At 33.6% G+C, this 56200-nt stretch carries 67 protein-coding genes and 3 pseudogenes; 46 read left to right on the top strand and 24 right to left on the bottom strand.

Going from position 1 to position 56200, the window contains the following annotated elements; translation table 11 throughout:
* Positions 1-41: 41 nt before the first annotated feature.
* Positions 42-152 carry a YjcZ family sporulation protein gene (locus tag AC1Q8M_RS26760; RefSeq protein WP_000540371.1) on the bottom strand — a complete coding sequence of 37 codons (111 nt, stop codon included), beginning with the start codon at positions 150-152 and terminating at the stop codon, positions 42-44.
* A gap of 404 nt (positions 153-556) precedes the next feature.
* Here AC1Q8M_RS26760 and AC1Q8M_RS26755 point away from each other — a divergent pair, with 404 nt between their 5' ends.
* A complete protein-coding gene (locus tag AC1Q8M_RS26755; protein WP_095691737.1) occupies positions 557-973 on the top strand; it encodes a hypothetical protein in 417 nt (138 codons plus the stop codon).
* A 165-nt stretch (positions 974-1138) separates the two neighbouring features.
* Here AC1Q8M_RS26755 and AC1Q8M_RS26750 read toward each other — a convergent pair whose 3' ends face one another.
* The 6 genes and pseudogenes from AC1Q8M_RS26750 to AC1Q8M_RS26725 all read right to left on the bottom strand — a co-directional run.
* Positions 1139-1348, bottom strand: a complete 210-nt coding sequence (locus AC1Q8M_RS26750; RefSeq protein ID WP_098281912.1) for a hypothetical protein — start codon at positions 1346-1348, stop codon at positions 1139-1141.
* An 83-nt stretch (positions 1349-1431) separates the two neighbouring features.
* The gene (locus AC1Q8M_RS26745) at positions 1432-1992 is read right to left on the bottom strand and encodes a DUF4236 domain-containing protein (protein WP_492334231.1); all 561 of its coding nucleotides are present in this window, start codon (positions 1990-1992) and stop codon (positions 1432-1434) included.
* A 219-nt stretch (positions 1993-2211) separates the two neighbouring features.
* Complete coding sequence (locus AC1Q8M_RS26740) at positions 2212-2919, bottom strand: hypothetical protein (RefSeq protein ID WP_481748623.1); 708 nt, start codon at positions 2917-2919, stop codon at positions 2212-2214.
* A gap of 59 nt (positions 2920-2978) precedes the next feature.
* Complete coding sequence (locus tag AC1Q8M_RS26735; RefSeq protein WP_000831288.1) at positions 2979-3323, bottom strand: DUF4064 domain-containing protein; 345 nt, start codon at positions 3321-3323, stop codon at positions 2979-2981.
* A 24-nt stretch (positions 3324-3347) separates the two neighbouring features.
* Positions 3348-3875 carry a DUF4352 domain-containing protein gene (locus tag AC1Q8M_RS26730; RefSeq protein ID WP_492334230.1) on the bottom strand — a complete coding sequence of 176 codons (528 nt, stop codon included), beginning with the start codon at positions 3873-3875 and terminating at the stop codon, positions 3348-3350.
* Positions 3876-4004: 129 nt separating this feature from the next.
* Positions 4005-4439, bottom strand: a pseudogene (locus AC1Q8M_RS26725) (excalibur calcium-binding domain-containing protein); the annotation flags it as partial.
* 1555 nt (positions 4440-5994) lie between these two features.
* On the opposite strand from AC1Q8M_RS26725, the gene AC1Q8M_RS26720 reads away from it, so the two are divergent.
* Positions 5995-7305 (top strand): hypothetical protein, encoded by a 1311-nt coding sequence (locus AC1Q8M_RS26720; protein ID WP_492334235.1) that lies wholly within the window; start codon positions 5995-5997, stop codon positions 7303-7305.
* A 574-nt stretch (positions 7306-7879) separates the two neighbouring features.
* On the opposite strand, the gene AC1Q8M_RS26715 is transcribed toward AC1Q8M_RS26720, so the two are convergent.
* Complete coding sequence (locus AC1Q8M_RS26715; RefSeq protein WP_492334229.1) at positions 7880-8515, bottom strand: hypothetical protein; 636 nt, start codon at positions 8513-8515, stop codon at positions 7880-7882.
* Positions 8516-8983: 468 nt separating this feature from the next.
* Between AC1Q8M_RS26715 and AC1Q8M_RS26710 the strand changes: the two genes are divergently transcribed.
* Complete coding sequence (locus AC1Q8M_RS26710) at positions 8984-9148, top strand: hypothetical protein (protein ID WP_000377658.1); 165 nt, start codon at positions 8984-8986, stop codon at positions 9146-9148.
* A 302-nt stretch (positions 9149-9450) separates the two neighbouring features.
* On the opposite strand, the gene AC1Q8M_RS26705 is transcribed toward AC1Q8M_RS26710, so the two are convergent.
* The 8 genes from AC1Q8M_RS26705 to AC1Q8M_RS26670 all read right to left on the bottom strand — a co-directional run bounded on the left by AC1Q8M_RS26705 (position 9451) and on the right by AC1Q8M_RS26670 (position 17649).
* A complete protein-coding gene (locus tag AC1Q8M_RS26705; protein WP_492334228.1) occupies positions 9451-10113 on the bottom strand; it encodes a CPBP family intramembrane glutamic endopeptidase in 663 nt (220 codons plus the stop codon).
* Between the two features lie 286 nt (positions 10114-10399).
* Positions 10400-11080: a hypothetical protein gene (locus tag AC1Q8M_RS26700; protein ID WP_492334227.1), complete on the bottom strand. Its 681-nt coding sequence runs from the start codon at positions 11078-11080 to the stop codon at positions 10400-10402.
* A 209-nt stretch (positions 11081-11289) separates the two neighbouring features.
* Positions 11290-11925 carry a hypothetical protein gene (locus AC1Q8M_RS26695; protein WP_492334226.1) on the bottom strand — a complete coding sequence of 212 codons (636 nt, stop codon included), beginning with the start codon at positions 11923-11925 and terminating at the stop codon, positions 11290-11292.
* A 303-nt stretch (positions 11926-12228) separates the two neighbouring features.
* Complete coding sequence (locus tag AC1Q8M_RS26690; RefSeq protein ID WP_000475232.1) at positions 12229-12522, bottom strand: LCI fold-containing protein; 294 nt, start codon at positions 12520-12522, stop codon at positions 12229-12231.
* A 452-nt stretch (positions 12523-12974) separates the two neighbouring features.
* Positions 12975-14543, bottom strand: coding sequence for a tetratricopeptide repeat protein (locus AC1Q8M_RS26685; RefSeq protein ID WP_492334225.1), 1569 nt, complete (start codon positions 14541-14543; stop codon positions 12975-12977).
* A gap of 493 nt (positions 14544-15036) precedes the next feature.
* Positions 15037-15720, bottom strand: a complete 684-nt coding sequence (locus AC1Q8M_RS26680; protein WP_492334224.1) for a hypothetical protein — start codon at positions 15718-15720, stop codon at positions 15037-15039.
* Between the two features lie 166 nt (positions 15721-15886).
* Positions 15887-16405, bottom strand: coding sequence for a DUF4352 domain-containing protein (locus tag AC1Q8M_RS26675; RefSeq protein WP_000516000.1), 519 nt, complete (start codon positions 16403-16405; stop codon positions 15887-15889).
* Between the two features lie 551 nt (positions 16406-16956).
* The gene (locus tag AC1Q8M_RS26670; protein WP_492334223.1) at positions 16957-17649 is read right to left on the bottom strand and encodes a hypothetical protein; all 693 of its coding nucleotides are present in this window, start codon (positions 17647-17649) and stop codon (positions 16957-16959) included.
* Between the two features lie 289 nt (positions 17650-17938).
* Between AC1Q8M_RS26670 and AC1Q8M_RS26665 the strand changes: the two genes are divergently transcribed.
* Together AC1Q8M_RS26665 and AC1Q8M_RS26660 are read left to right on the top strand one after the other, a co-directional pair.
* On the top strand, positions 17939-18511 hold the full coding sequence (locus tag AC1Q8M_RS26665) for a hypothetical protein (protein ID WP_492334222.1): 573 nt from the start codon (positions 17939-17941) through the stop codon (positions 18509-18511).
* 333 nt (positions 18512-18844) lie between these two features.
* Positions 18845-19804, top strand: coding sequence for a bacteriophage abortive infection AbiH family protein (locus AC1Q8M_RS26660; RefSeq protein ID WP_492334221.1), 960 nt, complete (start codon positions 18845-18847; stop codon positions 19802-19804).
* A 30-nt stretch (positions 19805-19834) separates the two neighbouring features.
* Here the strand turns inward: AC1Q8M_RS26660 and AC1Q8M_RS26655 are convergent.
* Positions 19835-20077: pseudogene (locus AC1Q8M_RS26655) on the bottom strand (YolD-like family protein); the annotation flags it as partial.
* A gap of 67 nt (positions 20078-20144) precedes the next feature.
* Positions 20145-20606: a hypothetical protein gene (locus AC1Q8M_RS26650; RefSeq protein ID WP_098312495.1), complete on the bottom strand. Its 462-nt coding sequence runs from the start codon at positions 20604-20606 to the stop codon at positions 20145-20147.
* 395 nt (positions 20607-21001) lie between these two features.
* Between AC1Q8M_RS26650 and AC1Q8M_RS26645 the strand changes: the two genes are divergently transcribed.
* Together AC1Q8M_RS26645 and AC1Q8M_RS26640 are read left to right on the top strand one after the other, a co-directional pair.
* A complete protein-coding gene (locus AC1Q8M_RS26645; RefSeq protein WP_492334234.1) occupies positions 21002-21472 on the top strand; it encodes a tyrosine-type recombinase/integrase in 471 nt (156 codons plus the stop codon).
* Between the two features lie 61 nt (positions 21473-21533).
* Positions 21534-23459 carry a hypothetical protein gene (locus tag AC1Q8M_RS26640; RefSeq protein WP_492334220.1) on the top strand — a complete coding sequence of 642 codons (1926 nt, stop codon included), beginning with the start codon at positions 21534-21536 and terminating at the stop codon, positions 23457-23459.
* Positions 23460-23531: 72 nt separating this feature from the next.
* On the opposite strand, the pseudogene AC1Q8M_RS26635 reads toward AC1Q8M_RS26640, so the two are convergent.
* A pseudogene (locus tag AC1Q8M_RS26635) lies at positions 23532-23621 on the bottom strand (GMP synthase (glutamine-hydrolyzing)); the annotation flags it as partial.
* Between the two features lie 608 nt (positions 23622-24229).
* Here AC1Q8M_RS26635 and AC1Q8M_RS26630 point away from each other — a divergent pair.
* The 3 genes from AC1Q8M_RS26630 (at position 24230) to AC1Q8M_RS26620 (ending at position 25858) form a co-directional block, all read left to right on the top strand.
* Complete coding sequence (locus AC1Q8M_RS26630; protein WP_492334219.1) at positions 24230-25405, top strand: AimR family lysis-lysogeny pheromone receptor; 1176 nt, start codon at positions 24230-24232, stop codon at positions 25403-25405.
* The gene (locus AC1Q8M_RS26625) at positions 25402-25557 is read left to right on the top strand and encodes a hypothetical protein (RefSeq protein WP_170925773.1); all 156 of its coding nucleotides are present in this window, start codon (positions 25402-25404) and stop codon (positions 25555-25557) included. Before AC1Q8M_RS26630 ends, AC1Q8M_RS26625 begins: the two co-directional genes overlap by 4 nt.
* A 169-nt stretch (positions 25558-25726) precedes the next feature.
* Positions 25727-25858, top strand: a complete 132-nt coding sequence (locus tag AC1Q8M_RS26620) for a hypothetical protein (protein WP_302684110.1) — start codon at positions 25727-25729, stop codon at positions 25856-25858.
* An 18-nt stretch (positions 25859-25876) separates the two neighbouring features.
* Here AC1Q8M_RS26620 and AC1Q8M_RS26615 read toward each other — a convergent pair whose 3' ends face one another.
* Positions 25877-26212, bottom strand: a complete 336-nt coding sequence (locus tag AC1Q8M_RS26615; RefSeq protein WP_000481476.1) for a helix-turn-helix domain-containing protein — start codon at positions 26210-26212, stop codon at positions 25877-25879.
* A gap of 242 nt (positions 26213-26454) precedes the next feature.
* Between AC1Q8M_RS26615 and AC1Q8M_RS26610 the strand changes: the two genes are divergently transcribed.
* The 12 genes from AC1Q8M_RS26610 to AC1Q8M_RS26555 all read left to right on the top strand — a co-directional run bounded on the left by AC1Q8M_RS26610 (position 26455) and on the right by AC1Q8M_RS26555 (position 31055).
* Entirely contained in the window at positions 26455-26664 is a 210-nt protein-coding gene (locus AC1Q8M_RS26610) for a helix-turn-helix domain-containing protein (protein WP_002099116.1), read from the top strand.
* Between the two features lie 210 nt (positions 26665-26874).
* Positions 26875-27012: a hypothetical protein gene (locus AC1Q8M_RS26605; RefSeq protein ID WP_492334218.1), complete on the top strand. Its 138-nt coding sequence runs from the start codon at positions 26875-26877 to the stop codon at positions 27010-27012.
* Positions 27013-27384: 372 nt separating this feature from the next.
* Positions 27385-27585 carry a hypothetical protein gene (locus AC1Q8M_RS26600; protein ID WP_492334217.1) on the top strand — a complete coding sequence of 67 codons (201 nt, stop codon included), beginning with the start codon at positions 27385-27387 and terminating at the stop codon, positions 27583-27585.
* Position 27586: 1 nt separating this feature from the next.
* Positions 27587-27763 carry a hypothetical protein gene (locus AC1Q8M_RS26595; protein ID WP_174767268.1) on the top strand — a complete coding sequence of 59 codons (177 nt, stop codon included), beginning with the start codon at positions 27587-27589 and terminating at the stop codon, positions 27761-27763.
* 17 nt (positions 27764-27780) lie between these two features.
* Entirely contained in the window at positions 27781-28413 is a 633-nt protein-coding gene (locus AC1Q8M_RS26590; RefSeq protein WP_492334216.1) for a Sak single strand annealing protein, read from the top strand.
* Positions 28414-28428: 15 nt separating this feature from the next.
* Positions 28429-28605 carry a hypothetical protein gene (locus AC1Q8M_RS26585; protein WP_168171570.1) on the top strand — a complete coding sequence of 59 codons (177 nt, stop codon included), beginning with the start codon at positions 28429-28431 and terminating at the stop codon, positions 28603-28605.
* Positions 28605-28826 carry a hypothetical protein gene (locus AC1Q8M_RS26580; protein ID WP_079004500.1) on the top strand — a complete coding sequence of 74 codons (222 nt, stop codon included), beginning with the start codon at positions 28605-28607 and terminating at the stop codon, positions 28824-28826. The genes AC1Q8M_RS26585 and AC1Q8M_RS26580 overlap by 1 nt, the downstream gene beginning before the upstream one ends.
* Positions 28827-29573: a DnaD domain protein gene (locus AC1Q8M_RS26575; RefSeq protein WP_492334215.1), complete on the top strand. Its 747-nt coding sequence runs from the start codon at positions 28827-28829 to the stop codon at positions 29571-29573. It begins immediately after the preceding gene.
* Positions 29557-30315, top strand: coding sequence for an ATP-binding protein (locus AC1Q8M_RS26570; RefSeq protein ID WP_492334233.1), 759 nt, complete (start codon positions 29557-29559; stop codon positions 30313-30315). Before AC1Q8M_RS26575 ends, AC1Q8M_RS26570 begins: the two co-directional genes overlap by 17 nt.
* Positions 30316-30329: 14 nt before the next feature.
* Positions 30330-30593: a hypothetical protein gene (locus AC1Q8M_RS26565; RefSeq protein ID WP_098360988.1), complete on the top strand. Its 264-nt coding sequence runs from the start codon at positions 30330-30332 to the stop codon at positions 30591-30593.
* Positions 30550-30795: a hypothetical protein gene (locus AC1Q8M_RS26560; protein ID WP_002094320.1), complete on the top strand. Its 246-nt coding sequence runs from the start codon at positions 30550-30552 to the stop codon at positions 30793-30795. Before AC1Q8M_RS26565 ends, AC1Q8M_RS26560 begins: the two co-directional genes overlap by 44 nt.
* Positions 30792-31055 (top strand): hypothetical protein, encoded by a 264-nt coding sequence (locus tag AC1Q8M_RS26555; RefSeq protein ID WP_025687798.1) that lies wholly within the window; start codon positions 30792-30794, stop codon positions 31053-31055. The genes AC1Q8M_RS26560 and AC1Q8M_RS26555 overlap by 4 nt, the downstream gene beginning before the upstream one ends.
* A 1336-nt stretch (positions 31056-32391) precedes the next feature.
* On the opposite strand, the gene AC1Q8M_RS26550 is transcribed toward AC1Q8M_RS26555, so the two are convergent.
* Complete coding sequence (locus AC1Q8M_RS26550; RefSeq protein ID WP_001145518.1) at positions 32392-32580, bottom strand: hypothetical protein; 189 nt, start codon at positions 32578-32580, stop codon at positions 32392-32394.
* A gap of 110 nt (positions 32581-32690) precedes the next feature.
* Between AC1Q8M_RS26550 and AC1Q8M_RS26545 the strand changes: the two genes are divergently transcribed.
* Together AC1Q8M_RS26545 and AC1Q8M_RS26540 are read left to right on the top strand one after the other, a co-directional pair.
* Positions 32691-33320: a Holliday junction resolvase RecU gene (locus tag AC1Q8M_RS26545; protein WP_000529722.1), complete on the top strand. Its 630-nt coding sequence runs from the start codon at positions 32691-32693 to the stop codon at positions 33318-33320.
* A 138-nt stretch (positions 33321-33458) separates the two neighbouring features.
* Positions 33459-33845, top strand: a complete 387-nt coding sequence (locus AC1Q8M_RS26540) for an ArpU family phage packaging/lysis transcriptional regulator (RefSeq protein ID WP_000441089.1) — start codon at positions 33459-33461, stop codon at positions 33843-33845.
* 59 nt (positions 33846-33904) lie between these two features.
* Here the strand turns inward: AC1Q8M_RS26540 and AC1Q8M_RS26535 are convergent, their stop codons facing one another.
* Positions 33905-34243: a hypothetical protein gene (locus AC1Q8M_RS26535; protein ID WP_000218074.1), complete on the bottom strand. Its 339-nt coding sequence runs from the start codon at positions 34241-34243 to the stop codon at positions 33905-33907.
* A gap of 925 nt (positions 34244-35168) precedes the next feature.
* On the opposite strand from AC1Q8M_RS26535, the gene AC1Q8M_RS26530 reads away from it, so the two are divergent.
* The 5 genes from AC1Q8M_RS26530 to AC1Q8M_RS26510 all read left to right on the top strand — a co-directional run bounded on the left by AC1Q8M_RS26530 (position 35169) and on the right by AC1Q8M_RS26510 (position 38019).
* Positions 35169-35480 carry a hypothetical protein gene (locus AC1Q8M_RS26530; protein WP_098453492.1) on the top strand — a complete coding sequence of 104 codons (312 nt, stop codon included), beginning with the start codon at positions 35169-35171 and terminating at the stop codon, positions 35478-35480.
* Positions 35481-36088: 608 nt separating this feature from the next.
* The gene (locus AC1Q8M_RS26525) at positions 36089-36274 is read left to right on the top strand and encodes a hypothetical protein (protein ID WP_001253140.1); all 186 of its coding nucleotides are present in this window, start codon (positions 36089-36091) and stop codon (positions 36272-36274) included.
* Positions 36275-36492: 218 nt separating this feature from the next.
* Complete coding sequence (locus tag AC1Q8M_RS26520) at positions 36493-36705, top strand: hypothetical protein (RefSeq protein WP_080451094.1); 213 nt, start codon at positions 36493-36495, stop codon at positions 36703-36705.
* Between the two features lie 290 nt (positions 36706-36995).
* Entirely contained in the window at positions 36996-37571 is a 576-nt protein-coding gene (locus AC1Q8M_RS26515) for a recombinase family protein (RefSeq protein WP_001018890.1), read from the top strand.
* A 133-nt stretch (positions 37572-37704) separates the two neighbouring features.
* Positions 37705-38019 carry a hypothetical protein gene (locus AC1Q8M_RS26510; RefSeq protein ID WP_098365773.1) on the top strand — a complete coding sequence of 105 codons (315 nt, stop codon included), beginning with the start codon at positions 37705-37707 and terminating at the stop codon, positions 38017-38019.
* A gap of 151 nt (positions 38020-38170) precedes the next feature.
* Here the strand turns inward: AC1Q8M_RS26510 and AC1Q8M_RS26505 are convergent, their stop codons facing one another.
* On the bottom strand, positions 38171-38392 hold the full coding sequence (locus AC1Q8M_RS26505) for a hypothetical protein (RefSeq protein ID WP_098365772.1): 222 nt from the start codon (positions 38390-38392) through the stop codon (positions 38171-38173).
* An 18-nt stretch (positions 38393-38410) separates the two neighbouring features.
* Positions 38411-38608, bottom strand: a complete 198-nt coding sequence (locus tag AC1Q8M_RS26500) for a hypothetical protein (RefSeq protein WP_080019658.1) — start codon at positions 38606-38608, stop codon at positions 38411-38413.
* A 225-nt stretch (positions 38609-38833) separates the two neighbouring features.
* On the opposite strand from AC1Q8M_RS26500, the gene AC1Q8M_RS26495 reads away from it, so the two are divergent.
* The 17 genes from AC1Q8M_RS26495 to AC1Q8M_RS26415 all read left to right on the top strand — a co-directional run.
* The gene (locus AC1Q8M_RS26495) at positions 38834-39046 is read left to right on the top strand and encodes a hypothetical protein (protein WP_016513759.1); all 213 of its coding nucleotides are present in this window, start codon (positions 38834-38836) and stop codon (positions 39044-39046) included.
* A 32-nt stretch (positions 39047-39078) separates the two neighbouring features.
* A complete protein-coding gene (locus AC1Q8M_RS26490) occupies positions 39079-39993 on the top strand; it encodes a terminase small subunit (protein WP_098400903.1) in 915 nt (304 codons plus the stop codon).
* Positions 39983-41257 (top strand): PBSX family phage terminase large subunit, encoded by a 1275-nt coding sequence (locus AC1Q8M_RS26485; RefSeq protein WP_000769400.1) that lies wholly within the window; start codon positions 39983-39985, stop codon positions 41255-41257. The genes AC1Q8M_RS26490 and AC1Q8M_RS26485 overlap by 11 nt, the downstream gene beginning before the upstream one ends.
* Before the next feature lie 12 nt (positions 41258-41269).
* Entirely contained in the window at positions 41270-42694 is a 1425-nt protein-coding gene (locus AC1Q8M_RS26480) for a phage portal protein (protein ID WP_016513761.1), read from the top strand.
* A 73-nt stretch (positions 42695-42767) separates the two neighbouring features.
* On the top strand, positions 42768-43535 hold the full coding sequence (locus tag AC1Q8M_RS26475; RefSeq protein ID WP_016513762.1) for a phage head morphogenesis protein: 768 nt from the start codon (positions 42768-42770) through the stop codon (positions 43533-43535).
* Positions 43536-43607: 72 nt separating this feature from the next.
* Positions 43608-44339, top strand: a complete 732-nt coding sequence (locus tag AC1Q8M_RS26470; RefSeq protein WP_000811673.1) for a DUF4355 domain-containing protein — start codon at positions 43608-43610, stop codon at positions 44337-44339.
* Positions 44340-44456: 117 nt separating this feature from the next.
* Entirely contained in the window at positions 44457-45302 is an 846-nt protein-coding gene (locus AC1Q8M_RS26465; protein WP_000116908.1) for a phage major capsid protein, read from the top strand.
* A 42-nt stretch (positions 45303-45344) separates the two neighbouring features.
* Entirely contained in the window at positions 45345-45656 is a 312-nt protein-coding gene (locus AC1Q8M_RS26460; RefSeq protein WP_016513763.1) for a head-tail connector protein, read from the top strand.
* On the top strand, positions 45653-45997 hold the full coding sequence (locus AC1Q8M_RS26455; RefSeq protein WP_492334214.1) for a head-tail adaptor protein: 345 nt from the start codon (positions 45653-45655) through the stop codon (positions 45995-45997). Before AC1Q8M_RS26460 ends, AC1Q8M_RS26455 begins: the two co-directional genes overlap by 4 nt.
* Positions 45972-46379: an HK97-gp10 family putative phage morphogenesis protein gene (locus tag AC1Q8M_RS26450; RefSeq protein ID WP_016513765.1), complete on the top strand. Its 408-nt coding sequence runs from the start codon at positions 45972-45974 to the stop codon at positions 46377-46379. The genes AC1Q8M_RS26455 and AC1Q8M_RS26450 overlap by 26 nt, the downstream gene beginning before the upstream one ends.
* Positions 46380-46384: 5 nt before the next feature.
* Positions 46385-46747, top strand: coding sequence for a hypothetical protein (locus tag AC1Q8M_RS26445; protein WP_029441608.1), 363 nt, complete (start codon positions 46385-46387; stop codon positions 46745-46747).
* A gap of 14 nt (positions 46748-46761) precedes the next feature.
* A complete protein-coding gene (locus AC1Q8M_RS26440) occupies positions 46762-47355 on the top strand; it encodes a hypothetical protein (RefSeq protein ID WP_000729988.1) in 594 nt (197 codons plus the stop codon).
* A gap of 46 nt (positions 47356-47401) precedes the next feature.
* Positions 47402-47830: a hypothetical protein gene (locus AC1Q8M_RS26435; RefSeq protein ID WP_095691759.1), complete on the top strand. Its 429-nt coding sequence runs from the start codon at positions 47402-47404 to the stop codon at positions 47828-47830.
* A 104-nt stretch (positions 47831-47934) separates the two neighbouring features.
* Positions 47935-48141 (top strand): hypothetical protein, encoded by a 207-nt coding sequence (locus AC1Q8M_RS26430; protein WP_050551983.1) that lies wholly within the window; start codon positions 47935-47937, stop codon positions 48139-48141.
* On the top strand, positions 48142-51081 hold the full coding sequence (locus AC1Q8M_RS26425) for a phage tail tape measure protein (RefSeq protein ID WP_492334213.1): 2940 nt from the start codon (positions 48142-48144) through the stop codon (positions 51079-51081).
* Between the two features lie 12 nt (positions 51082-51093).
* Positions 51094-52560 (top strand): distal tail protein Dit, encoded by a 1467-nt coding sequence (locus tag AC1Q8M_RS26420; RefSeq protein WP_492334212.1) that lies wholly within the window; start codon positions 51094-51096, stop codon positions 52558-52560.
* Positions 52557-56200 (top strand): phage tail spike protein (locus AC1Q8M_RS26415; RefSeq protein WP_492334211.1); only part of this gene is annotated, 3644 nt, incomplete at its 3' end. The genes AC1Q8M_RS26420 and AC1Q8M_RS26415, both read left to right, overlap by 4 nt.

The following is a 56200-nucleotide window of genomic DNA, read 5'->3' as shown; positions in this document are numbered from 1 at the left end:
ACAAAAAGGCGCCCATATAAGGGTGCCTTTTCCAATAGTTTTTAGCAGAAACAACTGCATCCGATAATGATTAATAGAATAAATAATACAACTAATAAAGCGAATCCTCCAGCAAAACCGCAGCCTTCGCCGCAACTACCACCATATCCCATAACAATAGTGCCTCCTTTAGATTAGAGGGTAAAACTAGGGTTCATTCCATGAATTTTAATGGGTTCACTTTACCTTATGTTTTTAAGAAATTAATTGAGCAGGTCCTTTTGAAAATAGAGAAAAGACGCCATAAGGCGCCTTCCATTTAGGTAGATAAGACTTTAGTTTTCCAATCTAAAGAAATTTTGTATCAGCTCTTTGAGAGTATATCAGGATATTTGCTTGATTTATTATGCATTTTTACATACCTCTTCAAATCCCTCTATTTTCCATTTGATAAAATTAAATTCCAATATTGTTAATAATTAAATAAATATTTATATAAATTGAAAATATTTACAAAAAATACAGAAGTGATACATTTAAGGTGCTAGTTATAAAAAATATTTAAGGGGGATTTATTATGTTTAAGAAATTAGTAGTAGGAACATTAGCAACTGGTATCGTATTAACTGGAGGGATTGGAGCAGCATCAGCAAGTACAGAAGGTGTAGATAATACTAAAAATTCAGCACCAATTGTCCAACGTACCCAAATACTTAAAGATGATTTCAGTCTAATGAATGGTGAAAGAGAAGTACCGTTCGAGCATGTAAAAAAAGCAGATATGAGAGTTCATATGACAAACAATACTAAAGGTACACTTGATTGGTCTTTAAAAGACTCAAAAGGTAATGTTATTGGTTCTGGATCGTTAGCAGCAGGAAAGGGTTTTACAAATACGTACAATACTCTTCCAAAAGGTAAATATAAGCTTAAAGTTACTCACAGAAATGGTGGTTCTGGATCATTCTATGCAGCTGCTCGTACTTTAGACTAGTATACATAGAACCAGTTTAAGCGTATTGAAGAAGAACGATTAGAGAGTTTGAGGATTATGGGGTTTTGTCATAATATCATCGTTTGTAAATACAAAGTCACAAAAGGCCTACCTAGGGAAATAGGTAGGTCTTTTAATACATAAAAAAACACCATAAGGTGCCTTTTAAGCTGTAACAAATTTAAATACATAGTACATAAAAAATAACAAAGATAGACTTGCTAATCTGCCAGCAATCGATTTTTTCATAAATTTCATAAGTATCACTTTGACAATTAATGCTAAGAATAACGGTATAAACAGTACCATAGCAAGTTTAATAGCTAAGTCGTTTATAGTTGGATTAAACGCCTCAAAATTAATGATGATATTCACTTGCCTCTCTATTATCTGTTTATATTTATAATTAGATTTTTTATTGTTTTATCTACTAAAAAAGCCGTTAATTTGAGAACTATTTATTTTTGGATTATAAGAGTACTTTCACATTTACGACAAGTAATCTTCTCTTCCTCAAAAATGAATAAATTCTCAGCATCACATTCTGGGCATACAACTGCAAACGGTGTTTTTATATTTTTATAGCATAGGAAAGAAAAGAATGCCATGATTAGAGCAGGTATAATAAGCATCATAATTAAGAATAGGCCCGCAAACACGCCTGTAATTATGGAAAGTGGTTTCATTAGTTTTCTACCTACGGAGTTTACTTGATTATCCTTTTTACGAAAAGCAGTAACAAGGTAAGTTTGGGTTTCTTTTACTGGCTCAAATGCATTTACCGTATTGTATTCTTGTTCATCCATAGTGGGATAGGAAGTGTTTGGTCCTTGATATCCTCGTTGTATATAATAGTTGTTTGACTCAGCTATTCGTGGTGTATACGAGATTCCAGTTCCAGGTACATAAGTTGTTGTTCTTGATTCAGGTGAAAAAGAGTTCCCTCCCATACCTGTGTATGTAAAGTTAATTTTCACACCCGGGGAAAACTGGATAATTCTACGAAATTTATAACCCATAATATTGTATCCTCTCTATCTAATTAATAGAATTCTTTACTAATTATAACAAATTTTTAGCGTTAATATTATTTTAATATTTTATAATAAAATAGTGATATATAAATTTATTATTTTAAGGCGTTTTATGAGTTCTTTTTTATAAAGAAAGGACACCCAAAGGTGCCTTCCTCCGACTTGACCCACTTTAATAATATGTATTAGAACAAAATCTATATTTTACTTAAAAGCATCCATTTGCACTTCTTCATAAATAAATCCAGCTTCTTTGGCTGTAATTCCAAATCGTTTAGCAGCTATTTCGGCTACCCGAGGATCATGTACTTCAGGGATGTAGTTTTCGTCATTGTTTGTGAGGATTCTGTATTGTTCTTTCATAAAATCAAATATAACCATGTAGTTCATTCCGTTGCTAGCAAATTTCTCTTTCTTTTGCGATGTGTATTTAGATACGTTATTGGGGGTGGCTTTATAAGTGCTATTAGCTAGTTCTATGTCATAATCACGTTTTGAATATTTTTCGAACTCGTTAATAACCAGCGTTTTATCAAAAATGTCCATAACAAATGTATCGTCATCGTATAGTAATTTAAGGTCCTTGTAACGACATGATCTATTCTCTCCACAATAAACATTATTAAAAGAACCCATAATTTGATCGAGCGTAGTGTACATGATTTGATATTTTTCCATTGTAGACAAATCAGAGAACTTCTCATCTACGATCGCTTGAATATTTACTGGTGTAGTATCGTCCTCCTTTTTATCAGCTTTATAATCGACTTTTTCAATATATGGTCCCAATGAACTATTTTCTAATTTTTCCTTAGTTTCATGTTCTACATATTTCATATTAGCTGAACAACCAGAAAATATCAGACATGTAGTAAACAGCAATCCCCAAAAAAATTCTTTCCTCATGCGCATCACCCCTAATTTCATTTATGCCAGAGAGTAAAATAAAAGCACTCTTTCGAGTGCCCATTTTAAGCAGATACAACAACTTTATCTTTACGGAAGATACCCATTAATCCGCCGATTAATAATAATACTCCTGGTAATAAGTAAATCAGAGATATACAGATAAAGCCTCCGATAGCAGCAACAGTCATCATGATACCGCCAACTTTCGCTTTACTTCTTACCATAACAGATCCAACGATTCCTAATATAGATAGAGCTACAGCGCCCCATCCTAAGCCAATAACAGTGTTTGCGCCATCAGCTTCTAAAGCAGATCCAAGTCCACCGATAAATAATGCGATAAATGCACATAGGATTCCAAAAATCCCACCAATAAGCCCTAATACAAATTCAGCTGTTCTTTTCATAGTTATAACTCCATTTCTAATTTATTATTGAAGATTTACTCGAATTTCTTTTTTAGATAAGAAATTTGGTTTGAAGATTAATTGAAGCTTAGGATCTCCTTGTTTTGATTCGAAAGCGATAGTTCCAGAAATTTTGCCGTTTGGTGCAAGTTTCCCGGAATTCAACACAGTATCTTGGTTAACTGTAGTAAATGCTTGATCTACAATATTCCCTTCACTGTTTTGTAAGCTAAAATCGAAAGGATTATAACTTATTTCTTCCTTCCCACTATTTTCTATAGTTACCTTAGCGATTAAAAATTCATGTCCCTCTTTAGGTTTATCAAATTCTCCACCTTGAGACTTTTCAATATTTGTGACAGTTAACTTGTGGTCTCCAAGTTGAATCATTTCACCAATTTTAAATTCTTTCTTCTCTTCTTTCTTTTCAGCTAGTTGTTCAGTTTTAGTATCATTTGATACCTTTTTTGCAGTTTCTTCAGTTTCACCACATGCAGCTAAACTAAAAGCAAGTGCCCCAGTTATAGCGATTGTACCCAATTTCTTATACATTTTGTTTCCTCCAATTATGTAAAATGTAAGATTTCTGAAACCATCATAACAGAAACGGTTACAACTATTTTGTCATATTTCGTCGAACGAAAAATAAAAAAGCACTCATAAGAGTGCTTATCTATAAATCTAATGTTTTTTACTAGATTTTTTATGTCCTTTATTTCGTTCACAAGTTACACCATTGCCATCACGATCTAAATGCGAGGCATAAGCTGGGCTATCTGGAGCTATATCATAGTAACCGGCATTATTTGCATCTGTACAGTTTGCAAAGTGAACTTTCTCTTGTTTAGGTGCAGCTTGTTGCTGAGGTGCTGTATTAGCTGCAGCTTTTTGTTGTTCCTGTTCTTTTGCTCGAGCTGCTTCTTGTTGTTTCTTTTGTTCTTCTTGTTGTCTTTGAGCCTCTTCTTGTTTGCGTTGTTCTTCCAATTGCTTTTGTTCTTCAGCCTTTTTCTGTTCTTCCAATTGCTTTTGTTCTTGGGCCTTTTTCTGTTCTTCTAACTTCTTTTGTTCCTCATCTTGTTTGTCTTCTTCTATTTTCTTTTGTTTCTCTTCTTTTTTTGCTACTTTGTGTTTGTTTAAGAACTTTTTAATCAAATCCACTCCCGAAAAAATAATAGTTGATGCTACAATAAATCCAGCAGCAACTAGGGTACTATTAGAACTTGATCCTATTGAAAATATAGTTGTTCCAAGAACAATTAATATTCCAAATATAAAGAGGGCTAAGCTGAAATACTCCCATCGTTCAATTCTTTTCAAATTAGTATCTCTTTTTAATGCTAAAAAAATACAAATATACAATTTATAGATTAATAACAGAAAGAAACCCAATAATATTATATACACAAAGATTTTCGAAATTAAGTTTTCTAACTTAAATAAAACTATTATTTCTCCTAAATAATTTATTCCAATCGCTATAATCTTACTAAAACAAATTGCTACAATAGCCATAATTAAGAAAAAGCTTATCAATAGTAACAATTTACGTTTAGCATTTTTTGTGGATTTAAAATCCATAATTATTTGATTGATCCATATCAAGGACTCCTTAAAATACTCTTTTAAAAATACGAATCTTTCTTTCCCTTGATTAGAATAATTATTTATCTCTTTTTCATATTCAGGTAATTGATGAAGCATTTCAAAAAGTTTTTTTAAGTAGGTAATAACTTGTACAAAAGCAGCAATAAAAAAAAGAGTCAATAGATATCCTGCCATACTGGTGTTCCCTTGGCTTGCATTATTTAATATATTAGTTTTAGATGTCTTATATCCTAGAAAAATATTAAGCATAATGAATACGGGTGAGACTAGCAGCTCATTGATATCTCTATCACTTTTTTTTACAGGAAAAGAATAAACACCAGCTACTGATAGTCCAACAGATAAAATTAAAGCGTATATGTAGGAATATTCATCAGGAACATTATATTGAACAAAAAAGTGAAAAAGTATAAGATACAGACTATTTATTGATAGCCATACAGCTATATACAATTTTACTATGTAAAACATTAAACGTTTAAATGAATGAAATTTATTTTTTAAAGAAAAGATTAATCGCATGAGAATCATTGGAACATTCAAAGTTTTCGACGACAGATTCACAAAAAGCATAAGGGTATTCAAAATCATAAATATTATAAAAAATACAAACCAATTATTATATAAATTTTGGGTAAATAGAGATGCTACTAATGCCACAGAAAGGGATCCAATAGCAGAAAAAAATGTACTATATATACCATTGTAAAATTGCATAATGAATAATTCACGAATTCCTATTTGTTCTTTATTATAAATATTAATCTTGCTAGCAATTATCGCCGTGAATTCTAAAAATAGACAACAAATATTCCGTAATGCGTTTTTTATTTCCATTCCATCACTCTTCTCTCTATGTAAAATTCTTCCAAATTATAAGGAAAAACATTTATGTCTTTTCGAAATTATGCACTCCATAAGAACAATTATATACCAAAAATGCGATATGTCCGTTTGAGATTGTTTCATTTTTAAATTTGATTATATAGTTATTTGTGGAAAGGGAATCTTAAGTGTATATTTAAACTATATTTTAATGTTGAGAGAGGGAATTGTATTGGGATCAATGAAAGAAGATTATCAGTTGATTTATTTTAAAACAGAGATCGATAAGAGGAGTGAGGAATATTGGAATAAAGTAAAGGAAGAGGAAAATAAAATAAGAAGATGGAAAAGTATAGGTATATTTATTCTAGGACTATATATTTTGTATTTATTTTTTAAACCAATTAATCTTGGGGTTATTCAATCTAACATAGATAGAGGAACAATCTTTTTTGCTTGTATTGCAGGTGTGGCTTTGCAATTCCTTTTTTCAAAATTTATTATACATGAATTTGCCTTCAGAAAAGCAATGAAAAAGGTAGAGGCCTCAAATGGTACGAATGAAAATGATAATCCGCAGGGAAATAGGGTAGAGGCCTCAAATGGTACGAATGAAAATGATAATCCGCAGGGAAATAGGGTAGAGGCCTCAAATGGTACGAATGAAAATGACAATCCGCAGGGAAATAGGGATAAAAAATGGAATTTCGCATTTTTAATGAAATTTATATTTAAGTGGTTTTTTAATTTTGATCATACAATAGCTAGTTACTATAAAGACAAGATAGAGAAACAACTATTTTCCGAATCGAATTGTACATGTAAAGAAAATTTTAGATATTTAAGTAGAAAGAACCATAAATGTGTTTGTTGTTATGACTTAGTTAAATTTTCCAATAGTTATTTTATAGTATTTTCTAATTGGTTTAATGTACTATTTACCATGGCTTTAATGGCTATACTATTAATTATTATCCAATTCAAAGGTCATTTTTTAATGGCTGCTGAGTTCTTGATGATATCTCAATATGCTTTATTATCATATAGATTAGTAACACGTTCTTTAGAAATTGGACGAGCATTTTATGCGGATGTTGTTCGAGTAGATTGTAAAATTTTTTATTTTAACTCCAAATTTATTAACAGTAAGACAGAAAAAGATATGGAGGAATTATATCTCCATAAGTGGAAGAATTCATATATTAGGAAACCAACACGTATTTCTTTAGCTGTACATACTTTGTTTGAGTTAGTACTAATGTTTACAATGATGTATATGTTAACATTTATTGTATTTGAACCACATAACCAGAGTGTAATTTCGCAGTATATTACAAATAAGTATATGTATGAGTGTCTATTATACAGTCTCTCTGTCTCATTTTTTAATATATCTTTTATAAATTATGATCTTTTAATATGGAATATATTACATGTTTGGCAAGTGACAATGAGTATGGTACTGATTATCCTTTCAATTGCTGGATATCTTGGTGAAGAAGATGATGTGTATAGAAGGGAAAGTAATTTTTATGCTAGGGTTATTAAATAATAAAATTTTAAAAGCATCTTAAGAATAAGAAGAATGACCAGTATTCATGCCTCATAATCTTAGCCACCTTTAATTAAATTGTGTCGTTTTGTAAATAGTATAGCCTTAAAAAAGGTAGCGCAAAATTTGTATTTTTTAATGCTGCCTTTTGTAGGGTAGAAAAATAAATCGATATATTAAGGATATATAACAAAAATTATTGTAATAAATTTGAGATTAATGATGTTAGGATTGCTAGAGTAAAACGTATTAATTAATCCTAACAAATGCGTGCGTAATACCATTAAAATATACTAAACTATGCAGCAGTATCTATATTAAATGCAGAGGTAATCATTTTACTATATTTAAGGCCCTGTTATTTGGATAGCAGGGTCTTTGTTAATTATTTAAAAAGGAAAGCATTTATTGTAATTGGTACTTTTCAATGAAATGATACAAAAATGAAATTAGGGAGATTAAAAAAGACACCCAAAGGTGCCTTCCGACTTGAACCACTTTAATTTTAATGATATGTATTGGACTCTCATCCAAATATAATTTTACCATATTTATTATCTATTTTATTAAATTATTACTGGGCCTCTTGCTCACCTTTAGCTTTCATTTGTTTTTCATATACATATTTTGCTGTTGAAAAATCAGTAGGAAAATCACGTAGTGCCTTATTTATAATATTTAATTCTTCTTGCGACTTAATTTCAATGTTATTTAAATAGTCAAATGCTTTGGATTGTTTATTTGCAACATAATTTTGAGTAGAATAATCATCTGGGAAGTCTTTCTTAGCTTTTTCTTTAACCTTATTCATAGCTTCTGTTTTGTCGATGTTCTTTACTGGGTTCGCTAATGATCCAGTAGTTTGTTCCGGTTTAGGTACTTCTTTCTTTTCCGGTTGAGACTCCGGCTTTACGTCTTCTTTTTTAGGCTGTTCTTGTTCTTGCGGTTTAGGTGTTTCTTGACTCGGCTGTGTAGTTTGTTGAAGTGACCTAGTTTGCTCTTTTTCATAGGAGTCTACTTTAGATTTCAACTCTTTGATTTGTGTTTTTAATTCTTGTTGTTCATTAAAGTGTTTATCGATAACTTTATCCATATCTTTTTGTGAATACTTAGGTTTCATATCTTCTGATTTGGAATCCTTAAAAATAGATATGGAAGCAATGACAACAACTATTACAGCGATAGCTCCAATAATTAGTTTTTTGTTCATTTATGTTCCTCCTTAAATATAATATTATCATTATATAATAATTAAATAGTTTTAGGTGAAAAAAAAGACACCCTAAGGTGCCTTCCTCCGACTTGAACCATCTTAATTTTAATAATATGTATTGGACGCCAATCCAACTATTATTTTACCACGTTAAGTAATATTGTACATTGAGAAATTTAGTACACCTCTTTATTTAAACGCAAAAAGTCCTAGAGAGGCTAGGACTTTTTGACAGAATGAAAATGATTCAAAAAAGGACTTATACAACGTAACGTATGAATGTTCCATAAATGTATCGTAAAAGTGAACAAAATCTATATTCTATTTTTAACTCGATGTAATTTGAGATTATTCCAATGATATTTCCTCTAATAAAATTGTGTGATAGACTGTATGTAACTGTATATTGTGAGGGCGGGAGGTTGCTATCCTTTCTCTGATTCTAGAGAGAAAGGAGGTGACCGAATGGATTCTTTATTTAATTTATTGTATGACGCTGCTAAGGTATTTCTTACAGTATTTGCAACAGCTTATGCGAATGAGCTGGCGAAGAAGATTAGCAGTAAACGAAATAAAAGAACCGCCCCAAATGCCGGCAAGCGAAAGGGCGGTTCTAAACGCAAAAAATAAGTTTAAGCAACCGACCACCTTGCGGTAGCAGTTACTTGAAGAGATGTTAGCGCATCTCTTCTTTTTATTATATACACAAGGTATTACTGTAATACTATTACAATAATTATATCAAACGTGCATAAAAAATCAATGAGCACGTAATGGATATAATGTACAAAAGAAAAGACACCTAAAGGTGCCTCCCTCTGACTTGAACCACAGATTCAGACCGGACGGTTCGGTCTGAAATGGAGTTAAGATACTAACAAATTATTTTTCTTAGTATTCACCTGTAGCATACTCCCTCTTAATTCTTTTATTTAAAAATAGTAAATAGCAATCACTGCTAGTGAATTATTAATCATGTGCATTATAATTCCCACATATAAACGCCCGGTTAACTTATAAGTACAACCTAAACCAATTCCCAGAAGGAAATACGGAATTGCTTCTAAAGAAAGAAGACTAACATGTAAACCTGCAAAAATAGCTGAAGAAACAAATACACCTAACCAGGAATTTTTAAAAATTCCATGCTGTATAACACCACGATGGACAATTTCTTCACCAATGGGTGCTACCAGAGCAACAGAAAATGCGAAGACTAAAATTGGTAACGTTACTTGGCTTTCTAGTTCAACTTGATTGGATGACTGAAAACTTATAAAATCTGCTAGTAACAGCGGTAGGGATTTACATACTACAGTTAGTACTAGACCTAAAAGTAAGCTTTTTGGCAAACTCATCGTAAAATTATTTTGATTTGTAAAAGGCTCTTTAGATCTACGATAATAAAAATAAATTATTAGAACAAGTAACAAATCAATTGCGTCAAACGAAATGCTCATCCCGCTAAACTGTTCATCACTAATGAAATAAACTAGTGCGATAAATTGCTTTAAAATCATATAAAGCACAAAAATCCCTAACGATATTGCCGACATCTTATTGAATCGACATTGTTTTTTTAATATATCAAACACAAAAAAACCTCCTTGAAATAATTTTAATTCGTAGAACATGATAACAAAGCCTAACGTCTTTTGCACTACTTATATAATTAAAATATAATTTAAATATATCGAAATTATATAATATTGACTTGGAGATATTTAAATAAATGGTAATAGGGGTTACTATTTAGCACATCTACGGAAATAGTCGGGCTATTTTATACATAAAGAAAAGACACCCTAAGGTGCCTTTCTCCGACTTGAACCACTTTAATTTTAATAATATGTATTGGACGCCAATCCAAATATTATTTTATTACTTGCTACACATATTTACTTTTTCTTGGTACTTTACAATACTTTCTTTTATGGCCGGATTCTGTTCGGCATTCTTTAATTGTTCAAGAACATTTTTCGCGTCATCACAACTCATTTTTTCTCGTTCTTTATCCTCAAATGATTGTGCTTTCCTTTTTGCATACTCCAAACCTTCTCGTTCCTGGCGTTCTTCTTTTTCTTTAAGTTCTTTTTCAATCTTTTGCTCATTTTCCCATTCTTTTTGAACGTGTTCACATGTTATTCCAACTTCTGGCGAACCGCAAAGTTCAGGTTCTTCTTTCTTTTGTTGCTTCACTTCACGTTGCTTTTGCTCTTGTGCTGCTTGTTGTTTACGGGCTTGTTCCTGCTCTTGACGTTGTTGTTCTTCTCTTTCTTCTCTTTCTGCTTGTTCCTGCTTCGCTTTTTCTTCTGCCTGTCTTTGAGCTTCTGCTTCTTGTTTTGCTTTCTCTTCTTCCTCTTTTTTAACTTCTGCTTCTTGACGTTGCTGTTCTTCTTGCTTCGCCTTTTCTTCCGCCATCTTAGCTTTTTCTGCTTTTTTTTGTATTTTCTCTTCAGCTTTAGAGTCATTAGCTGTACTTGCGTTTTCGTTAGATGAGCATGCTGCCAATCCTATAATTAAAACGCAGCTTGTTAGTGCGAGTAATAGTTTATTGTTCATAATATGTATCCTCCGGTGTCTAAAATGTAAGATTACCTGAACTATGATAACAAACTATTAATCGTTATATCGTCATATTATGTCGAAAATGTACAAAAAAAGACACCCAAAGGTGCCTTCCGACTTGAACCACTTTAATTTTAATGATATGTATTGGACTCTCATCCAAATATAATTTTACCATATTTATTATCTATTTTATTAAATTATTACTGGGCCTCTTGCTCACCTTTAGCTTTCATTTGTTTTTCATATACATATTTTGCTGTTGAAAAATCAGTAGGAAAATCACGTAGTGCCTTATTTATAATATTTAATTCTTCTTGCGACTTAATTTCAATGTTATTTAAATAGTCAAATGCTTTGGATTGTTTATTTGCAACATAATTTTGAGTAGAATAATCATCTGGGAAGTCTTTCTTAGCTTTTTCTTTAACCTTATTCATAGCTTCTGTTTTGTCAATGTTCTTTACTGGATTCGCTAATGTTCCAGTAGTTTGTTCCGGTTTAGGTACTTCTTTCTTTTCCGGTTGAGACTCCGGCTTTACGTCTTCTTTTTTAGGCTGTTCTTGTTCTTGCGGTTTAGGTGTTTCTTGACTCGGCTGTGTAGTTTGTTGAAGTGACCTAGTTTGCTCTTTTTCATAGGAGTCTACTTTAGATTTCAACTTTTTGATTTGTGTTTTTAATTCTTGCTGTTCATTAAAGTGTTGATCGATAAGTTTATCCATATCTTTTTGTGAATACTTAGGTTTCATATCTTCTGACTTGGAATCTTTAAAAATAGCTACGGAAGCAATGATAGCTACTAGTACCGCGATAATTCCAATGATTAGTTTTTTGTTCATTTATGTTCCTCCTAAAATACAGTAATATTATTATATAACAATTAAACAGTTATAGGTAGAAAAAAAGACACCCCAAGGTGCCTTCCTGGGACTTGAACCATCTTAATTTTGAAAAATAGCATTGAAGGAATTTCTTTATTTATAACTATATTAGGGATGTTAATAATGGTATTTTATAGTGATATGAAAAAATTAATTATTAATGAATTTAAAATAAAAAGAAGACCGAACTAGAATAACAATCTAGTTCGGTCTTCTTTTTATTTGTTTACTTGTTTACTTGGAAAACTTAATTAAAGTTTCTTAATTATTACTTGTTCGCCATCCTTCATAATGTCCTGTCCATGAATTTTTACTTACTTCAGTTGCTCCTTTTAAATACCAAGTCACTCCATCCCACTCTTTTACAGTAGGTATTTCCCCTTTTGATTTGTAACCAGGAAAGTCTTGTTTTTCTTTTTTCTTAACAAAACTTTTTTTATTATCAATCGTTTTTAATTTTACACCTGTATCAGTAGGTGTTTCCGCAAATACTCCTCCAGCACCAGATAACATAATTCCAGTTGCTAATGTTCCAATTATTACTTTCTTGAACATGAAAAATCCCCCTTTTTTGGAATGAATATTACATAAATAACAATACCATATTATTTGTATTTTCTAACATTTGAATTTATTTATAAATATTTAATTGAATATTCAAACTATACAATTAATGTGAAAAGATTTAAAAATAATTAGTTCTATTAGTAGTGAATCTCAAGTCAATGATTGGAAGAAAACTAAATTATTTATGGAGTAAGAAGCATAGAACCCAAACTTTTTTTGTGAATTTATATTCAAAAGTTTACTTTCAAATTAGAAAAGGCTAGTCCCTCGATACCCTTTTTGGAAATAAAGAAAAGACACCCTAAGGTGCCTTCCGCCGACTTGAACCACTTTAATTTTATAACAGCGGTTTAATAAGATGCACATTAATGTGATAAATCCACAGTTTTCCACTCAAAAAAGATTTTGGTTATTTTTATAAATAGATTTAATTAATTTTTCTATTCCTCTCTTTCTGCCGCCACTTCGTCTAAGCTTGCTCTTAAGCTGTTAATAATTGGGTCAAGTTTAGAGCCATACTGTGGTTCTAAACTTATGGCCATGGTAAAATCTTTTATTGCCTCTTCAAGCAAACCTCTATTTTGGAATATATTTCCGCGATTATAATAAGCCTTTGCATAATCAGATTTCAATTCTATTGCTTTTGTAAAATCTCTCATTGCTTCTTCTAAATTTCCCTTATTTCGAAAGCCAATTCCGCGATTATTATAAGCCTCTGCATAATCTGGTTTCAATTCTATTACTTTTGTAAAATCCCTTATTGCCTCTTCTAAATTTCCCTTATCTTGAAAGCCAATTCCGCGATTATAATAAGCCACTGCATAATCTGGTTTCAATTCTATTGCTTTTGTATAATCTCTTATTGCTTCTTCTAGGATTCCCTTATGTTTAAAGATATTTCCGCGATTATTATAGGGCTTTGCATAATCTGGTTCTAATCCTATGGCCATGGTATAATCCCTTATTGCCTCTTCTAAATTTCCCTTATCTTGAAACGCAATTCCGCGATTATAATAAGCCACTGCGTAATCTGGTTTCAATTCTATTGCTTTTGTAAAATCCCTTATTGCCTCTTCAAGCATTCCCTTACTTTGAAAGGTATTTCCGCGATTATTGTAGGATTTTGTATAATCTGGTTTCAATTCTATTGCTTTTGTATAATCTCTCATTGCTTCTTCAAGCATTCCCTTACTTTGAAAGATAATTCCGCGATTATTATAGGCCAATACATAATCCGGTTTCAATTCTATTGCTGTTGTGTAATCTCTTATTGCTTCTTCTGGATTTTCCATAATATTAAAAACCATTCCACGATAAGCAAAAGTAATAGGGTCGTTTGGATTTAGGATAATAGATTTTCCAAAGTCGTCCAAGGCTTCAATTGGTTTGTTATTATTCCTATAAATATTACCACGCATAGCGTATGCTCTTGATAAAATTAATGAATCCCTCTCATTTTCAATAATATCTGTCAGTACATTTATCTTTTCTTCAATCTCATCAAGTTGATTGATTTGTTCAAATTTTATCTTCCAATCCTCTTGTTGATTGACCGTTTCTGTCAGCCTTTTGTTTTCTACACTAATTCCCTCTATTTTCTGATTATTTTTTGATAAACTAAACAAAACAAGTCCTAAACTGGCAATTGTTAAAGCATTACTTATTGAAGATGAGCTTATTTCAAGAGAGAGAAGGATATTAAACTGTATCATCTTTTCCCTTAAGAATTCATGGATAAATTTCAATTGGAGGATTTGAGGGACTGTTATCGAAAATAATATTCCTAAAAATAACATTAGGCCATTTTTTTTAGAAAGCATTTCATATAAGGTAAAAAACAATCCTGAAAAAGCGAACGAAATTAAAAATGAAACATTATTAAATGCTCCAATAAATGCAAATGGAATCAAAACAAAGAAGGATAAAGCTACATAGAAAATGAAAGAATTAGATGAGTCATCATTCTTTTTAAAAAATTTCTTATCACTCAAAATAGTAAATAGTTTCAAAAGTATTAATCTCCTTATTTTCTAGACATGTAAAAAGTTCATATCATGTGATATATTAATTTGCCAAACCTGAAAAGCTCTCTCAATCTCAAGAGTGAAAGATGAATTCATCGGGTACAAGTTTTATATCATCTACTGTAATTTCGATATTATCACCCCATCTAAACATAAAAGAATATTATTAGATTACTTAAATTGATAATATCAAAAAAACGACATAATATGCCTAATAATTTTACAATTCCTGTTGTTTTTTGGTAAATGATGTTGGCTTGGAGGAAAGTTCAATTAAAATCGTGCAACAAATATTGATTTTACAATGGAAGAAACCCATCCATTGTAAATGTAGAAATGGCAGAAAATCAAGGTTAATTAGAATTCGTTGAAATTTTAACAAGAACAAAAGATCAATTACGTTTGGGACTTAAAAGAATTATAGCCTCCGAACTCGTATCTAATTTTGGATTTTGTATTAATATAAATAAGAGCCTACTCATGATGAGGAGCTCTTAGTGTTTAATTTAGAGAAGTAAACCATTTCATTATGATAAGTTTCAACTTCTTGTGTGGTATTATCCATTGAATGTAAATTGATAATATTTTGGATATATTCTAATGACCAATTTAAATTATCGTATAGATGATAAAAAAATGCTTTTGCATCTAATGATAACTCTTCGTTTTCTGCTTTTCCGTTAATTTCATTGATGAGATGATTTCTAATTTTATCTAATGATGCTCCGTAATTTGATACTACAGACGAGGGATAAGAATAATTTTGTTTATTAAAAATCGGCTGATAATGTTTAATTAAAATTTTTTCAAACAATAGTCTGTCTTCGATAACTGGAATTTCATAATAGATGACTTCTCCAGCGTAATAACCATAGTAATCTTTATTAACATTTAATCTGGTCTTTATTTTACCTTCGCCTACATACAAACACTTTCTACTTTTGCCTGATAGGTCACATGGATTGGGTGTACACCACTCTACATCTTCATCCTCTTCATCATCATACATATCAAAAACAACATAAACACCTACAAGTTCTTCATCTATTTTTTCTCTATAATTCCATTTTATATGAGTTGGTTTAGGGATATTTAAATCTATATTCTGTAAGCTAGAGCTTTTATAAAATATATCATGAGAAATACCTATGTTAATTTGCATATTTTATCTCCTTTTCCATAAAAAAAGACACCTAAAGGTACCTTCCTCCGACTTGAACCACTTTAATTTTAATAATATGTATTGGACTCCCGTCCAAACATTATTTTACTACCTTAAGTAATGTCAGTTGTTAAGAAAAAAAGGCACTCTTTCGAGTACCTTTTTCCTATTCTACTTTTAAATTAATTTCTTTACCTGTCATACCGCCACTAGCTTTTAAGAAAAGTCCTTCAGCATCTTTTGGTATATCAAATACAATTTTCCCTGTCTGTGTTAGACCAGGATTTAATTGTTTTAAGAAGAAGTCAGTTTTTCCACCGTTAGCTAAGTCAAAAGATGATTGACCTTGTACAGAAGATGTGAATTCACGACCTTTGTTATCTACCAATTTAAAGCTGTTAGTATCAACAGTGATAGCGTCTTTTTGATTATTAGTAAGTGTAACTTCTAAAATCTTAAAGACACCTTGTGCTTGTTCTTTTGAGTATTCATTACCCACAGAATCTACTGTTTCCATAGATCCTACAGAGATTTTCACATCAGAAGATACACCTTCTTTTGATACAGCTTTAGTGTCTGTTGAAGTTTTTTCTGATGAATCTCCGCCACCAGCAACCATAGCAATTATTCCGATTACAAATAAAGCTATAATGCCCAGGCATCCAAACTTAAATATTTTTCCCACGTTTGTTCCTCCAATTATGTAAAATGTAAGATTGCCACGTTAATAATAACAAATTAAATATCTTTATATTGTCATATTATGTCGAAGGGAAACAAAAAAGAGAGAGTTATAACTCTCAATGGGAAAATGATAAGAATTTACCGATGGATATTAGAGAAATATTCTCTATTTTTTACTAATATTGAATAATGTTTTTTATCAAATCTATAGAGAGATGTGGTTTTAATGTGGGTAGGAAGGAGTGTGTCCCGAAAGGTGTACTTTTTAGAACGTATGGATCATATTGTTGCTTTTAAATAAAGTTATTATGACCATAAATAGACGGAAATTTTCGAACAGAGTGACGATAAAAAAAGAAATTAATCTTTTGTTTAAAAAGATTAATTTCTTTTTTTATGATTTATATGTATTTTAACTTTATTATATAAGAACCAAAATCATAGCCGGTTTTTATTATAGCTATAGCTGATATTAAGGCTAATGGATGTTTAATAAATGGATTTTATAGGGATTTATGTATATTTTTCGTATTGTAAACCTCCATTCTCAATTTATTCTACACCATTTATTGTAGTCTCATTTTGTAAAAGCATAACTTTTAAATGCTCTGTTATAACCTTCATGTTATCAATAGCATATCTAATTAGACTTAATATGTCTTTTTCTATATTAAGTCCTTTGTGAAACGTTTCGCCCAAGTTATCAATATGTTCAATATCACTATTTTTAAAATCAAGATTAATTTTTGTAAACGTTATAACATAATCGGCCATTTCAATATTTTCTATCATTTTTTTCATTAAAGTTTTATGAAATTCTTTTGTCTTTTGAATATCCTCAAATACTACATTTTCACCAAATCCAAATCTTATAAATTCTTTATGTGTTGTTTCTAGAGGATGAGCAATTATATATGATCTAATTGCTTTGAAATAATCATATTTATCCCTATTTATACTTTTAACTTTAATACCATAAAACTCGTCTTTGTCGTTCTTTTTGTCATAGACTGTTAATTTTCTTAACAAATATTCTATTGATGTTAATATTTTGTCTGAAACAGATATTAATTCATACACATTAATATCATCATTTTTATTGTTTATATCTTGCAAAGCATAATTTATAACTGCTCTAGCTGACATAATTTTAGTATTTATTTCAAAGTGTTTATTTACGTCTTTTTCAAAGTAATCATTACACACTTGATTAAATTCATCAAATGCTTCTCTATTAATCTTCATTAATAATCAAATCCTTCTATTAAGTTATTGTTATAAAATATATTTATAATCTATCATATTTAATTTTTTAACAACAATATTTTTGTTAATGTATTGGGCTTACCAAACTTTTACTAAAATTTTGTGGAGTTTTTCTCATTTAACTTTATTTCAAATTAACACATATTGTTTATGGATTTTTTGCATATTTTAAAATTTGATATATCCATCAAAAATTATTTGGTTTAAACTGTGAATTGTTATTTATATAAATAACAATTTAAACATATTAATGTAAAGGATGTGTATTATGATTTGGTTTTTTGTTCCACTATTAACTATAGCTTTATTATCCGTTATTATCTTATGGTTATTTTATAATTTAGAAGTAGATAATAATAATATTAAAAAGAACTCAAAATTACTGATGTTTTTAGTTAGGATACTTGAATGCATATTAAGTTTTTTAAATCATGCTTTTTTTGTATCAATAGTTATTTGGGTAGGGTTATTCTTATTTCTTATGGGACTTCTGTTAATTCCGAAACCTCCGGAACGACAGTATTTATTTTTAGTTGGCAGTTCAATACTTTTTGCATATGCTATGCCAATAATTACTCATTACGCTATTAAATGGACTTCAAAAATTAATAATTCTGATTATACGATAAATGTATTATATAAATATAAAACATACTTAGGGAAAAGTAATTTTAGAATAGTAACATACTTAATATTACTTCTCTTATATATTGCAAGAAACTTTAGGGATTTTTGCAAGTGGGAAAATCCAGATATTCTTAAAGTTTCTGCTGAAGCGTTACTTACGTTTGTCATAATAGATACAATGATTACCATATATAATGAAAAGAAATCTAAATAACAATTTATGAAATTTATATAGAGCAAATGAGGAGAACACTTGGAAACTCCTTATTAAATCATAATATATCAGTATTATTTGATACTTCTATTATAGCTTTATATAATAGAAGTACAACAGAATACAAAACGACATACGCTTAGTGGGGATGCTATTTAGCTGAGATGGACGGATGTCCAAACCCTTTGAACCTGTGAGTTAAACCTCGCGTAGGAAACAATGCACACTGGGCATCGAAAGATACCTCTGTCGCATTGTTTTTTTGTTGCATTCTTTTATTGAAGGGAGAAGCAATATGCAAGCGAGTAACAAGGAATATAGGAGTTGAGTTTTTTGAGTAAATTATTTGTTTTAGGGAATGGCTTTGATCTGGCTCATGAACTTCCTACAAGTTATGAGCATTTTCACCAATATCTTTTAGAAACCTATCCAAGAGCTAGGAAGTTAATGCCTACTTTTGGTGTATCAATTCATGAAACGCCTGAAGGGGGAATTGATGTTGATAATAATGAAGCAGTAGCGTTTATTAGGGAAGTAATTAGTCAAGTGGAAGGGGATGATTGGTGCAATGTTGAGAGTAACTTAGCACATTTACCGTTTGAAGATTACCTTAGCGATCTTGAAGATTGTTTTGATTTAGATGATGATAAAGAATTATATAGGAATGTATATAGAAATGAAGACACATCAGATGCGTTTTATCGTGTTATGTTAAAGTTCCATAAGTTTCTCGTTGATTGGGTTAAATCAATTGATATATCTGATACTATTCCAAATGAAAAGTTTAAGGCGTTAATTGACAATGAAGTTGACTACTTTCTCACGTTTAATTATACATGTGTACTAGAGGTTATATATGATGTTTATGAAGATAATATTTGTCATATTCATGGAGCAGAATATAGTTGTGATTCTGAGATACTATTTGGTCATGGCCATGTAAGGGATGAATATGAAAGTTCACATATTGGTGCTACGGACAGCTTGAAAAAAATACATAGTCTTTTAAAAAAAGATACGAATAGTGCTCTTGATTCAGCGGAGTTTTTCTTTGATGATTTATCTTCAGTGCAAGAGATTTATTCTATAGGATTTTCTTTCTCGGAAGTAGATCTAATATATATAAAACGGATTTGTGAGGTTTGTAATACTGAAAAATGCACGTGGTATTTATCAGATCATAGATATGATGAAACAGAAGAAGAATATAAGAGAAAAATTAGAGAAGCAGGTTTTAAAGGTGAATTTGATATATTTACTATGAAAGAAAATGAAGAATCTGAGGATGAATAAAAAGAATGCGATCTTTAACCTGCATTCTTTTTATTTAATATCAATTCTATTCGGAAATTGAAATTTCACTTTATTATAAAAAACATCGGTACATATGACAGCACTATTTTGCTAATCAATGCCAACAACAGCAATATAGCTAGAGAGTAAATGGCCATCTTCATAATATGTAATTAGTATTTCTTCTTCAGATAATAAGGAACATAACAACATGTTCTCAATCAGTTCTTTTTCTTCAGCGGTTGAGATTGGACGGGGTACCCTATACGTTTCTTAATTATTTTAATTGTATTAGAAATTGTAAATAATAAAAGAGAGCCGAGGCTCTCTATAATAACTACTAATAACCATAGTCACTACTCTCATAGTAATATGAATTTGATTCACCACAACAAATACATGTTGTTTGTTGGATAAATAATGGACTAAGTTCAGCGTTAGCTGTAGTGGCATTTGAGAAAGTAATACTTTGAACATCCTCAAATAAGAAAGTTTTTCTATCTCCTGGTGTTAATGTAATTGTTTGTGGAGTTGTGGAATTAAATGTTCTAATAGTCAATGTAACAAACGCAGCAAATACAGGGCTAAAACTAAAGCGAATTAGAGTTTTATTGTGATTAGTTGTAAAATTTTCAAATAGGGTAATTGTAGAACCGGGTGGAATTTCAAGACTTGTAGGGGTAGTTTCAGAGCCGAAAATTGTAAATGTCTCTATGAAACAGTTATTGGAGTTTGAAGAGTTACATGATTTATCTTTTTTCTTGTAATATTTCTTTCCATCTTTGCAGAAATAATCTGCCATATCTAATCATTCCTCTCAAAAAAGAGTTTAAGGTTGTCCCATATATATTATGAAGGTTGTATAAAAAGGTTCTAGTTTAAAAAGAGTAAATAAAAAAGAGAGCCGAAGCCCTCATTGGATAAATTGGTAATGTTTTGAAAAACGACCTTGCTGACGTCCGTCTGGCTCCTCATAAGCTCGTTGGATGTCATTGCGAAATTTAGAGAATTTATTGCTAATCATAAAGAAAAGACACCCAAAGGTGCCTTTCTTCGACTTGAACCAATTTAATTTGAATAATATGTATTGGACCCCAATCCAAATATTATTTTACCATGTTAAGTATTATTGGTCATTGAGAAAAAATAATAGCACTCATAAGAGTGCTTATCCTTCAACCTAATGTTTTTTACTAGATTTTTTATGTCCTTTATAATGAATTTTATATTGCTGAACCAAAAACAAAAGCCAGTAATCGTGTAATTGCACTTGATGATACAATTTATTTTCTAAGAACGTGGAGAGAAAGACAAGTTGAAGTCTTCCCATCAAAATACGTTTTATCTTACAATGGATTTTCAACTAATAAAAGTGCTACATTTCATATAATTGAGCAACATTCTAAGCTTGCTGATGTTCATCGAATAAGAACTCATGCTCTTAGACATTCTCAGGCTTCGCTATTGATTTCTCTTGGAGAAAACGCATTAGTTGTTCGTGATAGACTGGGACACGAGGACATACAAACCACATTAGGTACATATGGACACTTATATCCAAATATGAATAGAGAAGTTGCAAATAAATTAAAAAATGTGGTTACAGTCAAAAAAAATCACACAGCTAAGAGAAAATTAATTTCTAATCAGTATATTAAAAGAAAATAAAAAATTGATGATATAATTTTAAAAGGTAGAGTAATCTGCCTTTTTATTATTACAAAGTGGGGTGTGTTCTTTGCAATTAGGTCAATTTAATCATGATTCGCTATATAGTAAAACACTGGAGTATTGGTATGACACATGGAAAGCTTTATCAGAAGAAGTAAAAAAGGGGACAATAGGAATGGATATAGTTAACATTCGTGTTGTTTTATTAGATGTAATTAATGAATATGAACTAAATAAATTTGAAAGTGAAAACAACCGTAAAGTTTATTTAAAATTAATCGAAAATCTTATTAATGAAAAACATATGAAATTATATAGAGATGAATTACTTGTTTTAAAAGGGCAATTGGAAAAAAAAGAAGGTCAAGCAGCTTATGTTATTGCCAGGGAACTTTCTAAAAAAATTGCAGAAGAAAATTTTGCGCAGATGTTATTTGATGAATTATTAGTAATTATTGAAAAGAAATCATTTTCAAAAAAGGATAGAATTAAAATTAAAAATTTAACTAAGGATATTATTATAGACTTAGTAACTTCAGGAAAAGATGTAGAGGACATTGAAAATTTGCTTAGTGATGTATTCCAAGCATATGATATACAAGGAGAAGATATCTATATCTTTTTCAAATATGCCCCTAATGAACTGTCTTCTGGGCAAGCTAAAGAATATATTGATCATTTAACCGTGAAAGATAGGTTAGAGATATTTAGAAAAAATTTAATAGCTAAGAAAAGTGACTATCTTTTTATATTTCCTGTATGGGGAATGATTGCACCTCTTCCTAAAGATGAAAACGATACAATATTCGGTTTACATATATATGATCCAACTCTAGAAAAGCAAATTCCAGATAATGAGCTTATGTTTGACGAAACGTTTAACATAAAGCAATATGAAGAAAATGTTGAAAATAAACATGAATATGATAGTAGATGCAATGTAACAGTTAAAGTACAGGCTATTTCTAACAATGTTGCGAAAAAAATTGCAGAAGAAAAATATTTGATTTTTTTAAGTTTAGCAAATTTGAAGTTTGCTGGTAATTATAAAGAATTTTTTTGGGATGAACAGTATATAGGAAGAAAAGATGATAGTGAATACTTCGGTACCGCATTTGGCTTAGATAACGATGATAAAGTTGTTAGAAGAACTCTCAGCAAAGGTACTCCAGTTTATTTTAGTGATGAAAAGTATAGAAAAATGAAAGATTATTCTAAGGTAATTGATACCCTTGAAAAAAGGAATATGTTCATTGAATTAAATTCTATTATTAATGTAATTGAACTAATGTCTAAGTCTATTTGGGAAACAGAGGAAAATAAGCTATTAAATTATTGGATCTGCATTGAAAGTTTAGCAAATATTTCAAAGACACATAAAGAGTCTAAATTTACTTTTATTAAAGAAACAGTATCTAATATATATTTTCTTGGGGAACGATTTAGACCACTTCAGAATCTCTTTTTATTAACTGAATATTATACTAGATACTCATTTAAAAATGATGATTCCATCAATATACCAGAAGAATTTATCCACGATGTCGGTATTTACAAAGGACGGTCTGAAGATTCAGTAGTATCCTTAGTGAATTTTTACAAACGAATGGAGGAATTATTGTCTTATACCACAAAAGAAAGTTTTTTAGACCGTATTGAAGATACTCTTGATTTTTATCAAGATAATAAAAAGGCTTTACAGATGATTCGAAATAAAAAAGATGAAGTTAAGTTAACAATTGATTATATATATAAGTCTAGAAATCAAATTGTTCATAATGGTTATGTAGCAAAAAACCTTATACCTTACTTAGTGAATTTTGCAGAAAGTTATGCAAAGTCATTATTCCAAAGAATTATAGACGTATATCTTGAAGATGAATTTGACTTACAAAACTATTTTCTCAAAGAACAATATGAAGGCATGTTATTAGAAAAAAAACTTTCAAGCGGAGCCTTTTATGAAATTGGACCAGAAAAATAAAATTATTGTTTGCAATATACAAAAACAAGAGCTTAGACCCCTTTTAAAACAAGGATTCTAAGCTTCTTTTAATTATTCCCACTCAATAGTTGCTGGTGACTTAGAAGTAATGTCATACACAACACGGTTGATGAGTGCTACTTCGTTTACCATAAGCGTTGATGTATAAATGTTTATTAACTAGCTAAACATAATTGAGGTTTAAAATTACAGTTCGATTATTTAAGTTATTTTTGTAAGTCAATTGTAGCATGTTAAAGGGCTATATCCAATTGACACAATCTGAGCTCTTAAATCATCTTCTCTCAAAAGACTCTCTAAAGGCTAGACGGATAATGACAGTAAATCGCTTTCATATTTACTATATATTGTCGAGCGGAAAATAAAAAAGAGAGCTGTAGCTCTCCTGGTTAATACGTTAAAACATGCATAAGAGTACTTCATACAGAAAGATGCACTATTGCATATTCTTATCCGTAAGTGTGAATAACCATTGATATACAGCTATTTTCAAACTTTCTCAACATTTTTCTGATAACCACACGACTGAATTTTGGCAAAAATATGATATTATGAAAATAATAAAATAAACGGACGTAAAAAAGACCCACGGTGCAAGTAGTGCTGGTAACACTCTTACACTGCCCCTACTACCCTAGGGAACATTGTCGCGGATCTTATACATATAATTATAACACAACATAGATTGAGGGTGGCACGTTTTCCTTTATGGGGTTTACGTGTCTTTTGTTCCGGTAAGGAGGAGCAAAATGAAATATTGGTTAGCTAAAATCATTGATGAAATTGATTTTCAAAGAAAAAGCCAAGAAAATGTTGCTAAACATCTTGGAATCAGTGGACCTGCTTTTTCAAAAAACTTATCTGGTAAAAGTGAACTTAATTTTTTAAATATGATTAAGTTAGTGAAAGATTTGTATGAAGACAATGTCGAATTGACTTTTATGGTTAGGGAATTCTGTAAAAAGATGAATGGTAAGAAGAATATTAGAATGGCTATGGAATATGGAAATGCTATAGGAGACTTTGAGCTATTACGTATAGCAGTGCAAAAGGGGTTTAATTCAAATAACATAGTAACGAAAGAATGGGCATTTGTATACGAAATGGTATTAATCAGGCTAAAACGATTTTTAAGTAATAAATCCTTGTTAGAAGAATTAAACGAGCGGAAAAAGCACCGTATAGTTAAATCTGCTGAGACTAAAATAATGCTTGATATAATAACGTTTTACACTCTATATGAATCCAGAGAATACAAAATGTTATTTAGTTATTCAGAAATGTTATTGCCTAAAATTGAAAAAATAAGTGATGCTTTTACACGTGATTTATATAGAGTAAGAATACAAGAAATTATTGCATATGCAAGTTTAATGGATGAACAGATAGACAAATCTAGAAATATTTGTCATGAAATATTGAATACAGAAGATGATTTCGGATACTTAGATATGTTAAAAGTATCTGCTTTAGGGTGCTTAGGTGAGTCATATAGTTTTGATAGCTACGAACAGTCATTGTGGTACTTAAATAAAGGAATAGACTTGTTAAATAAATGTCATTCTCATAGGGCGGTAGAACGGAATAGAAACTTTTTGAATATGCGTTCTTATATTAGATTGATAAGTAAAAAAAAATTACATGATTTAGACATATACGATGTTGGGGAGGAAGCCTTAAAGCACATAATTAACGGGAATGCAAAAGAAGCAGTAAGATTACTTAGAAATGAGGAAAAAGAAAAAGGCAAGCTTACTCCAATGAAACTTTGTTATTTAGGGATGGCATTGAAAGATCGATCATTGTTAGAACAGTCAATAGAAGGTTTTATTAATGAGGGATGCAAATTTTATTGCAGGTTACCCAGAAAAATATTGGGAGAATTTAATAAAAATGGTATAATATACATAGGTGATGCTAAATGAAAAAAATACTAGCTTTAGTAACAACATTGGCATTAGCTGGAGCGTTATATGTTACTCCTGCTAAAGTCCAAAAAGAGCAACCTAAACAAGTAGCGAAGGATGCTCAAACACAAATTATGTTAAGAATGGATCCTGGGACTGGAATTGGTTAATACTAAGACGTCTAGGTTCTAATATAAATAGATTGAATGCGATTGTCTCGTTAATGAGGCAATCGCATTCGTCGTTTATAAGGAGATTAACCAAAAGTTGAAAAATTAATATTAGTTATATATTGTGAATTATTCACAAATTACATAGAAAATAATGGGGGTTTTAGGGATGAAAAAAGAGAACTTAGCTGAGTTACTATGGAAGACACTTGTTATGGGAAAAATCACAAGTGATGAAAATAAGAAAAAAGAAGTTTTTAATATAGAGCTACATATTATGAACAAAAAAAATGATTGTTAGCATCTCACTGACAATCATTTAATCATCTGAACCAAGGGCTGCCTGCATCATTTTATAAAGCATCTCTTGTTCATGTTTAGGTTTTTGTTCTAGTTTTTCAAGTAAAACGTCAAACTTCTTTCGTAGGTCAGAGTATTGTTCATTACTTAAATGTGGATCGTCAGATAGCCCTAACAAATAATCAGTAGTTACATTTAGTACCTTAGATAATTTAGTTACAGACTCTCTAGATGGAGTCTTTTTATTACCTTCGAATCTTGAGATAGAAGCTTTAGTTAAATTAGTTAGTTCAGCTAATTCTTGCTGGGTTAAGTTTTTCTCTATCCTTAATTGTTTTAATCTCTCATTAAACATTTATATTTTTCCTCCCCTAGAAAAAAAGTTACCCGTAGGGTCAACCTTTAATTATATATTAATACGAATGTTTCTCATAAGTAAACATTAAAAAGGGAATAAAAAGTAAAGCTTTTTATATTTTTCACTGTTTTTTGTCCTTATATAACATGATTGAAATTTAATTTTATATTTTTTATAAAAAATGTTTCCCTCAGGGTAACTTGTGTGTATAATAAAAATTGTAAACGAGGTGATCATAAATGAAAGTTAACCATCAATTACTTTTAAGACTCCGCCGTAAACATAATATGACACAAAGAGAACTTGGCGAACGACTTAATAAGGCTAAAGAAACGATCTCTAGATATGAAAATGGAGTGAAGAATCCTAGCTTACAAACTTTATGTTCTTATGCAGAAGTTTTTGGTGTAACAATAGACGAATTAATGGAAAAGAAATTGAAAGTCTAATTTTTTTAACCGCTTCAGTTACCCTAAGGGTAACTGAAGCGGTTAATTAAAAATAATCGGAAAGCAAAATCCCTTAGAACAGGAGGCGGTTTAAATGTTAGAAGAAAGCATATTCTCACATTTAATGATATTAGTGGGTGTTACCTTGCTTGCAGGATTCATTCAACTTATGGAGTTCATAAACAAACGTTTGATTGAGGATGAAAAGTGATGGGTAAACAACAGCGAGATGAGTACGAACGAAAGAAAATATTGTGGATCATAAAGGATTTAAGAGCTAGAGGGATACATAACAGCGCAGATAAGGTTGAGGAAATGCATAAGAAGTTTATCACTCTAGCTAAATGATAAAAGCCCTGCAAGGGGATGCAGGGCAAGACTAAGGGTATTGAAGAATTGTCGATTCTAAAAGTAAAGGACTTCTTGGAATGTAATAAGTTTAACACGTAGTTTGTTAAATTTTTATATAAAGATTTTAAGAATTTGTGAACGTAGACAAGTATTCCGATATTTGAAAGCATCAAAAAAGCCCGTACAGAAGCACAGGCCAGTTGTTACACATATCGGTAACTAAATTTTAACAAACTTTCAGAAAGTTAGCTATTGAAAAATAAAAAACGCTCGATGGCAACTAGCGCTGTAGAGAAAACATTCCCTAAAATTAGCTACCCATATTATACCATAAATTTTCTCTCAGTAAATAAGGAGGAATGCAAAAAAATGATTGAAAATCCAATTGTTTACGCAAACCATCACGATTCATCAGCAAGAGACTTCATGGATTATTGCCAAGGGTGTGGTGGAGAAATCTTCTACGGAGAAGGGTACCTTGATTTTAGTGGTGATCCAATCCATATCGAATCCGAATGCATCAAACAGTACGTTGAAGAACATTCGATGAAGAAAGTAGCAGGTGAATAAGGTGATCCTACAAAACAAAATTGAAGCTGAAATTCAAATTATGAAGAGTCTAGTTGAACGATATAAGCAAAGCGATGAACCTAATGCTGCATCAATGGTTGTAGCTTATGAATACGGATTGCAGTCACTTTTGGAAGTGTATGAAGCTAGTAAACAAACGGAAATATCACCATTTTAAAAGAGAGGAAGATTTATATGATAACTGAAAATTACTTTTCTAAATTAGCTCAAATAGATTGCACGGAACACGTTGAAAAGAAAGGACGCTTTAACTACTTATCATGGGCGTGGGCGGTTAAAAAGCTTCGCGAAGTAGATCCAACGGCAACATGGGAAGTTAAACGATTCAATGGAGTACCTTATCTTAAAACGGATTGCGGTTATTTTGTAGAAGTTGAAGTAACTGTACAGGGATTACCGCTAAGCCAAATTCATCCGATACTAAACAACCAAAACAAGCCGATTGCAGAGCCTAACAGTTTCGAGATTAACACAAGTATCCAACGTTGCTTAGTGAAGGCAATTGCACTTCACGGATTAGGATTGTACATCTATGCAGGTGAAGATTTACCAGAGATCCAAGAGGAAATGATTACTGCTCAACAAGTTGGTGCAATCAAATTAAACATAAAAAAATTAGCTACTCTTCGAAAAGTTGATGAAGACACAATTAAAGGACACTTAAGTATTAAAGAAGTTGGCGAATTGACATTAAAACAAGCTGGAGAAGTACTTAAGAAATTAACAAAGTGGGTTAAACAGGCTGAAAAAGAAACTTCTAAAATCGAAGAACAAGAACAGGTTGAAAAAATAGAACAAACAAACTAAGGAGATGCTAAGCCTATGTTAGACAAAAATCAATCTAAAGTCGTCCTTCCGAAGTGGGTGTGGAAGGGCGCATGGAATGAAAAAGAAGCGAGAGTAAAGGCGATTGAGTACATTACTCCTGATCGCTACCCAGGATATAAAATAATCAAAATTCAAGGCGACATAGCGGTATGCGAAAGGGAGAATGCGTAATGATACCGATTCGAGTTAAACGAGGATCAAAAACTGAGTTAATAAAAGCGGTACGCGAGTTAGAAAAACGCGGATTTGATTATGTAACACCAATTAAAGCAGTTTATAAAACAAAAAAAGATTTTGTATATAACGAAAACAAGAACATCAAAGGTGGCTATAAATTCTACGGAATGGAAGAATACGTCTCTTATGAATGTTGGATGAAGAAGGTGAACTAAATGAATTTTATTGATAAACGAAAAGGATTTTTCATGATAGAGAATGATGCAATAGACAATTGTGATTTGGATGTTTATGAATTTAAGGCTTACGCAGTAATTGTGAGACATGCAAATCGAGATACACAATCAGCGTTCCCGTCTTTAACAACTTTAACAGAGAAAGTCGGATGCGGAAGAAAGAAAATAGTTCAATGTATCAAGTCATTAGAAGAAAAAGGTTATATCCAAAAGGTCAATAGGAAGGACGATCAAGGAAATAACTTATCCAATATCTATTATGTTCTCCCTACCCCTAGTGTCTCACAGAAACTAGTAGTGTCTGGGGGAAACCAGGGTAGTGTCTCAGAGAAACCAGGGGTAGTATCTGAGGGGAACTGTAACAATACTAATCTTAACAATACTAATTTAACAATAAGTAGTAGTAAGAATCCCTTCTCATTCTATGAAAGTAACATTGGAGTTTTAAATCCATTCATGGCAGGTAGCGTAGAACAGTGGATTAAAGATACAAGCGAAGAACTTGTTATAGCAGCTATGGAACGTGCATTAAAGAAGCAGGCTAAATGGAATTACGCTGAAGGCATCTTAAAACAGTGGGCTAACAAAAACGTTAAGACTTTAGGTGATGTGGAAGCTTTAGAAGTTGAATACCAAAGAAATAAAGGAGCAAAAAACAATGCAGAGAGCAGCGGCAGCAATACCAACCGATATAGCCAAAAAGGTGAATATGACTATGGATTCTGATGTGTGTGATACGCATGGCATGAATAAGATGAAGTTCGGTGGACAAGTTGTTTGCCCTCGATGTTTCCTTGAAAACGATAGTAAGAAGCTTCAGCAACAGGAACAAGCAAAATACGATGCAGATAAAGCGAACGAGAAGAAATTCATGTTTCACCAACAAAGCATGATCGCCGATAGCAACATTAAGAAAGCTAACTTTGAAAACTACCAACCTACTAGCGAGGAAGGAGCGAAGAACCTTGGACTCGCAAAGGTCATCGCTACGGATTATCTCAACGGAAAGATATTTAACACGATTATGGCAGGAAATTGCGGGGCAGGGAAAACACATCTTGCTTACGCTATAGCGGATCAGCTTGCAGGAGCAGGGATATTAGTTGTCTTCGTCACAGTTGGCGAATTGCTACGGAAGATTAAAAGTACGTTCAATAAAGATTCCTCCTTAACTGAGGACGCAATAATTCAAAGTTTAGTAAGAGCACAAGTATTAATAGTCGATGATTTAGGAGCAGAGTTAGGCGCATTAGATGCCAATACGAAAGCAACAAACTTCATTAATAGGGTACTATTCGATGTTTTCGATGGTAGGCAAGGTAAATCTACTATCTTCACGACAAACCTCACAGGAAAGCGTTTAGATGAGGCATATGACGAGCGAATCGTATCACGAATTCTTAATAATTTTAGAACAATAAAATTCGAAGAAACAAAGGATTACAGAAGAAAGGCATTTCCATTTTAAAGGGGGAATAACCGATGTGTGTATGTGAAGGAACGGGAGTAATTAGCAACGATATGGGGAATGGCTGCTATCAATTTGCACCGTGTATTTGCGAAGCAGGGAATCGCAGTCCTGAAGAAGTGGATAGAAGACGTCATGCTGTTATGGCGGAGTTACGAGAAATTCATCAATTACAACTGGAGGGGAAATGGGATGCCACGACTTGGAACGGATTTGGAAAAGGAGAATTACACAATGGCGTTGCAGCAGGGGAAATACATGAAGAAGTCGCGTCGTAACTTATATATCGCTTTAGAAGAGTTGGATTTAGTGTTTGATGAAAGCGAAGTGATTCGATTAAGAGAAATGTGGGATGAGGATAAAGATATTCTTGAAATAGCAAAAGAGTTAGGAAGGCATCAACTAGAAATCGCCGCATTAATTATGGATCAGGCAGATAAGAATAAAATCAAATCGCGTCCAATGGGGTTAGGGGCATGAAACAACTAACACTGGAGGATGTAGTGGGAAGTTTTGATTATACCGCAACAAGTACCGTGGACAAATTCTTGAAGCGTAATAGCGTTATGACGTACTCAGTAGAGTTTTACGATAAGGATGAGAAGTGGAAGCTTCGTTGGTTTGAGGCGAAGTCCGAAAGCGAAGCTATAGAAATGGCTAAAAGAAAATACGGAAAGATACAGATTATCACCACGTATATTTCTGATAGAACCTTAGAAGAGATAATGAATTTAGATTAGGAGACATAGCGTTATGACGTATTTAAAGGGCAGAAACTCATTTGATTGAACGAGGCACCAGTAGGCGTCATAGCGTCAGTAGAAACGTTAGGATTATTGGAATCAGAAAGGAGAAGTATGGTTTCGGCTTTACTGGCTATGGGCACTAAATAAAAAAATGGTCCTTACTATTACGTAAGAACCCCATAATCGAAGAAAAAAGTCGTATGTGAACCATGTGGGAGTCACAATAATATTTTAACATTTAAATATATAGTTGTCTATACAACAAGGCGAACAAAATAGTTATTTTGTTAAGATCGATAGCTGAAATGCTAGATATCTAACATTTCAGCGGGGTGTTATCCATTTTTATTACGAGAGTTTTTCAACTTGCTATTAGAAGAAATAACTCCACAAAATATAGCGATAAAAATTGCAGCCCAAGTTCCTATGGACATAGAGATCCCTCCTAGTAATAAAATGAACTATTTCTATATTTTAACATTATTAAATGTCTTGTTGTTAATAAATTGAAATATTACACAAATATGATGTTATAAAACTAAACAAAATCCTTATTGGAAAGAAAAAGAGATAGGGTTCACAACCCCATCTCTTCCAACAGAGATAAGTGTAGTTTTGCTTCTTCGCAATTTGGATTAATGCAGTAATGAATAAACGAATGGTCATCGTGTTGTATGAGAGGTTGATCACAAGATACACATGTATATAGTGGGAGCATTTTATATACATCCTTACAAATTATGGATTAATTTTAACATAGTTTTAGCTGGTTGAGGAGTAAGAAAAAATCGTGATTTAAATAAAAGAAACCCCGATTGTCTGCGGGGTTCCTAAGGGTAATCGTCAAGTAATGACGTACTCGACTAAATAACCATATCATGAATTTTTTGGTAAAAATACTGGTAAATGTGTCCAAATGAGGAAGGGCATCGTTTTGAACAAAAACGCTATTTTGCACAACAAAGCAGCTAGCTAAAGTAGCTAACTGCCTGCTGTAAATACTATTCCAGATGGATACGCAAATTGTAACTGCAAGTTACATTTATAGTATAAACAGACTTAAAAATGTTATGCAGGGAAGTAAACTAAATAAAAATTTCATTTTATAAAAATAAAAACCCTAGTTCCCTAGGGTAATGGTATAACAGCCAAATATATTTTATCCTTTTATATCGTAACGTAATATTACGTTGAAAACATCAGGTAAATGAAACCAATTACAGAAAATAAGAGCAGCTAGCAAAAGCTAACTGCTCGGTTCTCCAAGGGGGAACAAGGAGAAAGTAACTTAATGGGTTGTCTACAGTATTGACGGAATATTGAGTTTTATTCACGAGAGATTATATTCTGAAATTTGAATTATGATAGTCGATATTCTCCATATTGACCAGAACAGAACTAAAAGTTCTAGTGAAATTCCAAGGGTTCTTTTCTTAGTTTTTTGAGATTCTTTTATCAAATAGCCAACAGCACTAATTGCTATAAGAATGAAAAGAATAAGTTCGAGTGTAACTGGCATTCTATCTACTCCTAAAAATAAGTTTGCATATAACGATTATAAGATATTTTAATGATTGGTTGTAAAAAATTCAACAAAATAATCCTTTTAATAGAAAGTGAGGAATAACAATGGGGCAAGGTAACCGTGGAATGGCATTTGAAATGCTTATCAATCTAGCGAATGAAATGTATCAAAGAGGAGGAGTGGCGCTTATTAACAAGCGTCCAACTCCTGTGAAGGTGTTAAAGAGCAAAGGTAGCCGTGTACTAAATGGATTCTATGAAGCAAAGAGCACAGTAGACTATGACGGTGTATATAAGGGACGAGCTGTAGCATTTGAAGCGAAGTCTACAGAGAAAGATACACGTTTTGATTTAAAGAACATTGCACAGCATCAATTGGATTACCTGGAGAAAGCGGAGAAGATGGGAGCGATATGCTTCTTCCTTATAGAATTCAGTAAGGATAAGTCAGTATTCGCAGTGCCACTATCAGTCATTCAATCTTATGTAAGGATGTCTCATCAACCGAAGGGCAAGAAGTCTATACCAAGAGCAGACTTCGATATTTATGGATACTTAGTAGAACAAACAGAACGAGCGCCAGTTGATTACTTACAATATATTGATGAAGTAGTAGCGCCAGTCATGTTTGATGGAATGATTCAGTTTGATCAGGACTATCAAAAGGTAGCGAATAATATTGAAGCAGCAAAAGAGAAGATGGCCAACAAGAAATGTAAATTATTAAGGATTTAATGGATAACGGAACCTTGCAAGGTGGATGGTGGGGATTATTCGCTATGCATGTTTCCCTTATTCAACAAAGAGATAGTAAAATTTCACGTACCTGATGTGAATGTAAAAAGACAAATTCAGAAATAGGGGGATTCCTTCATGGAGAGACAATTAACATTATTACCGACTATTGATAGAGAGACAGAAAAACAGGTTCAGAAAGAAGTAGTGAAAATACTAAAGGAATACCGCGCATTGAAAACGCGTTTTGAAAATGAAGTGGAGTTAAAACACGAAGGAATCAGTTTGTTCCCGGAGATTAGAGACACGAGATATATTAGCAATATCAAGTTCAAGCAGATCGATAAGGCTTTAGAGTACGTTTTAGACTATGACGAGGCAGAAATCATCAAGAAGAAATACTTAAATGCAGATAAGCCGAAAGACAGCTTTATTTACACTGAATTATCGATGAAGAAAGATCACTTCTATTATAAGAAGAAAAATGCGATTCGATTGATTGCTACATCTTTAGGGATGATTTAATAATACAAAAAAGCCAAATTGACAGTTTTTAATTAACTATCCATTTGGCTTTTTATGTTTTATTTTTTAGGCATCCATGTATGTCCGCAATTCATGCAACCATTAACAATATTTTTTCTACCAACAAATCCACTGAATAAAATTATCGGTGGTCCTAGAAGTACAATAAGAAGACCAACAATTGCAGAAAGTCCAACAACTCCATCCATAGAATTTCGAGGAACTATAACATATAAAAAATTAGAAACTATTCCAATAGTTATAAGTGTACCTAACAGAAGAAATAGAATAAAAAACGCCCTTTTGAAATTATAACCACGCTTATTACCGACTATTTGATCTGATTTGCATTTCCTACAAACCACACGCTTTGTTACTTTTTCTTGTTGTACCGTCATGTCTAACCATCCTTGCTTTTTATAAAATTATAATAGCTTAATTATATGATATTATTACCTGAACTGGATACAAATATTATCAAAAAAAGAAAAAATATAATAAATTGGAATGTTTATGTTTTTAAAAACTTCGACAAAATGCCGACAAAAATGGGGACTAAATAGGGGGAATTTTGATAATGAAATCAACGGTATTCTTAATGTACAAGCCTTTTGACAACCGCATATCGAAGAGGATTAGTACACCTATAAGTGAAACGTTCTTATGCGAGAATGTCACGGTAACGTATACAGCATAGTAGGGCGGGCCAGGCGGTAAGAACCCGTGTTATGACGAAAAGACCAATGAGTATAACAATGACATATTCCAGTGTGGCGGGTGTGAGATAACTCGCATTCGTCATGCTGTTTCTATTGTATTTATCAATCAGCTCGGAATGCGTCCTCTGGGTTGATAATAAATATAAGTCTATTTCTCTCTAATATGTCGGTTCTTGAAAATGGAATGGGGGTGGTTGCTCATGATTGAGTGACACTTGCATTCTAAAAAGCTAAAAAGTATACGTATCTCGTACATTAGTAATTACTCAAGGTTCTTATTAATGACCAAAACGAGGGCAAAGAGTTCCACTCTTTGTTTGAGCCAATACAGCGGAAACATTCCCCTTCCGTCCCTCTAGTGTATTGGTTCAAACAAGGCGTCGGAAGAAACATATACGTCTTGGATATAAATCCTTTATAACTCGATATTGGTCAGATAAGGCCCCCAACAGCCAATGTATTGACCAGCTCTACGGAGCATAAACGAGAAGATTCTTAGTCTTCTCCCATCCCCTTGAAAGCTGTCACTTCGGTGATGGCTTTTTGTTAATTAATAGGACATAATATACAATTTAGGTGTATTATTGATATAAAGGGGGATGAGATGGATAAGACTCAGATAGAAAATGCGATAAAGTATAACGATGATGATTTCATTGATTTTGTTAAAGATTTAGTTGGCTGTGGACGTTTAGAAGGCGCTGCAGAAGGAATTGCGAAAAAAATTATTCATGATGGTACATTAGATTTATCAGATAAACAAATATATACTTTCATAAATTACGGTTTAATGAATGAGAACTTTTTAGATAAATGTGGTCGATGTTATAATCCTATCCCGTGGTCTGAAATGCTAATAGCTGTAATGGAAAGTGGGTATTGTAATTATTGTGATCATATGTCAGCTAAAGATTAAAAAAAGCATCCATAACTGGTGCTTTTTTCTTTGTTATATAGAAATTACATATTAAACAGACATTTATATACGTGGTTACTACACGCTAAGGAATAGTAATAAAAAGATGAGACCGATGAAACCGTATAAAAACCAAAAGAATCCTAAGATGGGGAATGTTTTATGAAATTTAAGCATGGAAACCTCCTTGGGTATATAAAAAATTATAATACATCGTTGGTCTATTTAGAATACTAACCATGAATTGGATGGAATTAAGTAGGGTTAAATCAATGGAAGTTATACATTAAACGCATTTAATGTGTCATCTAGGTATAAAGATAGTTGGTAATCATACAATGATATGGAAAGATCTTTTCTAACGTGTTAGTTACCTCAAAGTATATGTATCTTTTGGCGCCTGGGCGAGGGTGCTTTTTTTATTGCACATTATGATAAGGACAAGCATATTATGTAATAGGACGAGTTCTTCGTGTCCTATTCAATGCTCAGGATAAACCCCAATTCACATTGAGAGCACCTCTGCTATTGGTGCTCTCTTTTTATTGAAAAGAATATATATAATATGATTAATAGATTAATATTTCAATATAAGGGGTACAAATTCGATGCGACGTAAAAAGGATTTGTTGAAACAATGGAAGGTAGATTTGCAAGCTGTTCAAGAAGAAAAGAGGATGAAGAAGAAGACTAAGAATAAGAAATATAGCATCCCTGGTAATACAGCTGGATTCATGAATGGTAAGAATACTTATCGTAAAGAGAATGGGGTATGGAAACAAAGAAATAAATAATGTGAGGATAAATAAATTTGATTAAGTTTATAGCAATTATTATAGGCGCTGCCGTGATCTGGTTGGCGTCTTGTTTGCTGTTAAGGAAAGATAAGACGTGAGATAGACTTGCAAATTGAAATATTATTAGTTTGAAACATAGACTAGTAAACAAACTATTTCTACCTTTTAATCATAGAATATGATGAATTCTATTTTTAGAGGAGGGAATCATATCTATGGGATGGGATAATAATTTTGGACATTCTCGAGATTGTAATAGATTTTGGGATGATTTAGTATTTTGCGGTTGCGGCCGTAGACGAAGAAGAAACGATTTTAACGACTGTCATTGTAGACGTGACTGCGATTGTGATGAGTGTCGTCGTAGACGTAATCATGACCGCGATCGTGAGCATGAACATGGACATGGTGAGCATCGAGATTGGTAAAGCCTTTTGAAAGAGTGCATATCTTAATCGCACTCTTTTTTATTATGTTTTTATTAGTACTTATTAATTCTAAGAATACAGTTTCAATTTGATTTAATAACTAACAAAACAAACGAACATAATGAACGAAAATAAATGTCTTACTTAACTGTCTAAAAGTTGACCCTTTTGTACAGTTGAAATGTATAGGGTAAAAACTTTGTAAACAGATAGTTGTTAATGTCTAAAAGATAGTCTAAAATAAAAGTATATAATTCTTAAGACTTTTAGACTATTTTGAGGTGATTTGGATGGCTATCGTTGGTTATGCAAGGGTGAGTACAAAAGATCAAAACTTAGATGCACAAATTGAAAGGTTAACAGAATATGGATGTGAAAAGATATATTCTGAAAAGTACAGTGGAGCTAATAGTGATCGGGAAGAATTACAAAAGGCATTAGAGTATATGAGAGAAGGAGATAAATTTGTTGTTTGTAAAATAGATCGTTTAGCTAGATCAATATTTGATTTGCATAAGATTGTAAATCAATTAGCTGATCGAGGAATAGCGGTGGTATTTCTTAAAGAACAAATTGATTTTTCTACACCAGCAGGTAAATTGATGTTTACTATGTTAGGGGCTATTGCTGAGTTTGAAAGGGATTTAATTAACGAAAGAACAGCTGAAGGAAGAGAAAGAGCTAAAGCAATGGGCAAACATATGGGGCGTAAGGGGCAGGATGAAAAACAGGTGAAGCAGGCTATGAACTTATTCTTTAATAGGAAAGAGAATGGTTTGAGTGTAAATGATATTTCAAAAATGACGGGAGTTCCGCGTTCTACTATTTATGCTAAAGCGAAAGAATTAAAAGAGGAGGAATTATGATGGAGGAATATGAACAGCTACGGCAGGAATTTTGAAATATAAGTAATCAGTTAAAGTAGCGAATCCGCTGCTTTTTTATTTTATAAAGAATTCACTTTAAACATTTCTTATAGCTAAGAATACTTATGTAAATATGGGAAACAGATTTGATTCTTGGAATGAGGGGATCGATGTGGATATAACGCAAAGTATGGCAAGAATAGTTGTTAATGGAATAGATCTTCCGTTTACTTCGGTTAGGACAACTGCATGGATTAATGGACCTGCAAATGATTTAATTGTTACGACTAGGAAAAGAGTGAATGAGCTTTATCGTGTTATGTGGTCGCGGGTGCCAGTCATGCTAACAATGTATTTCATTCAGGGGGCGGACATGGTGAGATTTGCTAGGGTTGCAGGAGTTGATGAAAGTATAACGGGAGAATATATATATCATTTTATTTGGTGATAAGAAGAACTTTAAGTAGCCTAACAGCTGCTTTTTTATTTTATAAAAAAAGAACCTGCAAACCTGCAGATTCTCCTGATAATGATTTATGAAGTAAGACCCGAAAATATAATACAATGATTCGAAAATGAGTTCAAGAGTGTTTGGTGATTTAAGCCACTCTATAATCTTTGTTTTTAAGCTTTTTTCTAATATCGATGAATCCTATAATCATTATTGTCATGCATATTAACTTAAGCCAACGAACCTCCTGGTGGTACATTAGCCCAGAAAAGAATTCATAGGCATATAACAAACCGACAATTGGAAATAGCCAAGTCATAAATTTCAAATCTTTTAGATGAAACTTATAATTATTAATCTTTTTCCACATATGTATCAACTCCTATTGTTATGAGGTTCTGTAGTTTTTCTTTTTGAAATCTCGCATGTTGAGGATAAAGAATAGAAGGAAGATAACAGCTCCGATGCCATTAATCCAGTAGTATGTGCGCCCTGTTGTGAATCCGTTATAGAATTCATAGGCATTCCAAATTACAAGAAGTACTGAGCAGACAGTAGAGACCATTAATGAGCCAAAACTTCTCATGATTTTCACCTCGATTCAAAATGTTAGAACTTATTTATAATTTTACATTTAAATAAATAGATTTACAAGGAGAGGAATAAGAGAAAGAACCCGCTAGAGTTCGGGTCCTTTCAGAAGTGATGATGTATTCTCGGCTTGGGAACTGAGAAAAACACAAAAATAAAATACATCGAGTTTTAGAGAATTTCAAGAATAAATTAGAGTGATTTTGGAGGATGATGAATAATGAAACTAACTAAACAAGAACAAGCGATTGCAATTGGTACATTCATTTCGATGTTGGGACAGGACTTTGTAAATGAGCGCATCGATAAACAGAAATTAGAAAGTGCAATTCCAATCTTTAATGAGTTAGAAGATAACACAACACCAAAGCAAAAGAGAGAAGCAATGGTTAGTTTGCTCGATAAAACAATGGAAGAATTCCTAAAAGCTTAAAAAACTAATAGAGCCTATGTGAGGTGGTGGTTATGGCTAGACAACGTAGCCCGGACAGAGATAAAGCATTTGAAATATATAAAGTAAGTAAAGGTGAGAAGCCATTAATTGATATTGCTGCTGAGTTAAACCTTAAGCCTTCGCAAATCAGAAAGTGGAAATCACAAGACAAATGGGATGAACAAATGAATGGTAACGTTACTATTGCGAAAAGGAGCGTTACTAATGTTAAAAATCCCAAAACGAAAGAAAAACTGAAAGAGATTTTAGAAGATGAAGAGTTGACCGAAAAGGAAAGGCTCTTTTGTTTGTATTATGTGAAATACTTCAATGGTACACAAGCTGCACTGAAGGCTGGATACTCCAAAGACGGCGCTCATGTACAGGCTAGTCGATTGCTAAGACGTGAACGAGTTTCTTCCTATATAAAAGAGCTTAAAGGTGAGTTAATCGAGAATGTATTTGTGGAAGCGATGGATGTGCTTAAAGAGTACATTAAGATTGCTTTTGCTGATATTACTAACTATGTAACCTTTGGACAGAAGGAAGTACCTGTAATGGGGATGTTTGGCCCGATGAAAGATGAATCCGGTAAAGAAATAACTCGTATCATAAATTATGTAGATTTACACGAGGCTGACATGGTTGATGGTTCTATAATAACCGAAGTAAAACTCGGAAAAGATGGCGTGTCAGTAAAACTTGCTGACAAGATGAAAGCACTGGACAAACTATCTCAGTACTTTGACTTAGTACCTGACAATTTCAAACGTAAAATCGAAGAAGAACGCCACAAAATGCAGATGGAAGTGCAGAAATCTCAAATTGATAAAATTAAAGCAGATACTTCTCGTATTAAAGGTGATGAAGGTGAAGAGTATGAAGATGACGGATTCATCGATGCGTTAGAAGGTAAAACAGCAGAGGTGTGGGAAGATGAAACTTAAACCTGCCCCTTTTAAATTTAGACCATTCTCAAAGAAACAATTACAAGTACTCACTTGGTGGAGAAAAGATTCACCTGTGAAGGACCATGACGGCATTATATGCGATGGTTCTATTCGTGCTGGCAAAACTGTTTCGATGGCTCTTTCTTATGTTATGTGGGGAACTGAAACATTTAATGGTGAAAACCTAGGTATGGCAGGTAAAACAATTGGATCACTGCGACGCAACGTAATTACTCCATTAAAGAAGATGTTAAAATCACGTAAATATAAAGTGAAAGACCATCTATCAGAGAACATGCTTACCATCAGTAAAGATGGCCATACGAATCATTTCTATATATTTGGTGGTAAGGACGAATCATCACAAGAACTTATCCAAGGTATTACATTAGCTGGTATGTTTTTTGATGAAGTTGCTCTTATGCCACAAAGCTTTGTGAACCAAGCGACAGGACGTTGTTCTATTGAAGGCTCAAAGTATTGGTTTAACTGTAACCCTGCCGGCCCGTATCATTGGTTCAAACTTGAATGGATAGATAATAAGGAAGACAAGAACCTGCTACATATTCATTTTACAATGGACGATAATCTTTCTTTATCTGAAAAAGTGAAGCAAAGATACTATCGTATGTATAGTGGAGTCTTCTTTCAACGCTTCATTTTAGGTTTATGGGTGCTTGCAGAAGGTATTGTATATGACATGTTTAACAAAGAAAAGCATGTTGTAAAAACAGTAGAAAGAGAATACGAGAAGTATTATGTATCTTGTGACTATGGTACACAGAACCCTATGACATATGGACTATGGGGATTGTGTAAAGGTATATGGTACAAAACAAAAGAGTACCATTATGATGGTCGTAAAAATTCACGGCAAAAGACAGATGATGAGTATCTTGACGACCTAAAAGAATTCATCGGAGATATTTCTATTCGCGGGATTATAGTTGACCCATCAGCAGCTTCATTTATTGCTTTATTGAAAAAGAATCGATTCAAAGTGCTTAAAGCTAAGAATGAAGTTATAGATGGCATAAGAAATGTAGCGCGACTTCTTAATGAAGAGAAGATAAAATACAACGACTGCTGTAAAGAAACATTCCGTGAATACGCTTCTTATACTTGGGATGAAAAAGCTACAGCTCGTGGTGAAGATAAACCAAATAAAGAGAATGACCACCAAATGGATGGTGATCGTTACTTTGTAAATACAGTTGTTGTAACTAATAACAAAGCTAAGGCTGTTAAGTCAATCTATTAAGGAGGTGAGACGATGTTTGAACACTATATTCCGTTGCTGGATGAACAAAATGGCGAGCCTACATCAAAGTTACTAAAAAAAATTATTGATGAGTTTGAACCATTAAAACAACGCATGATTAACAGGTACGAGCGATACAAAGCAAGTGAAAAGGGTGTGCCTATCTTTACTCGCGAGTTTAAAGGTGATGGTAATAAAGATAAGGTTAACAATAAGCTAAACAATGACTTCTTTTCTGAAATTATCGATACAAAAATCGGTTATATGTTTGGGTTGCCTATCTCATACAGCTTAGATCATGAAGATGATGAAGTATTGAAACGTATTCAGGACTTTTTAAAAGCGAATCATACTGAGGATGCTGACGCAGAAACAGGGAAGTTCGCTTCTATTTGTGGATACGGAGCGAGACTACTGTATCACGATAAAGAAGGTATCGAAAAGGTTATGAATATCAAACCTTACGAAGCTATATTTCTTACGAATTCAAGTATTGCAGAACCTAAATACGCTATACGCTGTTATCCAATCAAAGTAATTGATGGTGATGATTTCAAGGATGGTTACAAAGTAGAGTTTTACAATGAAACAAACATTATTGAGTACACTGGTGAAGGTTTAGATAAGTTAACAGAGACTGACCGTATTCCAAACTTATTTAAAGGTGTGCCACTTATTGGGTTTCCTAATAATGAAGAATTACAAGGCGATGTAGATAAAGCTATATCACTTATTGAAGGTTACGACCGTTCGTTTTCCGATGTAAACAGTGAAATTGAACAGTTTCGTCTGGCTTATATGATCTTTAAAGGCGTTGATATAGATGATGATACTATCGAGAAGCTAAAACAAACAGGAGCTCTTGATGTAGGTGAGAATGGTGAGGCTTCTTTTTTAACTAAGGACCTTAATGACAACATCTTAGAACACCATCTCGACAGATTAGAAAAGAATATATGCCGTTTCACAAAGCATGTGAACCTTTCTGATGAATCATTTGGTGGTAACCTTACTGGTGTTGCTATTCGTTACAAGTTATTAGCTTTAGAAACTAAATCAGGAACATTAGAAATGAAGTTTACTAAGTCATTGCGACAACAATTTAAGTTATTGTTTGACGCTTGGAACTTACGCTCAAATAAAGGAGAACTAGACTACCTTTGTATGACGTTTCAATTTACGCGAAACCTTCCAGCCAACTTAGCTGATGAAGCTGATGTGCAGTCTAAACTACAAGGTTTAGTAAGCGAAGAAACACGATTATCTATGTTATCTGTTGTTTCTGATCCGAAAGCGGAGATACAGAAGATGCAGGAAGAAGAGGCGGATTCCATGAATCTCGACAAGGTAGGTGAGCCTAGTGGAATGGGACAAGAAGCAGAAACATCTCCAAAAGATAGAGGACGAACTGGAAAAGGCGATTCTCTACCTGTATAAAGATGCTTTAGAAGAAGTCAGAGGAATACTGGCTTTTTATTATGCCAAATATGCCGTAAATGAGCAGTTGAGTATGCAGGAAATGCGCCGATTCAATCGATATAAGAGCATGCAAAGTGAACTGCAACACGTTATTAATGAAATAACATATGAGAAAAAGAAAACTCTCAATGAAACGCTCTCCAATCAGTATGGAGAGTCTTTTTATTATACGAGTTATCTCATCGAGAAAGAAGTCGGCGTGGCTCTTTCGTATGGTCTTCTTGACCCGAACGTCATTAAACGAGCGGTACAAATGCCAATCGATAAAATGACACTCAATCAAAGGTTAAGTACACATCGAGTACAGATAGTTAACCGAATACGCAGAGAGTTATCTATCGGTCTTAGAAAAGGCGAAGGATATGCAACAATGGCAAATCGGATTAAGCCAATACTTGATGGTGATGCGAAGAAAGCCCAAATGGTCGCTTGGACAGAAAGTGCTAGGGTGCAAAACTTAGGTACTTATGACAGTGCTTCTCACGCTTTTGATGAAGGTGTATCAATGAAGAAGATTTGGATTTCTACATTAGATAAACGTACGCGTCCTACTCACCAAGCAGCAGATCATCAAAAAGTACCGTTTAAAGGATTATTTAAAGTCGGTGGTTATAGTTGCGAATATCCACATGATAGTAATTTACCTGCTAAAGAAGTTGTACGATGCCGCTGTACTTTCATTACTGAGGTAGCGGATGTTAGCTCATTCATTGAGAGAAGGGCCAGAAACCCAACTACAGGTAAGAATGAGGTGATTAGCGCAGTTAGTTACGAGGAATGGAAAGACTCTCTTGAATAATAAAACACACGAGGGCTTATAAAATACGAACTAAATAGGGTGTATTCATAGGAACTCAGAGGAGGAATAATAATGAAACAATTACAAAAGCAAGCGGAAGTACAGTTTTTAAAAGAAAGAGAACTAACAAAGTTACCGTTTCGTTTATCAAATCTGCAATTCTTTTCTGATCCTGCAATACCTGCAGATGAGACACTACAGAATGAACAAACATCACCTGCGGATGATATAAAAGATTCACTAGTTGAAGAGCAAAAAGAACCGCCAGTTGGTGAACAAAAAGAACCGAAATTAGATGATGCAACAAAAACATTTATTGAGAAGATGGTACAATCAGCGGAAGATAGAGTGCGCTCTAAATATTCGAAAGAACTGAATGCAACAAAAAAGGAATTAGAGAACTATAAAACCGCTTCTATGACTGCACAAGAGAAAGCTGAATATGAGATGAAGCAACTTCAGGAACAACTAGAAGAGCGAGAAAGGGTACTTCATCAGAAAGAAATGCAGAGTGTTGCATCAGATGGTTTATCAGCGGTTGGATTGGATCTTAAATTTGTAGATTTTGTTATTGGTTCAGATGTAGAAGATACAAAAGTTAGGGTGTCAAAGTTTAATGATTTATTCTCTACTGCATTAGAAGTAAAAGTGGCTGAAAAGTTTAAAGCTGCTGGCCGAGAAATCCATGTTAGTGGCGGAACTGGAGGGGGATTTACGAGAGAACAAGTAAATTCAATGAGTCAAGCTGAAATTAATGCGAACTGGCCACAAATTCAGAAGGATATGCGCAATTGGGGTAAGTAGCACTAGGAAAGTTAAGTGATTTGAATGGTACAGTCAAAAAAATATAAAACGAACAAAAGAGATTGCTAGTTTAGTAATCTCTTTTGTTATGGAAAAACATTAAGGAGGAATTAATATATGTCAGTATCAACTTTTATTCCAACAATTTGGGAAGCGCGCTTGATGGCGAACTTTCACAAGCGTTCTATTGCGGATTTAATTACAACAACGCCAACGAAAATCGAAGGTAATAAGATTATCTTTAATCGTGTAGGCGCAGTAAATGTAAAAGATTATAATGGTACAATCGAATGGGATGATACCAACCCTTCTAAAGTAGAAATTAATATGGATCAACAAAAGTATTTTGCTTTCAAAGTTGATGATGTAGATGCAGTTCAGGCTGCTGGAGATTTAATCGACCCACATACACAAGAGGCAGGAGCGGTACTTCAGGAAACCGTTGATACATTCGTATTAGGGCTTTATAAAGGCGCTCATAAAACTCATACAATTGGGAGTGACTCTAGTCCAATTGAGTTATCACCTAAAAATGCATATGATTACATTGTAGACTTAAATACGATTTTAAATATTAAAAAGGTTCCTAAAACTGAACGATTCACAATCATCAATTCTCAGGTTTTAGGTTTATTATCTAAAGATGATCGCTTTACTAAGCAACCTGTTGTTTTAGAAAATGGTATTGTTGAAGGACAGATTATTAATGGATCACAAATCGTTGTATCAGAAGAAATTCACGGTACTGGTGGTAAGTATAAAATTTTAGGTCTTCATAAGTCTGCCATTGGATACGGGACACAGTTAACTGAAACAGAGGCACAACGTCTGCAAAATTCCTTTGCAGATGGTATTCGTGGTCTTATGGTTTATGGTGGAGATATCCTTCGTCAAGAGTCAATAGCGGTACTTACAGCTACAGTTACATCAATTACTCCGGAAAAACCAGGTGGAGGGGCTTAATAAGCCTTCTCCATTTTTTCTTTTACGTAAGTAGGTGATTAGATGGAAGATATGAAAGCAGAAATTTTAAAACGTGTAAAACTGCAAGTACCTAATATAAGTGATGAAAATTTATTAATAAGCATTGAAGATACAATGTTAATGGTTGCTGAGTACACCAATAGAACTATTCCTGAATTCCCTCCTGCTTATATTGGTATCATCGCTAAAATGGTGGTTCATCAGTATATGGAGCAAGAGAGAGAAGGAAAGAAAAGTGAATCGTTAGGTAACTATTCTGTTACTTATGATGATGTGGTAGATTATCCAGCAAGCGTCACGAAGGGGCTGAAAGTGAGGTTACGTGTTCGATGATTCAGTCAATGATACGCAAGTTTGGAAAAGATGCTACAGTACTTCGCAACGCTGGTTCTGATGATGGACCATATCCAACAGAAGAATGGAAAGAAATCAATACTGTTAAAGGTATATTGGATGCTATCCAAGGGACAAAGGATGCTCGCAATAAGAAAGTAGAAGAGAAAAGCACACATTTCTTTTACTGCATGCTTTTCGACGTAACTATTCAAGATAGATTAGTTATCGATAAGAAGGTATACAGCGTTACTTATCCGGGCGACCCAATGAATGCGGGTAGATTCTTTCAAATAGAATTGGAGATGTTGCCATATGAGCGTGAAATTCCAATCCAATAGAGCCGCTGTTATGGCGAGACATTTGGCTGCAAAGAAAGCAGCTCATACTGCTATTGGTCAATTTGTATCTTCTAAAGCTAAATTACTTGCTGCTGTAGACACTGGCAATCTAAGAAGAAGCATTAGTTCTAAAGCAGAGCAAGAAAAAGTTGTTATCGGTACTTCTGCTGATCATGGAATTTATGTTGAGAAAGGAACAGGAATTTATGCTGTAGACGGTGATGGGCGTAAAACTCCTTGGATGTACCGTGACCCTAAAACAGGGAAGATGGTTAAAACTCAAGGGCAACATGCACAGCCTTTTCTTAGACCAGCAGCAGAGAGCAATAAACCGCAAATTACACAAGTTGGCACGCGAACCTATTCGTCGTTAATGAGGTAGATAGCATGAATGACTTTATAAATATATTACACAGTGAATTAAAACAGATTCATAAAGAAACGTATTATGAAATCGCTAAAACAACGGCTGAAATGCCTTATCTGGTATTCACGGTAAATGATGACAAAGAACCATGGGGACGAAAGAATATCATGCTTACAATTGATATTTACGGCACTTCCGCTCATCTTAGTAAAATAGATGAACTGATTATGAAGCTAGAAAACAATCTTCATAGAAAAAGGTTAAGCAGTGCTGAATTTGGTGCTGCTATTTCTTATCTTTCGAGTCAGAAAGTACCTGATCCAGACCCGAATATCAGACGTAAAGAAGTGCGGTTCATTTTAAGAACTTATTTTAAACAATAGAAAGGGTTGATTATATGGCAGCTCCACAACCAAAACCAGAGAATGTCCTATTCGGAGATTGGGGTGCATTCTTCTTTAATTATGGAGAAAAAGACGAACTACCTGTAGGTGCTACACAAGGCGGTGGCTCATTTAAATACGAACCAGAGTTTAAAGAAATTGAATATGATGGTTCTCCTGGTGACACTATGGGGATGAAACGTATTACAAAATCAAAAACTCAAATTAGTTTTAAGACACTTGAATTTTTGGATAAAGAAAAAATCAAAAACTTTATTGCTGGTTTAAAAGTATCAGAAGAGACTGTTACAAAAGACGGGAAAACAATTAAGTACGACGTGATCGAAGCTACAGAACGTCTAACAAAAGATAGCTATCTTAAAAACGTAGCATGGGTTGGCGAAACTTTAGGTGGAGATATCGTTGAAATTATCGTATATAACGCATTATCTGACGGTTCATTAGAGCTAGGATTTGAAAACGAAAGTGAAGTTGTTCCAGAAGTGACATTCACAGGACATCGTGATCCAGAAAACATTCGAAAAGTACCATGGAAAAAACGTATTTTAACAGCAACAGAAGCAGCTAAATTAATACCAGCAGGTTAAAGAGTAGGGATAATCCCTGCTCTTTTTATTTTAAGGAGGAATAAATATGACTATTGCAATTCAAGAAAAAGAATATAAAGTGAGACAAATTCATGGTGGAGATTTATTTTCTGTAGTTCGTATTTTGAAGAAATCGAAATTCAAGGTTGATATTAATTTACTTAAAGATTTAATGATGGGCGTACGAAATAAAGAAGGCGCAACTCAAGCTGATGTATTAGCTGCACAAGAGACTTTCGGGTATGACATTATCATGAAGTTTATCTTCGGATTAGAAGAAGCAGAACAGGAATTTTTTGAGTTTGTAGCCGGACTTTTAGTTCATGAAGATGAAGGTGGCAAAAAAACATCACCAGGTTGGGGAACGATTCGAACTTTAAATCTAGAAGAGTTGGTTCGATTATTTATTGCAATTAAAGATTCAGAAGTTGGGCTGGTTAAGCTTTTTTCCAATGCGGTGAACTTGATGAAATAGACTTCATCGATACGTTAGCTTCTCGCTATCCAAATATGGAGTATATAAGGAGTTTGGATGCAGAGATAGTTATTAACTTGTATCTCACCGCAAAGAAGAAACAGATGGACCGCATGTTATGGGAGGAATGGTGCGCCCTGCAACCGTACTGCGATGAAACATTTCCTCAATTTAAACATAAGCGCGAAAATCCAACGCAAGAACAGGTACAACAATACAACGATTCAGTCGAACAAATACCGAAACAGAAACTCACAAAAGAAGAAGTGTTTGCTCGAGTTGCGAAAATCCGCGGAAAGGCGGGTGAATAAATGGAATTATTTAAGATGTTTGGGTCAATCTTCTTAAAGGATGATCAGTTACAAAGAGGATTGACTAATGCAGAAAGAAGCGGGCAAAGGACTACAGGTATCTTAGGGCGTGGGTTTGGTCAAGTTGGACAGGCGGCAGTAGGATTAGGTTCATCTGTTGGTGGGGCTGCTTTAGCCTTAGGTGGGTTAGTAGGTGTCGCTGTTGGTGTAGGAACTGCTATTGCCGGTGTAGTTAAAGTTGGTTCTGAGTACACGAAACAGATGTCGAAAGTAGAAGCTCTTTCTGGTTCTAACGCTTTACAAATGGCTGAACTTGGAGCGAACGCACGTAAATTAGGTGCTGAAACACGTTGGTCTGCTACAAACGTGGCTCAAGCCTATGAATATATGGCTCTTGCAGGTTGGGACTCAAACCAAATGATTGCAGCTAGTAAACCATTACTAGATTTAGCAACTGCTGGTGCGTTAGACCTTGCAAAAGCTTCCGATATTGTAACAGATACAATGACCCCATTCGGTATGAAAGCTTCAGAAGCTGGACGAGCTGCTGATGTATTCGCGCTGGCCCAAGCGACTGCCAATTTAAACGTTGAGCAGCTTGGCGAAACCATGAAATACGCTGCTCCAGTAGCTGCTACATTTGGTTTGAATATTGAAGAAACTGCCGCGATTGCTCAAATTTTCGCAAATAACGGCATTAAAGCTTCTATGGCTGGTACGGCATTACGTGCTGGTTTATCTCGATTGGCCGCACCACCAAAAGAAGCTGCTAAATCATTATCTGCATTAAATGTAACTGTTAAAGATTCTGAAGGTAACATGAAACCAATGAATGAAATCATCGGCCAGTTACACGACGGGTTCGGAAAGTTATCTGAATCTCAACAAATCGCGTCTGCGAAAGCAATATTTGGTGAAGAAGCGTATGCAGGTTGGATTCAGGTTATTAAGGGTGGTAAACCTGCATTTGATGACATGGTAAGTTCCCTTGAATCTTCCGAAGGTTCTGCAAAAGTTATGGCTGAAACAATGGCCAACAACTTATCTGGGGCAGTTGACGGAGTTAAATCTAGATTAGAGAACTTGGGGCTTGTTGTATTTTCTCATGTTGAGCCAGCACTTGTTGCAATGACAAATGGGACTAATAGTGCTGTTAAATCTCTTACCGACTGGCTTGACCCATCAGGGAGAGCTGTTGAAGCAGCTAAATTAATGCAACAAACTGATCAGCAGTTAGCTCAATCTAAAGCTGTTCTTGATATGAATCTTAAAAAAGGGAAAATAACGCAAGAGGAGTATAACGAAAAGTTAGCTCTATCTAAGAAGCATGCTGAAGATATGATGAGCGCTGATGGTATGTTAGCTCAGAAAAAAGAAGAATTAAAAATGAAGGTTGAAGAAGGGAAAATGACTCAAGAAGAAGCTAATAAAATTCTTGATGAGTCTGAAGTTGAATACCAAAAACTTCAACAAGGTATTGAGCAAACACGACAACGACAAGAAGCTATGAATAAGGTATTCGAACCACTTCGTAATGCTATTGGTATCATCCAACAAGTAGGTGCAGCTATTGAGCAATTTTGGATTGCTGCAACTGGAGATAGGAATGCGCTAGTTGAAGGTTATGACATCCTTACTAAACTAGGTTTTTCAGCTAATGCAATTCAGTTTATACAAGAAACTACAGCGGCAGTACAATATGGTGTAGAAACTATGAAAGCTCTCGTGTCTGGTGATTGGGGAGCTGCAAGTAATTTCTTGGATAAGTTAGGTTTTTCTCCAGAACAAAAAGCGAATATTATCATGTTCGTTCAGGATGTGCATGCCCAATTAAGTAGTTTTATAGAAAATGTACAGTCTCTAATATCAGCTGCAGCTCCTATAATTATGGGAATAATCGGAGCTACTTGGGATTTTATTAAAGGTGTATTCAATACAATAGCTCCTTACTTGATGCCTTTACTAACAGATGTGATGTCGTTTGTGAACGGGATTATATCCCAAATCACTTCTTTTTGGAAAGAAAACGGAGATCAGATTGTTCAAGCTGTAAAAAATGCATTTTCAATCATTCAATCTATCATAGCTTTTGTAATGCCAGCTGTAATGATGATTGTAAAAAGCGCATGGGACGCCATTAAAGATATTATCCAAGGCGGAGTAAATATCATCATGGGTATTATTAAATTTTTTGCTGCACTACTGACAGGTGATTTTCGCGGTATGTGGGATGCAGCGAAACAAATTTTCAGTGGAGCCATCCAATTAATTTGGGGGCTTATTAATTTTTCGTTTGTTAAACAAATTTTCGGTGCGGTGAAAGGACTTGCCTCTTCTTTCGGCTCTACGATTAGTAGCATGTGGTCTACTGTTGTGGGATATTTCAAGACATTCATTAAGGAACCAATCGCTTCTGTAGTTCGTATGGCAATTGATATAGGTGAAGCCGCTATGAAAATTAAAGACAAACTAATTAATCCTATTAAAGAAGCTTGGAGTGGAATTATGGGATGGATTGATAAAATTAAAAACGGCGTAGCAAATATGTTTAGTGGTATTCACATTCCTGTTCCGAAAATTAGTGTAAATGGATCACTAAATCCTGTTAATTGGGCAAGTGAAGGTTTACCATCTTTCAGTGTTAAGTGGGCTGCAAACGGCGCTTTAATTAAACCTGGTAACCCTACATTAATCGGCGTTGGGGATGCACGAGGATATGACGAAACGGTTTTACCGCTGCGAAAACAAACCTTCGATGCAATTGCTAATGGAATAATGGGGTCGCTACCATTAACCCAACAAGCTGGAGCGCAACAATATGTATCACAAGGCCCTACTATTTTGCAAGTTAATTTAAACGGCAGAGAAATAGCAAAGGAAATCTACTCAGATGTTAGCAAGTTTCAAGAAAGCGAGAAAGAAAGATTGAAAGTATTTTAGGTAGGTGATGATATGACTGGAATCAGTTTCTTTAGTTTTAACGGGAAAAGAAATCCAAATGTAATCCCATTGCAGGGTAAAAAACGCCCTGCATGGGCTCCTTTGGAACGTACATTCCTTGAAGTCCCTCACTATCCAGGTGGGCGTTTGATAAGAACACAAACAAAAATGAGAAAAATAATTGTACCAGTTTCATTATTTTATGAATCTATGGAAGAGGCAGAAAAGTTAAAGGAAGAAATAGCTAATTGGCTTATTACAGACCAACCTCAAGAACTGATCTTTGATGATGAAAAAGATCGCACGTATTTGGCTCTTATTGATGAATCGTTTGACCCACAGCAATTAGTGAATTTAGGAGAAGGAGTCCTTACTTTTGTTTGTGAAATGCCATATAAGTTAGGACCTACTAAAACGGTAGAATTTGAAATGGATGGACGTGGGTTAAGAGCAAATGTTCAAAATAAAGGAACGGTTCATTCAGAGCCAATTATTGAAATTGAAGTAGCGAATCCATCTACATTTTTAGATGTCTGGAATAAAGATGAATACCTCAGAATTGGTTATCCCCTTCAAGCTGATCAGTTACCTGTAGAAAGAAAACAAAGAGTAATGTGGGATCAAATGTCTACTACAGTAGGATGGACAAGTGTATCGCAGTTTGAAAACACTAAAGGTGGAGGTGCATTAAAATCTAACGGACATCAATTCTATGTAGAAGATTATGGCGATACGAACTACAAAGGGAATCATGGGGCGATTGTTAAAAAGAGCATTCCTGGAGGACCATTACAAGATTTTATAATGGATGCTTATGCTAGATTCAATTGTAGTAGTTATGTACAAATGGGACAAGTAGAAGTGGCCCTACTTGATGAGAATAGTAAACCTGTAGTCCGACTGTCACTAAGCGATGTATTTTGGGAGGCTGAAGAAACATTTGGCGTTGCCAAGATTGCTTATCCAGGGCATCAAGCAGAACAAGTAATGCTCTATACACGCGGTATGCATCCTTGGACGTGGAATAATTTTTATGGAAAGTTATGTGTGCATCGCATTGGAAATGAATGGGATTTTTATATTGCAAAATTTGCTGATGGAACTGAGATTGATGATGCTGGAGCAAAAGCTCATTGGGTAGACAAAGATGGGATTTTGATGAATAAAGTTGCACAGGTGCAAATTTCTATCTGTCAATGGTGGAACAATAATCCGGCTGTACTCATGACAGTTGATGATATTAAGATTTGGAAAGTTAACCAAAATACAAGTAATAATCCTCCTTATATTGTTGAGAAAGGAGATAAAGTGCAAATCGATACAGCTAAAAGTCTAATTAGTATTAATGGTACAAGTGCAATTAATCTGAAGGACTTATTTAGTGATTATCCTAAAATAACTAAGGACCAGAATAAACTTGAAATTATGCCATCTAACATAGGGATAGCAAAGGTAACATATAGGGAGCGATTTAGATGAGAACGCCAAGCGGAATACTTCATGTTGTTGATTTTAAAACAGATCAAATTATAGCAGCTATTCAACCAAAGGACTACTGGGCTGATAACCGTCATTGGGAAATCAAAAATAACATTGATATGTTAGAATTCAAAACTTTTGACGGCACTCCACATGCAGTTACATTACAGCAACAGAACTTGGTTTTAAAGGAAGTACGAGATGGTCGAATTGTTCCGTATGTTATTAACAATGAAGTAGAAAAAGATTCAAATGATAGATCATTAACTGTACACTCGTCTGGTGCCTGGGTTCAAGTAGCGAAAGATGGGATTATTAAACCTCAACGTATAGAGAGCGAAACAGTTAATACGTTTATTGATATCGCTCTTGCCGATTCAAAATGGCAACGTGGAATAACGGATTATTCTTCATTCCACAGTATGACTATCGACGAATTTATCGATCCTCTCACTTTTTTAAAGAAAATTGCTTCTTTGTTTGAGTTAGAAATCCGATATCGCGTCGAAATAATGGGTTCCAAGATTACTGGCTGGTACGTAGATATGATAAAGAAGCGAGGTCGAGAAACTGGCAAGGAAGTAACTCTAGGAAAAGATTTAGTTGAGGTTAGAAGAATTGAACATTCTAGAGATGTTTGCACAGCACTTGTCGGTTTTGTACGAGGTGAAGGTGACAAACTTATCACGGTGGAGAGCATAAATAAAGGACTACCTTACATCGTCGATAATGACGCATTTCAGCGATGGAATCAGCATGGGAAACATAAATTTGGTTTCTATACACCAGAAACATCAGACCAAGATATGACTCCAGAGCGGCTTATGACTCTCATGAAAACAGAATTAAGGAAACGAGTCAATACTTCCGTTTCTTATGTAGTAGAAGCACAATCGATTGGACGTATTTTCGGACTAGCACATGAACTAATTAACGAGGGCGATACGATCCGAATCAAAGATACAGGATTCACACCTAAGTTATACCTTGAAGCACGTGTAATTGCTGGTGATGAATCTTTTACGGACCCTACACAAGATAAATATGTGTTTGGTGATTATCGCGAAATTACTGATCCAAACGAAGAACTACGAAAAATTTACAATCGAATCTTAGGGTCATTAGGCAATAAACAAGAGCTAATACATCAGTTAGATAAATTAGTAAAAGATGCAAATGAAACAGCTAGTAATGCTAAGAAAGAATCCGAAGCAGCGAAAACACTGGCTGAAAAAGTGCAAGAGAATCTTAAAAATAACACGGTAGACATCATTGAAGCTAAGAATCCACCGACAACAGGACTTAAGCCTAATAAAACACTTTGGCTTGATATTAGTAATGGAAAGCCTGGTATTTTAAAAATATGGACAGGTATAGCTTGGGAATCGGTTGTACCAGATGTTGAATCAGTTAAGAAAGAAACACTTGAGCAGGTTAATAAAGATATTGAATCAACAAAAACAGAATTAAATCAAAAGGTTCAAGAGACACAAAATCAGGCGACGGGACAATTCAACGAAATAAAGGAAAGTTTACAAGGTGTCAACCGTACAATTTCTAATATTGAAAATAAACAAGGTGAAATTGATAAGAAAGTAACTAAGTTTGAACAGGATTCTAATGGATTTAAAACTTCTATTGAATCATTAACGAAAAAAGATACTGAAATTAGTAATAAATTAAATACTGTCGAATCAAATGCGGAAGGTACAAAAAGGGCTATTTCTGATGTGCAACAAACAACAAGTGAACTAAAGAAAACAACTACTGAAATAGAAGAAAAAGCTGGGAAAATCAGTGAGAAGTTAACGAATGTAGAAACAAAGGTTAATAGTGATAAAACTGGTGGACGTAACCTTTTATTAAAATCAAATGTTAAATATGAAAAAACAGACTATCTAATCAATCAATATTCTCTAACTGAAAATTTCTTTGCGGGTGAGGAATATACCTTTGTAATTAAAGGAAGTGTCCCACAAGGGCAGAAATTTGGAATTTGGCAGAATGGTGGGTCTAGCAATGTTGGATATGCAACAAGTGTTTACGCTAATGGAATAACTTATCTAACCTTTAAAGCTGTTGTGGCTACAAGTGGAAATGAACGAAAGTTAAGCTTATATAACTATCCGAGTAGTACTACGAAATCTATTGTGGAATGGGTTGCCTTGTATAAAGGGAATAAGCCGCAGGATTGGACGGCACCGCCTGAAGAGCAGGTAACAACAGATGAATTTACCAAGAAAACAACTGAGATTGAAAAAAGTGTGGATGTCGTAAAAAACACTGTAACCAGTGTTCAAAATAGCCAGGCTGGATTCGAAAAGCGTATGACTACAGTAGAGCAAACAGCAACGGGGTTATCTTCCACAGTGAGCAATTTAAATAACGTAGTATCAGATCAAGGAAAAAAGCTTACTGAAGCAAATTCAAAACTGGAACAGCAGGCAACAGCAATTGGAGCGAAAGTTGAGCTTAAACAAGTAGAGAATTATGTTGCTGGATTTAAGATACCTGAGTTGAAGCAAACCGTTGATAAAAATAAACAAGATTTGTTGGGCGAATTAGCTAACAAACTTGCAACTGAGCAATTTAATCAAAAAATGACTTTGATTGATAACCGCTTTACTATCAATGAACAGGGAATCAATGCTTCAGCCAAAAAGACAGAGGTATATACAAAAGATCAAGCAAATGGGCAATTTGCCACATCATCTTACGTAAGAGATATGGAAACCCGTCTCCAGTTAACTGAAAAGAGCGTTAGTATATCTGTAAAAGAAAATGATGTAATCGCAGCTTTCAATATGAGTAAAGAAAACATTACTTTGAATGCAAACAGAATTAACTTAGTAGGTTTTATTACAGCAAATCATGTCAAAGGAAAAGTTTTAGAAGGGGTAACACTTAAAACGAGTGGAAATAGATTTGTTGAAATAAATAAACAAGACATGAAGATTTTCGATTTAGATAAGCCACGTGGTTATATAGGATTTATGGAGACAAATGATGGGAGTATTCAACCTTCATTAGTCCTTGGTTCTGATAATAGAAAATACGCTGGTACAGGATCATTTTATATTTATCAAGTCATGCCGCGAATTAATGGAGTCGATCAACCTTCTAAAGCGTATGCAAAATTTGGGGTTTCTAAAGGAGAAAATGCAGAAGGAACTAATATTTGGTCAAATTATATTCAAATGCAGAATGACGGTGGACATCTAAGCGTATATTCAGATGGACAATTTCGTTTTCAAAACTTGAATGATATTATTTTTGAATCTGAAGGATGGGCTCCAGGATATGGTTACTTCTCTGTAACTACAACTGAACCGCATATTTTTAACAATAACAAGGGACAGTTTACTTTCAAAAGAAAAGGCAGTGACTATAAAATACATTTCATAAACGGCGCCACCGATCATGATTTAATCATGGGTAATGCAATGATAAGATCAAGTTTTGTACAAGGTTATAACAACGGATTACAGATTAAAGATATGATGGGCCAAGGATGGAAAGATATAGAATTAAGAACGCTACGAGCGCAAGAAAATGTAAATGCTAATGGTCAAATGTGGGCGAAAGCATTTAATCCTACATCAGCTAGGAATATGAAAGAAAATATAAAAGATATTCCTTT

Source organism: Bacillus sp. GW823-FHT06A10 (assembly GCF_058795375.1).
The sequence above is the reverse complement of the archived record's forward strand: the minus strand, read 5'-3'. Positions and strand labels throughout refer to the sequence as shown.

Bases quoted from the DNA above. Each gene is read 5' to 3' on its own strand.
- AC1Q8M_RS26760 (WP_000540371.1), bottom strand. From the start codon at position 152: ATGGGATATGGTGGTAGTTGCGGCGAAGGCTGCGGTTTTGCTGGAGGA.
- AC1Q8M_RS26755 (WP_095691737.1), top strand. From the start codon at position 557: ATGTTTAAGAAATTAGTAGTAGGAACATTAGCAACTGGTATCGTATTA.
- AC1Q8M_RS26745 (WP_492334231.1), bottom strand. From the start codon at position 1,992: ATGGGTTATAAATTTCGTAGAATTATCCAGTTTTCCCCGGGTGTGAAA.
- AC1Q8M_RS26740 (WP_481748623.1), bottom strand. From the start codon at position 2,919: ATGCGCATGAGGAAAGAATTTTTTTGGGGATTGCTGTTTACTACATGT.
- AC1Q8M_RS26735 (WP_000831288.1), bottom strand. From the start codon at position 3,323: ATGAAAAGAACAGCTGAATTTGTATTAGGGCTTATTGGTGGGATTTTT.
- AC1Q8M_RS26730 (WP_492334230.1), bottom strand. From the start codon at position 3,875: ATGTATAAGAAATTGGGTACAATCGCTATAACTGGGGCACTTGCTTTT.
- AC1Q8M_RS26720 (WP_492334235.1), top strand. From the start codon at position 5,995: ATGAAAGAAGATTATCAGTTGATTTATTTTAAAACAGAGATCGATAAG.
- AC1Q8M_RS26715 (WP_492334229.1), bottom strand. From the start codon at position 8,515: ATGAACAAAAAACTAATTATTGGAGCTATCGCTGTAATAGTTGTTGTC.
- AC1Q8M_RS26710 (WP_000377658.1), top strand. From the start codon at position 8,984: ATGGATTCTTTATTTAATTTATTGTATGACGCTGCTAAGGTATTTCTT.
- AC1Q8M_RS26700 (WP_492334227.1), bottom strand. From the start codon at position 11,080: ATGAACAATAAACTATTACTCGCACTAACAAGCTGCGTTTTAATTATA.
- AC1Q8M_RS26695 (WP_492334226.1), bottom strand. From the start codon at position 11,925: ATGAACAAAAAACTAATCATTGGAATTATCGCGGTACTAGTAGCTATC.
- AC1Q8M_RS26690 (WP_000475232.1), bottom strand. From the start codon at position 12,522: ATGTTCAAGAAAGTAATAATTGGAACATTAGCAACTGGAATTATGTTA.
- AC1Q8M_RS26680 (WP_492334224.1), bottom strand. From the start codon at position 15,720: ATGCAAATTAACATAGGTATTTCTCATGATATATTTTATAAAAGCTCT.
- AC1Q8M_RS26670 (WP_492334223.1), bottom strand. From the start codon at position 17,649: ATGAAGATTAATAGAGAAGCATTTGATGAATTTAATCAAGTGTGTAAT.
- AC1Q8M_RS26665 (WP_492334222.1), top strand. From the start codon at position 17,939: ATGATTTGGTTTTTTGTTCCACTATTAACTATAGCTTTATTATCCGTT.
- AC1Q8M_RS26650 (WP_098312495.1), bottom strand. From the start codon at position 20,606: ATGGCAGATTATTTCTGCAAAGATGGAAAGAAATATTACAAGAAAAAA.
- AC1Q8M_RS26630 (WP_492334219.1), top strand. From the start codon at position 24,230: ATGAAATATTGGTTAGCTAAAATCATTGATGAAATTGATTTTCAAAGA.
- AC1Q8M_RS26625 (WP_170925773.1), top strand. From the start codon at position 25,402: ATGAAAAAAATACTAGCTTTAGTAACAACATTGGCATTAGCTGGAGCG.
- AC1Q8M_RS26620 (WP_302684110.1), top strand. From the start codon at position 25,727: ATGAAAAAAGAGAACTTAGCTGAGTTACTATGGAAGACACTTGTTATG.
- AC1Q8M_RS26615 (WP_000481476.1), bottom strand. From the start codon at position 26,212: ATGTTTAATGAGAGATTAAAACAATTAAGGATAGAGAAAAACTTAACC.
- AC1Q8M_RS26610 (WP_002099116.1), top strand. From the start codon at position 26,455: ATGAAAGTTAACCATCAATTACTTTTAAGACTCCGCCGTAAACATAAT.
- AC1Q8M_RS26605 (WP_492334218.1), top strand. From the start codon at position 26,875: ATGGGTAAACAACAGCGAGATGAGTACGAACGAAAGAAAATATTGTGG.
- AC1Q8M_RS26600 (WP_492334217.1), top strand. From the start codon at position 27,385: ATGATTGAAAATCCAATTGTTTACGCAAACCATCACGATTCATCAGCA.
- AC1Q8M_RS26590 (WP_492334216.1), top strand. From the start codon at position 27,781: ATGATAACTGAAAATTACTTTTCTAAATTAGCTCAAATAGATTGCACG.
- AC1Q8M_RS26585 (WP_168171570.1), top strand. From the start codon at position 28,429: ATGTTAGACAAAAATCAATCTAAAGTCGTCCTTCCGAAGTGGGTGTGG.
- AC1Q8M_RS26580 (WP_079004500.1), top strand. From the start codon at position 28,605: ATGATACCGATTCGAGTTAAACGAGGATCAAAAACTGAGTTAATAAAA.
- AC1Q8M_RS26575 (WP_492334215.1), top strand. From the start codon at position 28,827: ATGAATTTTATTGATAAACGAAAAGGATTTTTCATGATAGAGAATGAT.
- AC1Q8M_RS26570 (WP_492334233.1), top strand. From the start codon at position 29,557: ATGACTATGGATTCTGATGTGTGTGATACGCATGGCATGAATAAGATG.
- AC1Q8M_RS26565 (WP_098360988.1), top strand. From the start codon at position 30,330: ATGTGTGTATGTGAAGGAACGGGAGTAATTAGCAACGATATGGGGAAT.
- AC1Q8M_RS26560 (WP_002094320.1), top strand. From the start codon at position 30,550: ATGGCGTTGCAGCAGGGGAAATACATGAAGAAGTCGCGTCGTAACTTA.
- AC1Q8M_RS26555 (WP_025687798.1), top strand. From the start codon at position 30,792: ATGAAACAACTAACACTGGAGGATGTAGTGGGAAGTTTTGATTATACC.
- AC1Q8M_RS26550 (WP_001145518.1), bottom strand. From the start codon at position 32,580: ATGCCAGTTACACTCGAACTTATTCTTTTCATTCTTATAGCAATTAGT.
- AC1Q8M_RS26545 (WP_000529722.1), top strand. From the start codon at position 32,691: ATGGGGCAAGGTAACCGTGGAATGGCATTTGAAATGCTTATCAATCTA.
- AC1Q8M_RS26540 (WP_000441089.1), top strand. From the start codon at position 33,459: ATGGAGAGACAATTAACATTATTACCGACTATTGATAGAGAGACAGAA.
- AC1Q8M_RS26535 (WP_000218074.1), bottom strand. From the start codon at position 34,243: ATGACGGTACAACAAGAAAAAGTAACAAAGCGTGTGGTTTGTAGGAAA.
- AC1Q8M_RS26530 (WP_098453492.1), top strand. From the start codon at position 35,169: ATGGATAAGACTCAGATAGAAAATGCGATAAAGTATAACGATGATGAT.
- AC1Q8M_RS26525 (WP_001253140.1), top strand. From the start codon at position 36,089: ATGCGACGTAAAAAGGATTTGTTGAAACAATGGAAGGTAGATTTGCAA.
- AC1Q8M_RS26520 (WP_080451094.1), top strand. From the start codon at position 36,493: ATGGGATGGGATAATAATTTTGGACATTCTCGAGATTGTAATAGATTT.
- AC1Q8M_RS26515 (WP_001018890.1), top strand. From the start codon at position 36,996: ATGGCTATCGTTGGTTATGCAAGGGTGAGTACAAAAGATCAAAACTTA.
- AC1Q8M_RS26510 (WP_098365773.1), top strand. From the start codon at position 37,705: ATGGGAAACAGATTTGATTCTTGGAATGAGGGGATCGATGTGGATATA.
- AC1Q8M_RS26505 (WP_098365772.1), bottom strand. From the start codon at position 38,392: ATGTGGAAAAAGATTAATAATTATAAGTTTCATCTAAAAGATTTGAAA.
- AC1Q8M_RS26500 (WP_080019658.1), bottom strand. From the start codon at position 38,608: ATGAGAAGTTTTGGCTCATTAATGGTCTCTACTGTCTGCTCAGTACTT.
- AC1Q8M_RS26495 (WP_016513759.1), top strand. From the start codon at position 38,834: ATGAAACTAACTAAACAAGAACAAGCGATTGCAATTGGTACATTCATT.
- AC1Q8M_RS26490 (WP_098400903.1), top strand. From the start codon at position 39,079: ATGGCTAGACAACGTAGCCCGGACAGAGATAAAGCATTTGAAATATAT.
- AC1Q8M_RS26485 (WP_000769400.1), top strand. From the start codon at position 39,983: ATGAAACTTAAACCTGCCCCTTTTAAATTTAGACCATTCTCAAAGAAA.
- AC1Q8M_RS26480 (WP_016513761.1), top strand. From the start codon at position 41,270: ATGTTTGAACACTATATTCCGTTGCTGGATGAACAAAATGGCGAGCCT.
- AC1Q8M_RS26475 (WP_016513762.1), top strand. From the start codon at position 42,768: ATGCAGGAAATGCGCCGATTCAATCGATATAAGAGCATGCAAAGTGAA.
- AC1Q8M_RS26470 (WP_000811673.1), top strand. From the start codon at position 43,608: ATGAAACAATTACAAAAGCAAGCGGAAGTACAGTTTTTAAAAGAAAGA.
- AC1Q8M_RS26465 (WP_000116908.1), top strand. From the start codon at position 44,457: ATGTCAGTATCAACTTTTATTCCAACAATTTGGGAAGCGCGCTTGATG.
- AC1Q8M_RS26460 (WP_016513763.1), top strand. From the start codon at position 45,345: ATGGAAGATATGAAAGCAGAAATTTTAAAACGTGTAAAACTGCAAGTA.
- AC1Q8M_RS26455 (WP_492334214.1), top strand. From the start codon at position 45,653: ATGATTCAGTCAATGATACGCAAGTTTGGAAAAGATGCTACAGTACTT.
- AC1Q8M_RS26450 (WP_016513765.1), top strand. From the start codon at position 45,972: ATGAGCGTGAAATTCCAATCCAATAGAGCCGCTGTTATGGCGAGACAT.
- AC1Q8M_RS26445 (WP_029441608.1), top strand. From the start codon at position 46,385: ATGAATGACTTTATAAATATATTACACAGTGAATTAAAACAGATTCAT.
- AC1Q8M_RS26440 (WP_000729988.1), top strand. From the start codon at position 46,762: ATGGCAGCTCCACAACCAAAACCAGAGAATGTCCTATTCGGAGATTGG.
- AC1Q8M_RS26435 (WP_095691759.1), top strand. From the start codon at position 47,402: ATGACTATTGCAATTCAAGAAAAAGAATATAAAGTGAGACAAATTCAT.
- AC1Q8M_RS26430 (WP_050551983.1), top strand. From the start codon at position 47,935: ATGGACCGCATGTTATGGGAGGAATGGTGCGCCCTGCAACCGTACTGC.
- AC1Q8M_RS26425 (WP_492334213.1), top strand. From the start codon at position 48,142: ATGGAATTATTTAAGATGTTTGGGTCAATCTTCTTAAAGGATGATCAG.
- AC1Q8M_RS26420 (WP_492334212.1), top strand. From the start codon at position 51,094: ATGACTGGAATCAGTTTCTTTAGTTTTAACGGGAAAAGAAATCCAAAT.